Source organism: Methylobacterium sp. yr668 (assembly GCF_900116245.1).
GTDB lineage: Bacteria > Pseudomonadota > Alphaproteobacteria > Rhizobiales > Beijerinckiaceae > Methylobacterium.
In genome coordinates this window covers 1-46,807 of the sequence record NZ_FOZY01000035.1, presented here as the reverse complement: position 1 = coordinate 46,807, position 46,807 = coordinate 1, and the positions used below count along the sequence as shown (strand labels likewise).

Annotated in this window: 32 protein-coding genes and 7 pseudogenes; 18 read left to right on the top strand and 21 right to left on the bottom strand. The window is 65.1% G+C overall.

What is annotated here, in order from left to right:
• Positions 1 to 309, top strand: a 309-nt coding sequence (locus tag BM419_RS27255) for a transposase (protein WP_139257133.1), incomplete at its 5' end; no start/stop codon positions are given.
• Here BM419_RS27255 and BM419_RS27250 read toward each other — a convergent pair.
• Both BM419_RS27250 and BM419_RS27245 read right to left on the bottom strand, forming a co-directional pair.
• A pseudogene (locus tag BM419_RS27250) lies at positions 279 to 509 on the bottom strand (hypothetical protein); the annotation flags it as partial. The gene BM419_RS27255 and the pseudogene BM419_RS27250 sit on opposite strands and share 31 nt — an antisense overlap.
• Positions 510 to 523: 14 nt before the next feature.
• Positions 524 to 1,688, bottom strand: a pseudogene (locus BM419_RS27245) (IS66 family transposase); the annotation flags it as partial.
• A 105-nt stretch (positions 1,689 to 1,793) separates the two neighbouring features.
• Here BM419_RS27245 and BM419_RS31750 point away from each other — a divergent pair.
• On the top strand, positions 1,794 to 3,407 hold the full coding sequence (locus BM419_RS31750) for an ISL3 family transposase (RefSeq protein ID WP_107684812.1): 1,614 nt from the start codon (positions 1,794 to 1,796) through the stop codon (positions 3,405 to 3,407).
• Positions 3,408 to 3,461: 54 nt separating this feature from the next.
• Here the strand turns inward: BM419_RS31750 and BM419_RS33025 are convergent.
• The 4 genes and pseudogenes from BM419_RS33025 to BM419_RS27210 all read right to left on the bottom strand — a co-directional run.
• Positions 3,462 to 3,779, bottom strand: a pseudogene (locus BM419_RS33025) (transposase); the annotation flags it as partial.
• A 106-nt stretch (positions 3,780 to 3,885) separates the two neighbouring features.
• Positions 3,886 to 4,056, bottom strand: a complete 171-nt coding sequence (gene tnpB / locus BM419_RS32730; RefSeq protein WP_206614541.1) for an IS66 family insertion sequence element accessory protein TnpB — start codon at positions 4,054 to 4,056, stop codon at positions 3,886 to 3,888.
• A gap of 25 nt (positions 4,057 to 4,081) precedes the next feature.
• Positions 4,082 to 4,741, bottom strand: a pseudogene (locus tag BM419_RS27215) (IS3 family transposase); the annotation flags it as partial.
• 644 nt (positions 4,742 to 5,385) lie between these two features.
• Entirely contained in the window at positions 5,386 to 5,898 is a 513-nt protein-coding gene (locus BM419_RS27210) for a hypothetical protein (protein ID WP_091928266.1), read from the bottom strand.
• A 305-nt stretch (positions 5,899 to 6,203) separates the two neighbouring features.
• On the opposite strand from BM419_RS27210, the gene BM419_RS27205 reads away from it, so the two are divergent.
• From BM419_RS27205 to BM419_RS27195, 3 genes are all read left to right on the top strand, one after another.
• Positions 6,204 to 6,806 (top strand): acyltransferase, encoded by a 603-nt coding sequence (locus BM419_RS27205; RefSeq protein WP_091928265.1) that lies wholly within the window; start codon positions 6,204 to 6,206, stop codon positions 6,804 to 6,806.
• Between the two features lie 238 nt (positions 6,807 to 7,044).
• Positions 7,045 to 11,007, top strand: a complete 3,963-nt coding sequence (locus BM419_RS27200; protein WP_091928264.1) for a glycosyltransferase — start codon at positions 7,045 to 7,047, stop codon at positions 11,005 to 11,007.
• A 245-nt stretch (positions 11,008 to 11,252) separates the two neighbouring features.
• A complete protein-coding gene (locus tag BM419_RS27195; RefSeq protein WP_091928263.1) occupies positions 11,253 to 11,483 on the top strand; it encodes a DUF6429 family protein in 231 nt (76 codons plus the stop codon).
• A 21-nt stretch (positions 11,484 to 11,504) separates the two neighbouring features.
• Here the strand turns inward: BM419_RS27195 and istA are convergent.
• Positions 11,505 to 13,076, bottom strand: a pseudogene (istA, locus tag BM419_RS27190) (IS21 family transposase).
• Between the two features lie 154 nt (positions 13,077 to 13,230).
• Positions 13,231 to 13,838 (bottom strand): annotated as a pseudogene (locus BM419_RS27185) (transposase); the annotation flags it as partial.
• A gap of 130 nt (positions 13,839 to 13,968) precedes the next feature.
• Here BM419_RS27185 and BM419_RS27180 point away from each other — a divergent pair.
• From BM419_RS27180 to BM419_RS27155, 6 genes and pseudogenes are all read left to right on the top strand, one after another.
• Positions 13,969 to 15,573 (top strand): annotated as a pseudogene (locus BM419_RS27180) (IS1182 family transposase); the annotation flags it as partial.
• A gap of 448 nt (positions 15,574 to 16,021) precedes the next feature.
• Entirely contained in the window at positions 16,022 to 17,452 is a 1,431-nt protein-coding gene (locus BM419_RS27175) for a mannose-1-phosphate guanylyltransferase/mannose-6-phosphate isomerase (protein WP_091928262.1), read from the top strand.
• Between the two features lie 31 nt (positions 17,453 to 17,483).
• Entirely contained in the window at positions 17,484 to 19,634 is a 2,151-nt protein-coding gene (locus tag BM419_RS27170; RefSeq protein ID WP_091928274.1) for a glycosyltransferase family 4 protein, read from the top strand.
• A gap of 2,146 nt (positions 19,635 to 21,780) precedes the next feature.
• Positions 21,781 to 23,487, top strand: coding sequence for a glycosyltransferase family 4 protein (locus tag BM419_RS27165; RefSeq protein WP_244540879.1), 1,707 nt, complete (start codon positions 21,781 to 21,783; stop codon positions 23,485 to 23,487).
• Positions 23,487 to 25,532 (top strand): glycosyltransferase, encoded by a 2,046-nt coding sequence (locus BM419_RS27160; protein ID WP_091928260.1) that lies wholly within the window; start codon positions 23,487 to 23,489, stop codon positions 25,530 to 25,532. Before BM419_RS27165 ends, BM419_RS27160 begins: the two co-directional genes overlap by 1 nt.
• 11 nt (positions 25,533 to 25,543) lie before the next feature.
• A complete protein-coding gene (locus BM419_RS27155) occupies positions 25,544 to 26,404 on the top strand; it encodes a hypothetical protein (RefSeq protein WP_244540878.1) in 861 nt (286 codons plus the stop codon).
• Between the two features lie 12 nt (positions 26,405 to 26,416).
• On the opposite strand, the gene BM419_RS27150 is transcribed toward BM419_RS27155, so the two are convergent.
• From BM419_RS27150 to BM419_RS27135, 4 genes are all read right to left on the bottom strand, one after another.
• Positions 26,417 to 27,378, bottom strand: a protein-coding gene (locus tag BM419_RS27150) for an IS630 family transposase (RefSeq protein WP_091928273.1) whose coding sequence is annotated in 2 segments (ribosomal slippage) — positions 26,417 to 27,030 and positions 27,030 to 27,378 — 963 coding nt in all. Because the reading frame shifts where the segments join, the coding sequence is not laid out codon by codon here.
• 441 nt (positions 27,379 to 27,819) lie between these two features.
• A complete protein-coding gene (locus tag BM419_RS27145; protein ID WP_091928258.1) occupies positions 27,820 to 28,746 on the bottom strand; it encodes an NAD-dependent epimerase/dehydratase family protein in 927 nt (308 codons plus the stop codon).
• Positions 28,733 to 29,710, bottom strand: coding sequence for an NAD-dependent epimerase/dehydratase family protein (locus BM419_RS27140; RefSeq protein ID WP_091928257.1), 978 nt, complete (start codon positions 29,708 to 29,710; stop codon positions 28,733 to 28,735). Before BM419_RS27140 ends, BM419_RS27145 begins: the two co-directional genes overlap by 14 nt.
• A 2-nt stretch (positions 29,711 to 29,712) precedes the next feature.
• Positions 29,713 to 30,972 carry a class I SAM-dependent methyltransferase gene (locus BM419_RS27135; protein ID WP_244540877.1) on the bottom strand — a complete coding sequence of 420 codons (1,260 nt, stop codon included), beginning with the start codon at positions 30,970 to 30,972 and terminating at the stop codon, positions 29,713 to 29,715.
• A 256-nt stretch (positions 30,973 to 31,228) separates the two neighbouring features.
• On the opposite strand from BM419_RS27135, the gene BM419_RS27130 reads away from it, so the two are divergent.
• Both BM419_RS27130 and BM419_RS32615 read left to right on the top strand, forming a co-directional pair.
• Positions 31,229 to 31,801, top strand: coding sequence for an NUDIX hydrolase (locus BM419_RS27130; protein ID WP_244540876.1), 573 nt, complete (start codon positions 31,229 to 31,231; stop codon positions 31,799 to 31,801).
• 26 nt (positions 31,802 to 31,827) lie between these two features.
• Positions 31,828 to 31,977, top strand: coding sequence for a hypothetical protein (locus BM419_RS32615; protein ID WP_175556382.1), 150 nt, complete (start codon positions 31,828 to 31,830; stop codon positions 31,975 to 31,977).
• Positions 31,978 to 32,028: 51 nt separating this feature from the next.
• On the opposite strand, the gene BM419_RS27125 is transcribed toward BM419_RS32615, so the two are convergent.
• From BM419_RS27125 to BM419_RS27105, 5 genes are all read right to left on the bottom strand, one after another.
• The gene (locus BM419_RS27125; RefSeq protein WP_244540875.1) at positions 32,029 to 33,267 is read right to left on the bottom strand and encodes an HAD-IIIA family hydrolase; all 1,239 of its coding nucleotides are present in this window, start codon (positions 33,265 to 33,267) and stop codon (positions 32,029 to 32,031) included.
• 10 nt (positions 33,268 to 33,277) lie between these two features.
• The gene (locus tag BM419_RS27120; RefSeq protein WP_091928272.1) at positions 33,278 to 33,865 is read right to left on the bottom strand and encodes a D-sedoheptulose 7-phosphate isomerase; all 588 of its coding nucleotides are present in this window, start codon (positions 33,863 to 33,865) and stop codon (positions 33,278 to 33,280) included.
• An 81-nt stretch (positions 33,866 to 33,946) separates the two neighbouring features.
• On the bottom strand, positions 33,947 to 34,879 hold the full coding sequence (locus BM419_RS27115; RefSeq protein WP_091928254.1) for an NAD-dependent epimerase/dehydratase family protein: 933 nt from the start codon (positions 34,877 to 34,879) through the stop codon (positions 33,947 to 33,949).
• A gap of 67 nt (positions 34,880 to 34,946) precedes the next feature.
• Positions 34,947 to 35,948 (bottom strand): GHMP family kinase ATP-binding protein, encoded by a 1,002-nt coding sequence (locus tag BM419_RS27110; RefSeq protein ID WP_091928253.1) that lies wholly within the window; start codon positions 35,946 to 35,948, stop codon positions 34,947 to 34,949.
• 233 nt (positions 35,949 to 36,181) lie between these two features.
• Positions 36,182 to 36,634, bottom strand: a complete 453-nt coding sequence (locus BM419_RS27105) for a DUF4214 domain-containing protein (RefSeq protein ID WP_041372277.1) — start codon at positions 36,632 to 36,634, stop codon at positions 36,182 to 36,184.
• Positions 36,635 to 36,847: 213 nt separating this feature from the next.
• Between BM419_RS27105 and BM419_RS27100 the strand changes: the two genes are divergently transcribed.
• From BM419_RS27100 to BM419_RS27085, 4 genes are all read left to right on the top strand, one after another.
• Entirely contained in the window at positions 36,848 to 38,263 is a 1,416-nt protein-coding gene (locus BM419_RS27100) for a phosphomannomutase (protein WP_091928252.1), read from the top strand.
• 137 nt (positions 38,264 to 38,400) lie between these two features.
• Positions 38,401 to 38,763, top strand: a complete 363-nt coding sequence (locus BM419_RS27095; protein WP_091928251.1) for a hypothetical protein — start codon at positions 38,401 to 38,403, stop codon at positions 38,761 to 38,763.
• Positions 38,764 to 38,781: 18 nt separating this feature from the next.
• Positions 38,782 to 39,534 (top strand): FkbM family methyltransferase, encoded by a 753-nt coding sequence (locus tag BM419_RS27090; RefSeq protein ID WP_091928250.1) that lies wholly within the window; start codon positions 38,782 to 38,784, stop codon positions 39,532 to 39,534.
• Between the two features lie 10 nt (positions 39,535 to 39,544).
• Positions 39,545 to 39,874 carry a hypothetical protein gene (locus BM419_RS27085; RefSeq protein ID WP_091928249.1) on the top strand — a complete coding sequence of 110 codons (330 nt, stop codon included), beginning with the start codon at positions 39,545 to 39,547 and terminating at the stop codon, positions 39,872 to 39,874.
• 747 nt (positions 39,875 to 40,621) lie between these two features.
• Here BM419_RS27085 and BM419_RS32080 read toward each other — a convergent pair.
• The 4 genes from BM419_RS32080 to BM419_RS27065 form a co-directional block, all read right to left on the bottom strand.
• Positions 40,622 to 41,746 carry a plasmid recombination protein gene (locus tag BM419_RS32080; RefSeq protein WP_139257131.1) on the bottom strand — a complete coding sequence of 375 codons (1,125 nt, stop codon included), beginning with the start codon at positions 41,744 to 41,746 and terminating at the stop codon, positions 40,622 to 40,624.
• A 1,081-nt stretch (positions 41,747 to 42,827) separates the two neighbouring features.
• Entirely contained in the window at positions 42,828 to 44,552 is a 1,725-nt protein-coding gene (locus tag BM419_RS33020; protein ID WP_244540874.1) for an AAA family ATPase, read from the bottom strand.
• 14 nt (positions 44,553 to 44,566) lie between these two features.
• The gene (locus BM419_RS27070; protein WP_139257130.1) at positions 44,567 to 45,010 is read right to left on the bottom strand and encodes a hypothetical protein; all 444 of its coding nucleotides are present in this window, start codon (positions 45,008 to 45,010) and stop codon (positions 44,567 to 44,569) included.
• 110 nt (positions 45,011 to 45,120) lie between these two features.
• Positions 45,121 to 46,011 (bottom strand): hypothetical protein, encoded by an 891-nt coding sequence (locus BM419_RS27065; protein WP_091928246.1) that lies wholly within the window; start codon positions 46,009 to 46,011, stop codon positions 45,121 to 45,123.
• A 428-nt stretch (positions 46,012 to 46,439) separates the two neighbouring features.
• Between BM419_RS27065 and BM419_RS27060 the strand changes: the two genes are divergently transcribed.
• Positions 46,440 to 46,718, top strand: coding sequence for a hypothetical protein (locus BM419_RS27060; protein ID WP_091928245.1), 279 nt, complete (start codon positions 46,440 to 46,442; stop codon positions 46,716 to 46,718).
• Positions 46,719 to 46,807 lie beyond the last annotated feature (89 nt).

The window sequence follows — 46,807 nt, the reverse complement described above, 5'->3', positions numbered from 1 at the left end:
GTCCCGGTGCTGCAGCCAGGCGACGTCGTCGTCATGGACAACCTGCCAGCCCACAAGGTCGCCGGCGTGCAGGACGCGATCGAGGCTGCAGGAGCGCGGCTGCTCTACCTTCCGTCCTACAGCCCTGATTTCAACCCGATTGAACAGGCCTTTGCGAAGCTGAAGGCTCTGCTACGCAGCGCGGCTGCGCGCACGATCCCGGATCTCTGGGCGGCGATCCGACAGGCCTTCACACGCTTCACTCCGCAGGAGTGCCGCAACTACCTCGCCGCAGCCGGCTACGAGGACGACTTGGCCGTCGCTACCTGACCGGGAACTGCTCTAGAGGGCTCGTCCAACCAGGCTTTGCAGATAGCTTCGTAGGGCGTGAGGCCGCGTAGCGTCTTGAGGCGGCGGGCGAAGTTTTAGGCGGCCACGAAGTCCGCGAGGTGCCGCCGGAGCTGATCGTGGCTCTCGTAACGGAAGCGTTTGACGGTGGCGTCCTTGATCGTGCGGTTTATCCGCTCAACTGTAAGCGTCGTTCTCAGGCCACGGCCCTGAGGGGCTGCGGGGCGTAGGCCCAGGGCCGCAGGTCGTCGATATTGCTCTGCGGATGCCCGGCGACGATGCGGGTGACGACGTCGGTCAGGGAGGCCTGCGGGTCGACCCCGTTCAGCTTGCAGGTCTCGACCAGCGAGGCGACGACAGCCCAATGCCCGGCACCACCGTCCGAGCCGGCAAACAGCGCGTTCTTCCGCGTCAGGGCCAACGGTCGGATCGCCCGCTCGACGGTGTTGTTGTCGATCTCGACGCGGCCGTCGTCGAGGAAGAGAGACAGGCCGGCCCAGCGACTGAGCGCGTAGCGGATCGCCTCGGCGAGCTTGCTCTTCTGGCTGATCAGCCCGAGCTTGATGGTGAGCCGCGGCTCCAGCGCCGCCACGACCGGCTGGCTGCGGTCCTGACGCACGGCCCTCCGCTCGTCGGGGGAGCGCCCGCGGATCTCGCCCTCGATCCGATAGAGTTCGGCGATGCGGGCGAGCACCTCGGTCGCGATCGGTGCCGGGCCAGCCTTGGCCAGTTCGTAGAACCGGCGGCGCACGTGCGCCCAGCAGAAGGCCAAGCTCACAGCCTTGCGCGCAGCCAGGACCTTGTAGCCCGCGTAGCCATCGACCTGCAGCGTGCCCTCGAAGCCGGCCAGGTGACGGATCGGGTGTTCGGCCTTGCGGTCGGGCGCGTAGAGGTAGGCCACGTCGGGCGGATCGAGGCCGCCCCAGGGTCGGTCGTCGCGGGCGTAGGCGAACAGCTGGCCGGTCCTTGGTCTGCCCGCGGCCCGGATCGAGCACCGGTGCCGTGGTCTCGGCAGCAAACAGCCGGTCCGACGCCTTCAGCCTCTCGAACAGCCGCGCGTGGACCGGGCGCAGCAGGAAGGCCGCCTTGCCCATCCAGTCGGCCAGCGTCGAACGGTCGAGGTTCACACCCTGCCGGGCGTAGATTTGGGCCTGACGATAGAGCGGCAGGTGGTCGGCGTACTTGGACACCAGCACGTCAGCCACGCTCGCCTCGGTCGGGATCCCGCCCTCGACGAGGCGGGCGGGCGCGGGGGCCTGCACGATCACGTCCTCGCACGCCCGGCAGGCATACTTTGGCCGGCGGGTGACGACGACGCGGAACTGGGCCGGCACGATGTCGAGGCGCTCGGCGACGTCCTCGTTGTCAGGCGACACGGCAAACTGGGTTCTTCCGCATTTTCTGTGGCGAGGCTGGCATCTGGAGGGCTGTCGCCCATCTCGGGGGATTCGCTGACGGAGAGCGCCATGTCCCGACGCCTTCTTCCCTTCGTTCCCGCATCCCTCAGCATCGTGCAGGTCGAGCCCATCGCCGACGCGATCGTCATCCACGTCGCGCCTCGCTCGACGGGGACATCTTGCCCGGTATGCTCGATGCCGTCGCGGCGCCACCATGGGCAATACGAGCGAACGCTGGCGGATCTGCCCTGGCAAGGTCGTGGCGTTCTCCTGCGGCTTCGGCTGCGACGCTTCCTCTGCCTCAACGCGGCCTGTCCACGACGGACCTTCAGCGAGAGCGTCGAGCCTGTCGTCCGGTCCCACGCCAGGCGCTCCGAGCGCCTACGCGATCTTCAGCGACATCTCGGCCTCGCTCTCGGCGGCGCTCCTGCCGCGCGCTTGGCACGGCGCCTCGCCATGCCGGTGAGCGGTGACACGCTCCTGCGCCTCGTGCGCGCGGCGCCCGTGCCAGATCGCCCTGAGCCGCGCGTCGTCGGGATCGACGAGTGGGCATGGCAACGCGGGCGGAGCTACGGGACCATGATCGTCGATCTCGAACGGCATACCGTCATCGATCTGCTGCCTGATCGGGATGCCATCAGTGTCGCCGGGTGGCTGCGGGCTCATCCCGGTATCGAGATCGTCGCCCGCGACCGCGCCGAGATCTTCGCCGAGGGCGTGCGCGCCGGTGCCCCGCAGGCCCAGCAGGTCCTCGATCGCTTCCACCTCCTGTGCAATCTCGGCCTCGCGCTGCACGCCATCGTCGCTCGCCATCACGCCGCTGTCCGCGTGGCAGGTCGCGCTGTGTTCGATCGTGCGCGAGCGGTGGTTCGGACTGCTGCCACAGCAGCGCGACCGCCTACGGCGCTTGAAGCTCGGAAACGGGTAACGCACGCCCACCGTCATGCATGTCACGCCGAACTGAAGCGGCTTGCGGCAGCGGGCGCTTCGGTCGCCGGTATGGCGCGCGCCTCAGGCCTCGATCGCAAGACGGTGCGGCGTTGGCTGCGTCGGGAAGCGCCGCCGATTTGGCAGCGCAGACGAGCCGTGCCGACGATCCTCGACCCCCATCGCGATCACCTGGAAGCCCGCTGGCAGGCTGGCTGCCGCAATGCGGCCGAGCTCGCCCGCGAGCTGATCCGGTCCGGCGCCGCGGTCCATCCGCGCGTGGTGCGCGACTGGGCGATGAAGCGCCGACGCGCGAGCTCGGACGTCCTGGACGCTTTGCCGAGGTCGGTGAGCGCGCCGCTGTGGCAGCCACCCTCCATCAATCGGACGGCTCGGCTCCTGCAGGCTGAGCCGTCCAGTCTCGGCGAGCTGGATCGGCACTTCCTCGATCGGCTTCAGGTCGAGGCCCCCGAACTGGCGCGGAGCGCCGCCCTTGCGATGCGCTTCGCCGATCTCGTTCGGCGACGTTCCGGCGAGAGCCCGGAAGCTTGGTTCACGGCGGCGTCCGCGACGCCCCTTGCACGATTCGCTGAGGGGCTGCGGCGCGATCGGGAGGCGCTGATCGGGACGATCACGACACCGTGGTCAACGAGCCCTGTCGAAGGGCAGATCAGCCGCTTGAAGATGTTGAAGCGCACGATGTTCGGACGGGCCGACTTCGCCCTTCTCCGCCAGCGTGTGCTGGCCGCAGGATGAACCGAACTCACCACACAAAGTGCGGATGAACCCAGTTCCGGATGTCGCTTGATACTCGTCGATGACGTGGAGGTCGCCACGGCAACAGGGGCTGGTGCGGTCGTCGACGTCGATCATCCGTTCGATGCGCGGCAGGTGGGCCGGCAAGGCGCCGCGGTTGGCGCGGCGCTGCCGGGTGCGGGCCGCGCGAGCCGATGCATCGGCGGCGTCGGTCTCGGCAAGGCCCCCAGCCTCAATCTGCTCGGCCTCCTCCAGGCCCAGGAGCAACTGGTCGACGGGCAGGCTCTCGGCACGCCGTCCGAAGCGGTGACGCTGCAGCTCCCTGATGATCTGGTGCAGCCGGTCAATCTCGGCCTCGCGCGCCGCCACCATCGCCTTCAGGGCGGTGGGATCATCGGGCAGGCGCGCGCTCGGTTCGCTCACGAAGCCGATTTGAGCATGGATCACAAGGCTTTGCCAGAGTGATCGACTTGGCGGATCAGCTCACGGCGACGGGAGCGCGCGTTGGCCGGGCCACGTGCACGCGCCGCCAATCGAGCCCTTCCAGAAGGGCCTGCAGTTGCGCTGCCGTCAGCCGCACCACCCCGTCGGTGACGGCCGGCCAGCAGAACTTGCCGTCCTCCAGCCGCTTCGACAGCAGGTGATCCACCCTCGGTGTCGCGGACACAGGGAGATCATTTCGCGGTCCTCTCGGCTTGCTCGGGCGTGAGATAGCCGAGTGCCGAGTGGATGCGTTGCCGATTGTAGTAGCCCTCGATGTAGGCGAACAGATCGCGCCGCGCTTCATCCCGGGTCGCCCATCGTCGCTGATGGACGAGCTCGACCTTGAGCGTGCGGAAGAAGCTCTCCATCGGGGCATTATCGTGAGCCCCAAGCCGTGCGGCTCATCGACGGCTTCGCCCTCGTACCGGCGAGCTGTCTCCGGTAGGCCTCGGCCGCGTACTAGCTGCCGCGAGCCGAGTGGTAGATGAGCCCGGCGGCCGGCCGCTGCCGCTGGGCGGCCATCATCAATGCCGCTCCGCTCAGCTCGGCGCGCATGTGATCGCGCATCGACCAACCGACGATCTTGCGCGTGGCCAGATCGAGGACGGCAGCCAAGTACAGCCAGCCCTCGCCGGTCGGCAGGTAGGTAATATCGCTCCGCGGACCTTCGGTTCGGCCAGCCAGACCGTGTCGGGTCGCGCGGCTGAGAAGTCCTGCTTGAGGAGATTGGGCGCGATGGGGAGATCGTGACGGCTGTCGGTCGTACAGGGCCGGAACCGACGCCCCGTTAGGGCGCGGATGCCATGCCGGCGCATGAGACGCTCCACCCGCCCGCGGCTGACGGACCGGCCTCCAGCAGGGCGACCGCTTCGCGTTTGAACTCGGGCGTGAACTCTCGTCTCGTCTTCGCCATCCGACACCTTCCCCGCTCAGCATGAGCGTATCAGAGGTGTCCGCGATGCCGAGGGAGGATCAGGAGCGAGCACGAGCCGCGCATCGCCGCTCTGAGGAGTCGGGCGGCACAATTGGAGGAGCGCGCGAGGAGATCCGGGCTGCGAGCGAAGCAGAGCGCGAATTGACCTTGATTGTTGGCCAGTTGGAGCTCTTCCCCGCTCGCATGCGCGAGTGCCTCAATGTTCTGGACTGGACGCCCAGAGTGCTGTCCTCCTCCTCATGGTTCGGCGCATCGAGATCGACGATGGACATATCGAGATCGTCTTCCGCGTCCCACCACCGCCGCCGCCGAGCGGGCGGGATCAGTCCAACGCTCGCAGAGGGCAACGTTGTACAGCGGACCGTGACCGAGCGGCTCCCCAGGTGAAAACCGATCAGACCGGCACGATCTTCCCCGTTCCGGCCGCCGCGCCGAGCGCGCTGATGCTGCCGATCAACCGCCGGATGTTCGGCGGCCGCCTGCCTCGGAGGTGCGCCCTCGGTTATCGCGGCGCCGCCCAAATCCCTAGCCCGAGGACAGCACCGCCTCCCGGAATCCGTCTCACTCCGCGGCGGCGTCGTGCCGGACCTCCGCCTCTTCATCCGGATCGGCCTCGCCGTCCTCGGCCTCCTCGTCCGCGGCGGCCGCGGTGAAGAAGTCGCCGTTCCGGATCGCCTCGCCGCCGGTCACCAGCATGCTGAGATAGGTGTTGAGGGTGTTGGGCGCGACGTCATGCAGTCGCTCGGCGATCTCGGCATGCGACAGGCCTTGCGGGCCGGCCGAGCCGAGCAGCGCCTTCAGCCGCCCCTTGGCCGAATTGGCTCGGGGACCGCGAGCACCGCGCCGTCCGCCGGAAGCGGGGGCGGCACGGTCGGCCGCGGAGGCCCGCAGCCCATTGGGCACTTGGAGACCGGAGGCGTCCAGCGGGATCCCCTCGACGATCGAGATCAGCGCGGCCTCCGCCGCCCGGAGCTTGGTCAGCTCGGCCGCAATCCGGTCGTAGTCGCTCTGCAGCGCGGCCCTGCGCGCCCGCACATCGACGAGGGCCTTCGTCAGGGTGTTGTCCTCAGCCACCGGATGGCCTCATCCCATAATTTCACTAGCGGACGCCATACGGCATAGGACCCTTCCGACGTCAACCGCCGCGCGAGTTGTGAGGATAGAGCCCAATGGCTTAGAGACATCTTCAAACGCCGCTTCCGGCCCGGGGGCATCGGCGCTGCCGTCGAATGTCGACGAATTCCGATCCCGGCACGCCGATACCGTAATCCTCATGTCAGATAGCGAGCTTGCTTCCACGAATTCGATGTGCGGCCGTCCTCATCGCGACGCCGGCCGCGCCGCACCCAGGGGCGTTCGTAGATGCCGCAGAGCAAATTATGTCTTTGAATATCTTTGACAAAGGGAAAAATAATGTTGTCGACATTGATTCACGGGATCAGCACAGCCAGGCGGGAAAGATCTACGTCAACGGCGACAACAACTACATCCGCATAGGCAGGGGCTGCGTGTCCGACAAGGACATGCACATCGTCATCGAGTCGAACTGCCGGTTCGACGTCGGCGAGGACGTGCGGCTGTCGATGGCCAACATCTATATCGGCCCCGGCTCGGTGCTGCGCATCGGCGACCGGACCGGCTTCACCGGGCTCGTCCATCTCAACCCCGTCGAGGGGAAGGCGATCGAGATCGGCACAGACTGCTCGATCGCGTCGGGCGTCTGGATGACGACGAGCGACTTCCACTCCATCGTCACCCGGGACACCGGCGCTCGGCTGAACCCGGCCAAGCCTGTCCGGGTCGGCAACCACGTCTGGATCGCCAATCAGGCCACGCTCCTCAAGGGCACGGTCATCGGCGACAACGCGATTGTCGGCGCGCACGCCGTCGTCACCAGGACGGTGCCGGCGCATTGCGTGGCCGCCGGCAACCCCGCGCGAATCGTGCGGGAGAACGTGACGTGGCGGTCCGACTTGATTTGACCGCACCGGCGGGTCGCCCGGGACGTGGGGCAGGTAGTGACGTTGTTTACCCCGCGCGCGCGTTCCGTTAGGGCGATGGCCGTCGGCGCGGCACTTTGCCCGGCGCGCCGAGACGCCTTCGATCCAGCCCGCGCGAACACATGCTCACCCGAGCTTCAGGCCTCGAATCCAGTGCCGATTGCGACATGCCCTCCGACGGCGATCGGCGGCCGTCGCGCGACAGAACGGGCGCCGCGCGTTGAAGCGGATCCGCGGCCTGTACCATCGCTGGGCACGCTCTGGCCCGGTCCGCGCGAGCGGCAACCCGCTGATCCGGCTGGCGGCCCGCCGGGGCCTGCCGGCGGCGGACGATCTCGTCACCGAGGACGCGCAGATCGCCGCCCTGGCTCCAAACTTTGACACGGCGTTCTACGCGAGCTGGTACGGGATCGCGGCCGACCCGGTGCGCGACTACCTCGTCCACGGCTGGCGCGCGGGCCGCGACCCGCGCCCCGACTTCGACTCCGCCGCCTACCTCGCCGCCCATCCCCACATCGCCCGCGCCGGAATCAACCCGCTCCTGCACGCCCTCGCGCGCCGACGCGGCAGGGCGGGCGGGGAGGGGGAGGCGGCCGCCCTGCCGAGGCCCGACACGGCCGAGGCCCACCGCCTCGCCCGTCGCCTCGTCGACGGCGCCTTCTACCTCGCTGGCAACCCCGACCTTGCCGCCGCCGGCGTCGACCCGGTCGACCACTACATGGCCTCGGGCTGGCGCGAGGGCCGCGAGCCGGCGCCGCAATTCGACACCCTGGCCTACTGCCTCACCCGCGGGATCACCTTCGCCACACAGAACCCGCTGGTGCACTACGTCCTCCACGGCGGATCGGCCCGCCCCGACCCGGAGGCCGCGCTCGCCCTGCGGATCGAGACCCTCGCCCCCTACTTCGACGCCGCCCATTACCGGCAGCGCCTGCCCGGACCGCAGGCCGAGGCGCTGGCCGATGCCTCGGACACGGCGTTGCTGCGCCACTACGTGGCGGAGGGCTGGCGGGCGCGGATCGGCCCGCGGCCGGACTTCGACCCGGCCGGCTACGTGCAGGCGCGGGCCGGCAGCCGGGCGGTCGCGGACGACCCGTTCTTCCGCTACGTCGCCGAGACCCGGCTGACGGGGGCCGAGCCGTTCGCGGGGCCGCACCGGCTGAACCTACCGGCGGTGGACGCGGCGTGGTACCGGGCGACCTATCCGGACGTGGGCGGGCGCGAGCCGTTCCTGCACTTCGCCGAGGCGGGCTGGCGGGAGCTGCGCGATCCCGGGCCGGGGCGCTCGACGCTGGCGGCGCTGCTGCGGGTCTGCGGGCTGCAGCCGGCGCGGGCGCCGGTGGAGGACACGGGCTGGCTGGGGGCGATCGGGCGGGAGACCCTCGACCGGGACGCGCTCCTGGACCTGCAGGCGCGGCTGGTGGCGGGGCATTTCGACCACGGCTTCTACCGGGCGCGCTACGGCCTGTCCGAGGCGGAGGACGCGGTGCGCGACTACTGCGACACCGGCTGGAAGACGGGCCGCAATCCCCGACCCGACTTCAACGGCTGGGCCTACCGCGCGCACCACCCCTCTGCGGAAGCGACGGGCATCGCGCCCTTCGTCCACCACCTAGCCCGGGCCCTGCTGCGGGGCGGCGACCTCGCTGGCGAGGCCTTCGATCCGCGGTACGGCGCGCTGCCGGCCGAGGAGGACGCGGAGCTGTTAGAGCAGGGCCGCCTGATCGAGCCGTTCTTCGACGCGCCCTGGTACATCAAGCGCTACCCCGACACGCGCGGCTTCGAGAACGGCCCGGTGATCCACTTCCTGTCCCACGGGCAGGAGGAGGACCGCGACCCGAGCAAGACCTTCTCGACCCGGTTCTACCGCCGGGCCTACGGCCATCTGCTGGGTCCCGGGGAGTCGCCGTTCCTGCACTACGTGCGCACCGGCCGGGCCGCCGGGCTGATGGGCTGCCCTGAGGATCTCGGCACCTACCCGCCCATGGAAGCCCCGCCCGCCGACGCGTGGGACCGCCTGCCCCGCGCCCTGCCCATCGCGCAGGCCCGCGTCGTCGTCATCGTCCCGGTCTACAAGGGCCGCGGCGAGACCCTGCGCGCCATCCATGCCTGCCTGTCGGCGCCCCAGGCCACCCCCTTCACCCTGCTCGCCGTCAACGACCGCTCCCCCGACCCGGAACTCACCGCGGAGCTCGCCGCCCTCGCCGCCCGCGGCCTGTTCCACCTCGTCGAGAACGAGCGCAACCTCGGCTTCGTCCGCTCGGTCAACCGCGCCCTCGGCCTGCGCCAGGGCCGCGCCGTCGTCCTGCTCAACTCCGACGCTGAAGTCTTCGGCGACTGGCTCGACCGCCTCGTCGCCCACGCCGAACCTCAGGCAGATCCTCAGGCAGCCCCTCGGGCCGGGTCCGGCGGGGAGGCGGGGGCGGGAATGGGCGCGGGGCTGCCCGTGGGCAGCGTCACGCCCTTGTCCAACAACGCCACGATCTGCTCCTACCCGCGCTTCAACGCCAACAACACCATGCCGCTCGAGATCGCCCGGCCCGACCTCGACCGCGTGGCCGCGCAGGTCAACCGCGGCCGCGCCGTGCCCGTGCCCACCGGCGTCGGCTTCTGCATGTACATGACCGCCGCCGCCCTCGACGCCGTCGGCGACCTCGACGCCGAGGCCTTCGGCAAGGGCTACGGCGAGGAGAACGACTGGTGCCTGCGCGCCACCAAGGCCGGCTTCGTCAACCTGCTCGCCGAGGACGTGTTCGTCCACCATGCCGGCCAGATCTCGTTCGGGCTCGACGCGGGCGGCGAGTACGTCCAGGGCCAGGCGGCGCTGCTGGCCAAGCACCCCGACTACCCGGCCCGGGTCGGGCAGTTCGTCCAGGCCGATCCCGGCCGGCGCGGGCGGGCGCGGCTCGACCGGGCGCGGCTGGCCCGGCACTTCTCGGGGCGGGCGCTGCTGTACGTGACGCACAGCTGGGGCGGGGGCATCCAGCGGCACATCGACGACATGGTCGCGCAGGCCCGGGCCGAGGGCCTGAGCGTGGTGCTGCTGCAGATCGACCGGACCCGCAACCTCGAGGTCCACGTCGCCTATCGCGGCCCCGAGTTCCTGTACCTGCCCAACCTCGACAGCCTGTACCTGCCGCGCGACGCGGCCGAGCTCGCCGACTTCGTCGGGCAGCTGGCGCCGGTGCTGATCCACGTGCACTCGCTGGCGGGGCTGCGCTGGGGCGCGGCGCGGGCGCTGATGGAGGTGGTGGCGGGCGCGGGGCGGCCCTACGCGTGGACGCTGCACGACTACTCGCCGGTGTGCCACCGCAACCACCTGGTGCAGCCGGACGGGCGCTACTGCGGCCTGGCGCCGGTCAGCGAGTGCCGGTCGTGCCTGGCGGTGGACGCGGACGGGTTCGAGGAGCCGGATCCGGGCGAGCGGCGGGCGGCGTTCGGGGCGTTCCTGGCCGGCGCCGCGCGGGTGTTCGCGCCGTCCTCCGACACGGCGGCCCGGATCCGGGCGGTGTACCCGGACCTCGCCGTCACGGTGCGGCCCCATGTCGAGCCGGAGCGGTCGGTGCGCTCGACCGCCCTGCAGCGGCCCGGCCGCGTCCGCCGCGTCGCCGTGCTCGGCGCAATCAGTCTCCCCGAGGGCGGGCTGCTGCTGCAGGCGCTGGCCACCGACGCGCGCAAGCGGGACCTGCCACTGCACTTCACGATCGTGGGCTACTCGGACCCGGCCCTGACAGGCGGCCTTGAGCGCGCCGGCGTCATCGAGACGGGGCGGTACTCGACCGACGATCCGACCCTCGACCGGGTTGCCCGGGCGGCCCTCCAGATCGCCGAGACCGGCCGCAACTGGGAGGACGACGAGACCCTCGACCTCGTCACCCAGGTCTCGGCCGATCTGGTGCTGCTACCGTCGATCTGGCCTGAGACTTACTCGTACACTCTATCACTGGCGCTACGCACCGGCTTACCGGTGGTGGCTTTCAAGCTCGGAGAGCCGAGCGAGCGGCTAAGGGCCTACCCGAACGGCAACCTCCATCTCCTGCCCTACGTTATCGCCGCCAACCCAGCCGCCTTCAACGACCAGATGCTGGCCATTAAACTCTCTGCAAACGGACGGATATCAGGGCCGATCCATGCTACCGAAGATAACAACCCGCCCCACGAATATTATAGCTTTAAATCTTGACGTTCTCATCAGATTGACTGAGCGTCTACGCTCAAAATCAGCATTAATGAATTGGAGTAAATGCAATTTGGGGATGGTCGAATATTTAATAATTACGATCATTTTGAATATGAGCCAGGCCGGAACATTGGTGCACGAGGCATAGGAACGTACCGGCTCTTGTCTGTACATTCAGTGGCTCGATCAATTGTAACCGATCGGTTAGCACCTCGCTCGGTCTGAGCGCGACGTGCTAATCTGCTCGGATGTCGGTCGACGAGGAGCGCATCGACGAGGTGGTGCTCGCCCTTTTGTGGCTGACGCTCCACGACGAGCGTCGGGCCTGGAAGGGCTTTGACTGGGCCGTGCTTGGCCGTCTCCACGCCAAGGGGCTCATCGCCGATCCAGTCGGACGCGCCAAGTCGGTGGTGCTGACCGATGAGGTATTGCGCCGCTCCGAAGCGCTGTTCCAGACCCTGTTCACACGGTCCGACTAACCTGCCAGGGCCGCGGCGATCTCAGGCGACCGCTTGGAGCTCGGGTGTGCTCGGGCAGTGGAAGTAGCGCGGGCCGCGTAGGTTGGGGTGGAGCATCAGTGGGACGGCCTCGGCAGGTGGGGCTGCGCGGTTGGGGCCATTGGCCAGGATCGAGGCGATGCTCTTGTAGTTGAGCGCGCCGAGCGCCACGGCTCGTGCCGAGGCGGCCTCCGCCCGGCCGAGGTCGAGCCCCCGGTAGAGGCGCAGGATGCCCAGACAGGTACGGAAGCCCTGCTCGGGATGAGGCCGGTCGTGGAGGATGGCGATGACCAGCCCCTACGTCTCCGGCCCAATGCCGCGCGCCCAACGCCGGAAGCGCTCGGGGCTCCACTCGGCGTAGCGGCGATGGGCGCTGGGCATATGGTCGGGATCGGTGCCGTGCCGCCGTCCGGTGTAGCGGCGTTCGTGGGCAGCAACGCGCTGACCGCGATGGAACACCTCGACGGTGCGCACTGTCAGGCGGACGTCGACCTGCTCGCCGATCAGGGCGTGGGGCACCGAGTACAGGAAGCCGCCTGCCTCGACGTAGTAGTCGAGATTGACCCGAGCCAGCCGCCACTCGGCGAAGGTGTAGTCCTGCTCCGGCAGCGGCCGCAGCGCCGCGAGCTCGATCGCCTTAAACAGGGCGCGGCGCGTGGTGCCGGGCCGGCGCACGCAGTAAGCGTTGATACGCTCCACCATCGCGGCGATGGCGGCATTGCGCTCGGTCAGGGAGAAGAACGTCTGGCGCCGCAGCCAGCCCAGGATGTAGCTCTGGGCGAAGCGCACGCCGGCCTCGACCTTGGCCTTGTCGCGCGGCTTGCGGGGCCGGGCCGGCAGGACGCCGGCGCCGTAATGTTCGGCCGCCATCCCGTAGGAGCGGCGGAGCTCGGGATCGTAGAACGACGCCTTGTGGACCCCGCTCTTGAGGTTGTCGGGCACGACTAGGCGGGGGACGCCGCCGATGAAGCGGAACAGGCGGACATGTGCGCCGATCCAGTCGGGCAGCGTCTGCGTCCAGGCCGCCTCGGCGTAGGTCAGGCTCGACGCGCCGAGCACCGCCACGAAGATCTCGGCCTCGCGCACGATGCCAGTGGCCGGATCGACCATCCCGACCTTCTTGCCGGAGTAGTCGACGAAGACCTCGTCGCCGGCGGCATGGTGCTGACGCGTCACCGGGTTAAGCCGGCGCTCGAAACCCCCGTAGAGATCGCAGAACCGGAAGTAGCCGTAGCCCTCCGGATGGGCCTCCCGGCACTCCTCCCATAGCAACTTCAGGTTGACCCAGGGGCGGCGCATCTCCTGGATCAGGCACGGCCAGTCCGGCTCGGGCAGGCGGCGCAAGCCCTGCTTCACCCCGGCCCGGGCAAACAAGCGCTGCTCCAGCACCGCGTCGGTGACCTCGGGGCCAAGCGGCCAAGTCAGGCCGGCAGCGCTCGCTCGGGCGAGGTTGTCCTGCACGGTCGAGCGGGCGATGCCCAGCGTTCGTCCGATCTCTCGCGAACTCACCCCGTCGCGGGCGAGACGCAGCATCTGTTTGATCTGTCGCTTGGTCAGCTCTCTCCTGGCCGGCATCCCGCTCTCCTCGTGGTCGAGGACAGGGATGCCGCGGTTGCTGACCTGCGGGGATGATCCGTAGGCGATATCGGCTACGGGGTGGCCGGCTTCATCTCGGAATGGTGGCCGACATCGAATCGGAACGCTGGCCGGCTTCCGTCGAAATCCGCAGGTTGGGCGCGACTGGAAAGGTGTGACCGCTGTATGTGTTCCGCCGGAAGCGCCGCGGCTGGCGGGCCACGCGCCGCCGGCCGGCCGCCACACCCTGCTCACGCAGTTCGTGGGTCATGCGCGGGCTACTGTGCGTCTCGTGCGAGAGCGTGAAGGCGGACCGGACATCGGCTCGGCAGCACGAAATCCTCGCGCTGCAGAGCCGAGGCTGGACGATTTTCCAGGCAAGATAGCCGCTTGGGCTGACGGCGAGGACCTTGCACAGACGCGCGACGGGGAGGTGCTTCTTCGCCGCGCCGATGAGGCGGAACCTCATCGACTTCCCTCCTTGGCGAAAAAAGCTGTGGCCCGCTTCAGGATCTCTCGTTCCTGGCGCAGCACCTCGTTCTCACGGCGCAGGCGCTTGAGCTCGGCGGCCATGTCCTCCTGCCGATCGGCCGGCGGGTGGTCCATTTCCCGCTCACGGCCGACCGTCGATCCAGTTGCGCAGCGTCGAGAGCCCGACGCCGAGATCGGCGGCTACCTCCCGGCGGGACCGTCCACTCATCCGGGCCAGTCACACCGCCTCAGCACGAAACCCGGGGTAAAGGTCTGCTCCCGGTCTGCCATCGTAACCCTCCTCCTTCAGGAAAAGAGCTCTCCACTTTCTCGATACTGCTGGCGAATTGGGTGAATCGGTTTGAGATGATGGGCGTTTCCGGATCATGGCGCAGAGCGCGCCTTGTCCGGGAGATCGAGAATGTCTCTCCATCCCAAACCCGATTTCGGCGTCCCGCACGAGACCGCGGCCGTCGCCCGTGCCGCATTCCCACGCGGTCATGCCTATCTCAGGCTGCGGGATGCTCTCGGTCCGATCTACACGGATATCCAGTTCGCTGGCCTGTTCGCACGCGTCGGACAGCCCGCGGCCTGCCCCTGGCGGCTGGCGCTGATCACGCTGCTGCAGTTCTCCGAGAACCTGTCCGACCGCCGTGCGGCCGATGCCGTACGGGCTCGCATTGACTGGAAGTACCTGCTCGGCCTCGACCTGACCGATCCCGGTTTCGACGCCTCGGTCCTGAGTGAGTTCCGCTCCCGCCTCGTGGCCGGCGAAGCCGAGGCCCTGCTGTTCGACACCCTGCTCACCCTCTGCCGCGAGCGCGGCCTCTTGGCCAAGCGTGGCCGCCAGCGCACCGACGCGACCCATGTCCTCGGTGCGGTCCGCAGCCTCAACCGCCTCGGCTGCGCCATCGAGACCTTGCGGGCCGCCCTGAGCGCCCTGGCTGCCGCCGCGCCGGACTGGCTACGGGCCCATACGGATCCGAGCTGGATCGAGCGCTACGGCCGTTCCATCGACGACTTCCATATCCCGCAGGGCGAGACGGCGCGCCGCGCCTGCGCGGAGGCGATCGGTGACGACGGGCACCGGTTGCTTGCAGCCGTCGACGCCAAGGCTGCACCGGGCTGGCTGCGCAACGTCCCCGCCATGGTGGTCCTTCGCCGCGTCTGGCTGCAGAACTTCCACGTCGCCGAACCACCGACCGAAGGCTCGCAGGGAGACCGGCGGATCCGCTGGCGGACGGAGGCCGAGGGCATCCCAGCGGCCCTGGTGATGGTCGCATCACCCTACGATCCGGACGTGTACTACGCCAAGAAGCGCGCGACCACGTGGATCGGTGACACCGTCCACCTGACCGAGACCTGCGACGACGCCCAGCCACCGCTGATCGTCCACGTCGCGACGACAGCGGACCCGATCGTGGACTGGGCGGTGCTCGACCCGTTGCACGCGGCGCTGGCGACGAAGGGCTTGCTGCCGGCACGCCATCTCGTCGACGCCGCCTATATCGACGCCGACGGTCTCGTGGCCGCCGCGCGTGATCATGACGTCGTCCTGATCGGACCGGTGTCGAAGGACAACCAGTGGCAAGCGCGTACCGAGGGCGCCTTCACCATCGAAGCCTTCCACCTCGACTGGGATCGGAAGATCGCGACCTGCCCGGCGGGACATGACAGCCGGAGTTGGCATCCCAATTACAACCTCGGTCGCACGGTCATACGGATTCGGTTCGCGGCACAGCACTGCTGAGCCTGCAGCCTGAAGCCTCGCTGCACCCGCTCGCAGCGCCGTCTGCTGACCCCGCGCTCGCGTGAGGAACATGATGCGCTCGTCGCGGCGCGGGCACGAGAGACCTCGTCGGCCTTCGCAGTTGACCGGCGACGGCGCGCTGGCATCGAAGGAACGCTCTCACGCGGCATACGTGGGATGGGCCTGCGTCGCAGTCGCTATCTCGGTCTGGGCAGGACGCATCTGCAGCACCTGCTGACGGAGACGGCGATCAATCTCGGCCGCCTTGCCGCCTGGATCGGCGACACCCCCGCTGGCCGAACCCGACGCTCGGCATTCGCTCGCCTCATGGCTCAACCCGCGGGCGCGCAGGAGTTCGCCAGCAGTATCTTTCTCGAGGCAAGTCCAAAAACAGTCTGTACTGGTAAAGAGATGATCACCGGCCCGGGTGACGCACCCGATGGCACAACCTGACGAGGAATAGTCAGCAGCTCCTGCCTTGTCATGCAGCCCGTGCCATCCGCGCTATCGAGAGCGTTTCAGGCCATTGCGGCAGAAGTGTGAAAGCGATGAAAGTTCAAGGGAGCAAAGAAAACGCGGGCAGGATTGTTATATGGCTTCCGCAACGATATGCGCAAACCCGGCAATGGGTGGCCGGTGACGTGCCGTACCTTATGAGCCCTTTCCAATCAGCCGAGGCCGCGCCCTCGTTTCAGTCTGACGAGCCTTCTCGGGAGACGTCGCCATGTCCCGACCTTCGATCCAGATCCACCCGATGATCCTGTGCGGAGGGACGGGGACGCGGCTGTGGCCGGCGTCGCGGGAGAGCATGCCCAAGCAGTTCGCCCGGCTGGTCGACGCCGAGCGCTCGACCTTCCAGGCGACGCTGGCGCGGGTGTCGGACGCCACCGTCTTCGCGACGCCCACCGTCATCGCCTCGGCCGAGGCCCGCTTCATCGTCGCCGAGCAGCGCGACCAGCTCGGTCTCTCCGCCGACATCCTGCTCGAGCCGCAGGGCCGCGACTCCGCCGCCGCCGTGGCGGTCGCAGCCCTGCACGCCGCCGCCAGCGACCCGCAGGCCGTGGTGCTGATCATGGCCGCCGACCACGTCGTGCCCGACACGGCGGCCTTCGTGGACGCCGTGCAGCGCGCGGCCGCCGGGGCGCGCGCCGGCTACACGATGACGCTCGGCATCGAGCCCGACCGGCCGGCCACCGATTACGGCTACATCCGCCGCGGCGAGCCGATCGCCGAGGCCCCGGGCGCGGCCCGCGTCGCCCGCTTCGTCGAGAAGCCCGACCGGGCCGGCGCCGAGGCGCTGATCACCGACGGCGCCCTGTGGAACTCGGGCTACTTCCTGTTCCGCGCCGACCTGATGCTGGCCGAGCTGGAGGCGTTCGTCCCCGCGGTGCTGGCGGCCGCGCGCGCGGCCCTGGAGGCGGCGGTGACCGACCTCGACTTCGTGCGCCTCGACGCGGCGGCCTTCGCCCAGGCGCCGAAGATCTCGATCGACTACGCGGTGATGGAGCGGACCGCCCGGGCCGGCGTGCTGCCGGTGTCGTTCGCGTGGTCGGATGTCGGCACCTGGGACGCGGTCTGGCAGGTGCTGGACCATGACGAGGCCGGCAACGCCGTGCGCGGCCGGGTGTCGCTGATCGGCACGAAGAACAGCCTCGTGCACAGCCAGGGCGAGGGCCTGACCGCGGTGGTGGGCCTGGAGGACGTGGTGGTGGTCTCGACCCCCGACGCGGTGCTGGTGGCCTCCAAGGCGCATTCGGGCCAGGTGAAGGAGCTGGTCGGCGCGCTGCGGGCCCGCGGGGAGCCGGAGGCGGACGCGCATCTGCGGATGTACCGGCCCTGGGGCTGGTACCAGCGGATCGACATCGGCGAGCGCTTCCAGGTGAAGCGGATCCAGGTGGTGCCGGGCGGGCGGCTGTCGCTGCAGAAGCACTACCACCGGGCGGAGCACTGGGTGGTGGTGCGCGGCACCGCCGAGGTGACGATCGACGAGCGGGTGGTGCTGGTCCACGAGAACGAGGCGGTCTACCTGCCGATCGGGTCGATGCACCGGCTGGCCAACCCGGGCAAGATCCCGCTGGAGCTGATCGAGGTCCAGGTCGGCTCCTACACCGGCGAGGACGACATCATCCGCGTCGAGGACATCTACGGACGCTGAATATCCAAAACACCGCAAACAGGAAAAAAGAATGCTTAATCGAGTCTTCTCACCCAAAAATCCGCTAAGCTCTAATAAAATGAACAAAGGTTCTACTGTAGTTGGACATGTAGACTCTTATGACCGCGGGGAAGTTAAGGGTTGGGTCTACAATAACTCAGCCCAAGATGAGAATTGCACAGTAGTTATTTATCACAAAAATCAGCTGCTCGCGCGAGCCATTGCAAACATTGGCCGTCCGGACGTTTTGCAAGCCGGTCACTCAACAGCTAATTGCGGATTCTCAATTTCAATCCCAAAAATTTTCGGAAGAGCGATTCCGGAAGTCCGGGTTTATGAAGAAAAAACTGGCGTAGAATTGAAAGGGAGCCCGATTTCAAGCGCAAACACAGCCAGCACAAATCATATTTTTGATTTATCCGACTTAGTGTATTACCTTGCGCATCATGACAATCCATCTGGCATCCAGCGAGTAGTGCTTTCGACGATCTCATCTTTGATAGAGCTGGACGAGAAAAAAGACCACGAAGTGCGATTTGCCTACTTTAATAATGAGAGTCTAAATTTTAGGGAAATACCGTACTCCAGTTTTTTGCAGCTTTTGAGTGATTTAAAAGCATCAATCGGAGATCGTGTGCTACCTATTGGCAGAGGAGACGTCGATAATCTTCTGAAAGCACTCGGCGCCTCATCACAACCCATCGCCTCCGGCCCGAACTCGACGATTGTTATGCTTGGAGCCGCCTGGGTGTTCCCAGAGTACTTCACAGCGGTCAGAAATCATAAGCAAAAGGGGGGCAAATTCTGCTGCTTGATACACGACCTGATACCCATCAAAATGCCGAGCATGTGCGACAAAGGCACAGCTGAAATATTCAAGTTTTTCATCAGAAGAGTCTGTCTGTTTGCGGACGTGATCTTTACAGTCTCAGCATATACAGCGAAGGATCTCGAGGAATTCATCACGAAACAGCGCCTGCCTCATCGCGAAATCATTGTACTACAGAACGGCGACGGCTTCTCAGGAGACGATATCACGGCGAATGTTCCGGATTACTCCCTCCCGCAACAACCATATGTGCTTTACGTTTCCACAATCGAAGGGCGAAAAAACCACCGAATACTTCTCGACGTATGGCAGACACTGCGGGCAGAGAGCGTAGACGTGCCTCAGCTGGTCTTCGTAGGGCGAGTCGGATGGCGTGTCGAATCTTTAATCGAACAAATGCATGAATCAAATATGCTCGACGGAAAACTCCGAATTATGAGCAACGTCACGGACGCACAACTTTTCGATTTATATAAAAATTGCTTATTTACAGTGTACCCCAGCTTGTACGAAGGATGGGGGCTGCCAGTTAGTGAAAGCTTATCTCTTGGGAAAGTGTGTGTTGCTTCAAATAGAACGTCTATTCCTGAGGTTGCTAGAGGAGCCGCGATACTGTTCGACCCAGACAATGCAGAAGAACTTCTTGCGATAGTCAAAGACCTTTGCACAAAGAAGGGGAAGCTTCAAGAACAAGAGGCGTCGCTCAGACAAAAATTCACGCCTATCACGTGGAATGATGTTGCAACTCGCCTGATCGTCGGCCTAAACCGGGCAGCAGAACTAACCCCAGATAATATTTTCACGGCTGACCTTAATACCGAATATACATTCCGAACTCTAACATACTTAGATTCCAACGTAGCGCATGGCCATGAAGTTGACCGGCATGCCCGATCTTTCTCTAGCCCTATCCTGACGGACCGGCCGATTGGGATAGACAATTATATAAAATCAGATCTCTTAATGGGCGGAACGGGGTGGTACCGTAGAGAGAATTGGGGTCGTTGGTCAAAATTCAACACCGACAATCGCCTTCTCTTCCGGATTAGTCATGATGATGCTGTTATCGTATACATAAAGGCTATAATAAATTCCCAAATTGTTCCAGCCAATATTACTGCTTCTGTTAACGGTCGAACCAACAAGATTTTTTCTTGCGGCAAAGAAGATCTTCTACTGGCAGTCCCTGCAAGAGGGCCTGTCATAGATATTGAGCTTAACATTTCAGGCGAAGCGCCAAAACTCGATGGCGACACAAGAATGCTTGGAATTGGATACAAATCGCTCATCGTTGTAAAGAGAAATGATCTCGAGGAACGAATGAACATACTTGAAGTAAGCGCGCTGCAGTAGCAGCATAGGTATCTTCAGCTCGGTCGGCGATCTCACGGGATCTATTTTCATTCTGTGCTGATCGTCCGCCGAGCTGTGTTTGACGATGTTGGCGTTACGTTTCTCGGCACCAATCCTATCCATAGCGCCTTTGTTATCGAGCCGCCAGAGGTGTCAAATAGAGATGCTTAAAAGTGCCCATGAGCAAGTTATAAGTCGTTAAGATATATTTTAAATCTTCATATCGAGGCATTGTATATAATTTGAGATAGAAGAGTTTTGCATCATCGGTCGTCGACATATATTAAGTAGCACTATTTTATTATTTAGAAAATTGAAATAAGCCTGTTTGGCTTGTGATCTGCAGATGAGTTTGTCGTGGAGGCAAGCAGCCCGCCATCGTCCATAACAAATGCCTAGGCGGCGGCAGCATGCCAATTACGTCAGAAGCGTTCCACGATCGAACGATGGCGTCCCAGGTGTTCACTGCTTTCGCACTGCACTGAGAGATGTGCGGTGTGGTGCTGTGTGGCCGGTGCTCACGCCGAGATCGGATATGATCCCAGTCCTGATTCTCGTAGAGCTTTTTCGATCTACGCCGCGGGAGACCAAGCCCCCGATGTGTAGGGCGTGGCAGTCTGTAGAGCGTCGCTGCCAGAATGCGACTGTCGTAGGGAATGGTCACAGTGAACGTTGGGCCGAGCGGCGCGCTTCTGGCGTATGGGATGAGATGGCCCTTCGTACCCGGCTTGCCCCGATCCGTCGGGTTCGGCCCCATTGCTTCGCCCCTTATTAGCGGGCTATCTGGCTTGTCGAGAGCAGACCGCGATGAGCCGAGTGCATTTGCATTCTAAATGCCGCTCAAGCATCACGCGGTGAAGACAATCCCAGCATATCGGAATCCGGCAGCGACATGCGAGGTGTTGAGTCACGCCCGGCCGACCCGCAAAATGCGATCCCTCCGATATCTGCCCCGGTAGCCGACCTCCGCCCAGAGTATTAGCATCGTCGGGTCGTCGGAGTCTCACCAACTCGGAACACGACACTTCCGTGAAGCTTCACCACCCTTGCTCCCACATGCTCTGCCCTTCCGGGACCGGCCAAAAGGAATTTAGACCTATTGCCGTGACCTCGCTTTGTATGTGATACGCTGTTTCATGGGCGGCATTCGTTTTCAAGCATGATTTTGTGGGCGGCCAGCTCATATTTGAATAAGCACGAACTCACTTCCTTGCAACTCCCTCTTATGTAGATATCGAGTCTGATGAAACGATGCGAGCACCGAACATCTTAATTTCTGGATCCATTGCGCACGTCGATCAACGGATTGCTGTCCTTAGGATTTCGATGAATGGATCCGGTGCAATACCGCTAAAAATTATGGAGCCTGAGGCTGTCGACCTTGTTGCTTGGTCGTTCGTTGGATTTTCTGAGCGGAAAATTATGGACCCTAGCTGCATTCTCGTTCTGGGTTGTCGGGATAGTGGCGCTTTTGATAATTTATCTTCCGTTTCGGTCTGCACACACGTTGGCGATCGATGCGTTACTTTAACGTCAGGACCGACGCCCCTTTCGCGTGATGAGGCGTCCGTCGTTGCAGAGACAGTTACATCCTCTCTGGATCCGAATTGGCTAGAGCATTTTAGTGCCCTAATCCCGCTCTTAAGCGCGGGGCTGGACACAATTTTGACGGACAGCATGTCGAGTGCGCTGAGCATCAGGCGCAGCGAGTCCGCTGACGCTTGGCTGATAAACGGAATCGATTTCATTCCGAACTGCGTGATCGTGCGATCAATGGCTGGTTACACCTGCAGCTCTATCACTTCTATTCGGTTCGATGCTCATAAAAGAGCCGCCATAACGCTCACAGCTAGCCTTCCGCTGGACACGCAGTCCATCAACGGGGCCATCCTGAGCGGGCAAGGCCGATACGCGGTAGCTCGTGTCGCCGGGGCGATGTGAGCGTATGGCGACCCAGCAGAAGCCGACCGTTCTGATTGTAGCACCGATGCCAGCGGCACCGGTGAGCGCGGGCAATCGACGGCGGCTCGTAGCGACCTCTGAAGCTCTTCGGCGCGGCGGCTTCGCAATCGATTTGGCCTATTTCCAGCATGAAGACCAGATATATCGTCGCTTTGGACAACACCCCCCGACGGATTCATCTGCGATGGCCGCAGCGTTCGATCGTGTTTTTCAGATACCCGCTGCGACAACGGTCCCGTTAAAGACGTGGACCGAAGGCTTTAGGATTGACGACTGGTGCCCACCTGAAGTTATAGAGTTCGTTGAATGGTATTTCGGTTTAAATCCGGACACTTGCGCTATCGTTGTAAATTATGTCTTCTTGTCGAGATGTCTTGAGTCAGTGCCGGACGGCGTTCTACGAATTATCGACACACATGACCGTTTCGCAGACAGGCACTTGCAATATCGGCCTTTCCGCGCCGAGCCGAATTTCTTCTACACGGACCGCGCGTCGGAAGCCGTCGGCCTGTCACGCGCGGACATGATCGTCGCGATCCAGTCGGTAGAGGCGGACTATTTCCGCGGCCTCGTCGATCGCGCCGTGTACCTGCTTCCGCCGGTCTTCGCCGAACCCGCGAAGTTTCGCGCACCCGGCCGGCTGGCCCGGTTCGGCTTCATCGGCCACGGGAACGATCCCAATCTCTTCTCGATCAGCAAGTTCGCCCACGGCTGGGCGGCGTCCTGGCGGCCGGACCTGCCCGTTCTCGTCATCGCCGGCGAGATCTGCGGGAGCCTGAACGGGCTGGACCTACCCGGCGTCCAGCTGGCCGGATATGTCGACGCAGTAGAAACTTTCTACGCGGGCGTCGACGCGGTGGTCGCGCCGATGCTGATGGGAAGCGGTCTGAAGATGAAGGTCGCCGAAGCGCTGTCGCTGGGTCGGCCGGTGATCGGCACACGAATCGCGTTCGAGGGGTTCGACACCGATCATCCCGCTCACCGATTGGACGGCGTTGCCGACACCGTCGCGGCGATCCGGCGCCTGCACGACGATCCAGACGGCCTCGGGATACTCACCGCGGCCTGCGCGGATCTGCTCACGCGCTACAACGCCAAGGCCACGACCTGCGAGGCGGCGTGGCTGAACGCGATTCCGCGCCGTTCCGCGCGAGCTGCCGGTTCGCTCGCTGCGCGCGCGCCGGACGTGTCGACCACCGTCGGGGCGGGGATCATCGTGCGGGAGGAACGCTCCCTGCGCTCCCTGCCAACCGCGGACGAGGACGGCGGGATCCTCGTGGCGACTGAGAAACCCTCGCCCGCGACCGCCCGTGAAGCCGGCTACCCGTCGGAGCGGCGGCGCTGGTTCGTGAGCCCGGAGCCGGACGGGAGCCGGCAATCTGCGGGCGCGCTGCCGGCGCTGCACGAAGGTCCGGTCAGCCTCTCCCCGGAATGGATCCACCGCCGGTCACTTCCGCGGCCGGCCCGGGAGGCGATCGCCGGCTCTCTCGGCGATGCCCAGGCCGACTGGACGGCGGACGGTTGCCTGATCGGGTACGAGGCCGATGGGCTGACGGTGGTCTCGCGCGTCCCGAGCTTCCTCGTCGCGCGGTCGCGGCCGACCGCGGCCTTCCTCCTCGGGGACGGCGAGACGGCACGGGAGTTGCGGCTGACCAGCACCGCGGCGCTGGCGCGCGCGCCCAGCCTCGCCTTCGCCGCGACTCGAGGCGCGCTGACACCTGTGCCCGCCAGTCTCACCTTCGAGCCGCTGGAGATCGACGGATCCGCCTCGCCGATCCCGGCAGCGGGCAAGACGCCGTCCCGGCCGAAGGCGGTGCTGTTTCTCAGCGATGACCTCGTGGGCCTGATCCGCTTCGCTCCGGCGCGCAACACCCGCCTTGAAGTCCAGTGATGAATAAAATCGAGGCGGTTGATCCACATTACGGGAGGCTCGCCGCGATCGCGGAGGCGCACCTCATCGGCAACGCCATCGCGCGCAACGGCCTCCGGATCGCCTTCCCTCCGGTCGCGGCGCCGGTCGTCTCGATCGTTATCGTGTCGCTCAATGCCAGCGATCTGCTGACGCTGACGCTCTATCGCCTTGCCACGCAACAGGCATTCGCGGGCGCGTCGTTCGAGCTGATCGTCGTCGACAACGCCTCCGACGCGAAAACCCAGAATGTGCTCGACCTGCTCGACGGGGCCACGGTCATCCGCAACGCGGAGAATGTCGGTTACGGCCCGGCGTGCAACCAGGGTGCCGCAGCAGCCCGCGGGCGCTACCTCCTCTTCCTCAACCCCGATGTGGAGCTGATGCCCGGCGCGATCGGCGCCCTGGTGTCCCCGTTCTCGGACGCGACCGTCGGCATCGTCGGAGCCCACCTGGTGTTTCCCGGGGGGTATCTGCAGGAGAGCGGCGCGTTCTTCCGCGACGATGCGCAGATTACCCATCCCTACGGCCGCGGGAACGCGAACCCGCTCTTGGCGGAGAGCACGTTTCAGCGCGAAGTCGGCTACGTCTCGGGTGCCGTGCTCATGGTCGAGCGCGCGCTCTTCGAGCATCTGGGCGGCTTCGACGACCTCTTTGCCCCGGCCTATTTCGAGGACACGGACCTGTGCGTCCGCTGCCATCAGGCCGGGCGGCGCGTCGTCTACCAGCCGCGAGCGAGTGCGATCCATTTCGAGAATGCCACGACGCCGGTTCGCGCCGACGTCGAGGCGCTGATCGATCGCAACCGGGTCCGCTTCCTTGAGCGGCACCGGTCATGGCTGTTCCCGCATGCGGGACCGCGTTTCGGTGATCGCACCCACAATGCCTGGGCGCTCAAGGTGCTCTACGTCGACGACGGGGTGCCCCACATCGACCTCGGCGCGGGCATGCCGCGGGCGAACTTCATCGTCGCCACCATGGCTCGGCTCGGCTATCAGGTGACCGTGTATCCGGTCTACCGCGCAGACCCGGAGATCGCGCAGCGGTACCGCGACCTGCCTGACACCGTCGAGATCCTGGATGCCGAGGAGGGGATGGGACTCGCGCGGCTGATTGACGAGCGGCAGGAGCACTACGACGTGCTCTGGGTCAGTCGCCCGCACAACATCGATCTGGTCTGCCAGATTTTCCAGAACCGCGACATGGCGCTGCGCGATTTCGCGAGGAGCCGCGTCATCTTCGATTCGGAAGCCCTGTTCTGTCTGCGCGACTTTATGGAGGGGACCCTGCAGGACGGGTACGGATTCGGCGCGCGCTTGGCGGCCTCCGCACGCCGGGAGACCCGCAACTTCGCGCAGGCGGACCATGTCGTCTGCGTCTCGGAGGCGGAGGCGCGCCTGCTACAGTACTATGGCGTGACCAACACGGCGGTGCTCGGCCACGCCTTCGCGCCGCAGGCAGAGATCACCGTCGATCTCGGCAGCCGCAGCGGCTTCGTCTTTATCGGGTCGCTGGAACACGAGAATTCGCCGAACGTCGACTCACTGATCTGGTTCCTCGAGACCGTCTGGCCGGACGTGCATCGCGCCCTGCCATGCGTGCCGTTCACTATCATCGGACAGGTCGCCCCAGATCTGCGCGCACGCCTGTCGGCACCAAACGTCACCGTGATGGGCCGAGTCCCGGACCCGACTCCGCTCCTCGACCGGGCGCGCGTCTTCGTTGCCCCCACCCGCTTCGCTGCCGGTATGCCCCACAAGGTTCACGCCGCCGTCGCGCAGGGGCTCCCGTGTCTGGTCACCCCGATCCTCGCGGAACAGCTCGGCTGGCCCGAGGGCTCCGGATACCTGACGCGGGACTGGCGCGACCCAAAAGCCTTCATCGCCGGGCTGATCCGGCTCCATGAGGATGCGGAGACCTGGCGGCGGCTGCAGCGCGCTGGGCTGGCGCAGGTGGCGCAGGATTGCTCACCCGTGGCCTACGCGGAGAAGCTCCGGTCCCTGTGCGAGGCACCGGTCTTCGCATGAGCCAGCCATCCTTGAAGCGGGCCGCGATCCGGACGCTCTCGCGCGTGGTTCGGCGCGTTGTCATAGGGCGCGTGCCGGGATTGTTCGACACGGCCTACTATCTGAAGCACAACGGCGACGTCGCGGCCTCGGGCATCGATCCTTACCTCCACTACGTCTGGCGCGGCGCCGCCGAGAACCGCGATCCCGCCGAGGACTTCGACACGGCCTTCTTTCGCAACCAGAGCGGCAAGACCCGCCTCGACCCAGTGCGGCACTACCTGCGGTTCGGTTCCGCCGCCGGGCTTGATCCGCATCCCGGGTTCAGCAGCACCTCCTACCTGATCCGGTACCCCGACGTGACGGCCTCGGGCGTCAACCCGCTGCTGCATTACCGGACGAATGGTCGGCGCGAGGGCCGGGTGGCCCAGCCGTCGGCGGCCAAGACCATGAACATCTCGGCCCTGCGCTCGGTGCCGTCCCGGCACCTGCGCAGTCTGCCGGAGGAGGGTCGTCCCTTCTCGATGACGCTGCTGCGCGCGTTCCCGGCCGGTGACACGTTCGAGTCGGTGAAGCGCTACTGCTTCCTTCTCAAGCTGACCCATGACGAGATCGCGCTGCTCGTGAACGCGTTCGACACGATGCCCACCAGCGGCCACACCGCGATCACGCTGGAGGTCTCGGCCGACACGGACGCGCGGGGCGAGGCGGAGCCCCATGACGCACGACCGAAACTCGATACGGTGCTCTTCGCCTTTGAGCACTGCTACGTGGCCGCACAGGGCGACAGCCTCCGGATCCGGTACGCCGAACTCCGGCTCTGGGATCTGCGCGAACAGGAGGCCCGGGTCGCGGAGATTTTTCCGGCCGGTGCCGTGGAATTCCGTATCTAGAGCCGTTCCCGGTCAGGTAGCGACAGCCAAGTCGTCCTCGTAGCCAGCTGCGGCGAGGTAGTTGCGGCACTCCTGCGGAGTGAAGCGCGTGAAGGCCTGGCGGATCGCCGGCCAGAGATCCGGGATCGTGCGAGCGGCCGCGCTGCGCAACAGCGCCTTCAGCTTTGCGAAGGCCTGCTCAATCGGGTTGAAATCAGGGCTGTATGACGGGAGGTAGAGCAGCCGCGCTCCTGCGGCCTCGATCGCCTCACGCACGCCCGCGACCTTGTGGGCTGGCAGGTTGTCCATGACGACGATGTCGCCCGGGTGCAGCACCAGGATCAGGGTCTCGGTGACGTAGCTGCAGAAGCGCCTGCCGTTCGTAGGACCGTCCAGCAGCGCGGTCGCGCACAGCCCGCTGGTGCGCAGGGCAGCGGTGACGGTAGTGGTTTTGTAGTGACCCTGCGGGGCTGCGAGCCGGCAGCGCTCGCCGCGTGGTGCCCAACCATAGCGCCGCGCCATGTTGGTGGCCGCTGCCGTCTCATCCAGGAACACCAGCCGATCCGGATCGAGCTCGGGCTGCGCCTCGAACCACGCCGCGCGCGCCGCCCTTACGTCGTCACGCTCCTGCTCAGCTGCATACGTCGCCCCTTTTTCCAGCTGATCCCGTGGCGGGCAAAGAAGCGCGACAGGCCGCTCGTGCTGGTCTGGACGCCCTGCTCAGCCAACCGGTCGCGCAGCTCGCGTAAGAAGAGGCGAGGCTCCTGCTCGGAGGTCATCAGGATCAGCCCAGCATGCGCCTCGATGCGCTTCGAGGTGTGATCACCGCCCATCGGCTTGGGCGCGACATGGCCCTCTTGGTGTGAGCGCTGCGACCAGCGGCTGGCGCTCGAGACACTGACCCCAAAGCGAGCCGCGGCTCGGTGGCACGAGGCACCTGCCGCCACGGCAGCCACGACACGCTCGCGTAAGTCGACGGACAGAGGTGAAGGCATCAGCATGCTCCTTCACCCGTCAACCCGCCACCCGCTAATCCGTCGCAATCAGCCCGGGACCGGCTCTAATGCGCTCACTACCAAGGATTAGCCGAGCCAAGCTTCCGGGATAATTTCCGTCGCTGCCGGGCGTGATTATCGCCAATCACATTCCCGGCTTACGAGCAGGATTGCAGGCTCTACTTGTCGTTCCCGTTGTCCGACGTGCGGCCGATACGACAGTTTGAATAGCTTATCGCGGTAATAAAAAATATACAGGCGCAATGCTCTAGAGACGAGTCAAATAATCCAAGCATTACCTTTCGGGACCAAAACTTGTCGGCATAGTAAATTTACACATACGTCAAGCTCAAAGACTCGCTTGTGCACGAACGACATACCCTCAGGACTCTGGTCGTCCGTCACGGGCCGATCAGAGGCACGGCGAGCGCGAGGGGGGTCTCAACGGCCGGCGTACTCCGCGGCGACGAGCCTGCGCAGCCCCGCTTCGAGAGCGATGCGCGGCCGCCAGCTGGTCCGATCGAGGAAGCGCGTCGAGTCGAGCATCTTGTAGGCCGCGCCTTGGAACGAGCCGGGCGGGCTCACGAGGGGCACGGACCAGTCCAGGGCGGCCAAGGCGGCCCGCGCCACCGCCTCGACGGTGACGGGCGTATTGGCGGCGCAGTTGAGGATCTCGTTGTCGAACGCCCGATCGGCCGCCAGGATCGCGTCGATCTGGTCGTCGACGTACAGCACCTCACGGACGGTCTGCGGGTTGCCCCAGACCTCGAACTGCTGCGCGCCCGCTGCCTTCTCCCGCACCGCCCGGTCGAGCAGGGCTCCGACGAAGTGGCTGCGATCGGAGGCCTTGTTGTCGTGCGGTCCGTACAGGGTCGCCAGCACGCAGTGCAGGAAGGTCAGGCCGTACTGGTGCGCGTAGGCCGCCGAGCCCGTCGCCAGAACCTGCTTGGCGAGCCCGTAGCCGATCACGGACGGGTGCGTCGGTCCCTGGCCGAACCGCGCCTCGGGGAGCGGCTCCGCCGATTCCGGATAGGTGCAGGACGAGCCCGTGGAGACAAGCTTGGCCTGCGGCTGGAACAGCCGCCAGGCCTCGAGGACGTTCAGGTGGACCCGGGCGTTGATCGCCAGGAGTTCGCCCTGGATGTCGTACTGCACCGCGCCGGTGCGCTGGCGGGTCACCACGTGGAAGATCCGGCCGGCCGGCGGCGCCGCGCGCAGCGCCCGCTCGACATTCGCCCAGTCGGAGAGGTCGCCCGCCGCGCGGCCGATCCCGACGACCTCGCGGCCCTCGGCCCGGAGCCGCGGGACGAGGTTGCGCCCGAGGAAACCGTCCGCCCCGATGACGATGTCGCGCTCAGGCCCCGGCATGGTCAGCCCTCCCGCGATAGGCCTCGCGATACCACGCGATCGTCGGCCGCAGCCCGTCCGCGAGTCCCGTGAAGCTCGACAGCCCGAAGCGCTCCCGCAGCCGCCGGTTGGTCGAGCGGCGGGCGAGCACGCCGTGCGTCGCCGTGTCGGGGGCGTGCACAGGCCGGTCCTCCCCGGCCACCTCCAGGATGGTTCGGGCGAGGTCGAGCAGAGTCGTGGTCTCGCCGCGACAGAGGTTGAGCGCGTCGCTCGTCTCCCGCATCTCCAGAGAGCGGGCGAACACGTCGACGACGTCGCCGACGTAGATGAAGTCTCGCTCGACCAGCGGGTTGCCCTTGATCTCGAAGCGCTCTCCCGGTGCCAGCGCGCGCATCACGAAGGCCGGCAGGACGTGCGCCTTGCGCGGATCCGTCGAGTCGTGGGGACCGTAGGGGTTGCTCAGGCGGAAGCTGATCGTGTGGATGCCGTAGCGCTCGGCGTGGAGGTCGGCGATCACCTCGGACCAGCGCTTCGACCAGGCGTAGAAGGCCTCGTTCCGGTTGGGCGGCGCGTTGAGGTCGACAGCCTGCGCGTCGTCGAGGGGATCGCAGGCCGCCGGGTAGACCGCGACGCTCGAGGCCGCGCGCACCTCGCGGATGCCCTTCGTCAGGCAGAACCGGTAGAGGCGGTTGGCGATCTCGGCGTTGCCGGTGAGCAGGTCGCTTTGCGCCGTCTCGAACTTGTCGGCGTCGTAGCGCTGCGCGGCGACGTTGACGACGATCGCGTCGGCGGGGACCGACAGTGCCTCCAGGGCGTCGAAGCGCGCGGCCTCGGTCGCCCCCGGCACCGACTGGCCGGAGGGGCTGACCGCGATCAGCCGCGGCACGCGGCCGGCGAGATGCGCGACGAGGTTGCGGCCGACGAAGCCGGACGCACCGACGACGACGACGGTGTCGGGCACCGTGGACAAGGGGAGGGCGGCCACGCTCAGACCGCCTTCGGCAGGTCGGCGGCGGTGATCACCTTGAGTTCCGGCACCGGAACAATGAAGGCGCCGCCGTTCTCGAGGTAGCGGCGCTCGCGCGCCAGGAACTCGTCGATGAAGTTCCAGGCGAGCACCAGGTAGGCGTCGGGCGCGGGCACGCTGCCCTCCTCGACGATCGGGATGCGGGCGCCGGGGATCAAGCGGCCGAACTTCAGCGGATTCTTCTCGGCCGCGACCTGGACCAGTCGCGGGCCGATGCCGAAGGCGTTGAGCAGCGTCGCGCCCTTGGCCGGGGCGCCGTAGGCGTGGACCGTCTTCCCCTCGGCGTGCATCCGCTCCAGCAGGTCGAGCAGTGCCGTCTGCAGGCGCCGGACGTTCTCGGCGAAGCCGACATAGGTCTCGAACTTGCCGTAGCCGCGGGCCTCCTCGTCGGCGCGCATGCGCTTGACCGCGTCGCTGACCGGGTGGGCGCCGGGGAAGCCGACATGCGCCTCGAGGGACCCGCCATGGACCGGGACGACGCTGACGTCGAAGACTTCCAGGCCGTGGCGCGCGAACAGCTGCTCCAGGGAGCGGAGCGTGTAGTAGCACAGGTGCTCGTGGTAGATCTGGTCGAAGGCGGTGTTCTCGATCATGCCCCCCAGGTAGATCGCCTGCACCACGAACACGCCGTCCGGGTTGAGCAGCGTGACGATGCCTCTCACGACGCTGTGCAGCTCCTCCAGGTGGAAGAAGACGCCGGCGGCGGTGATCAGGCTCGCCGGCCCGTCCTGCGCGCGGACGATCTCGGCGGTCTCCGCGTTGAAGAAGCGATTCAGCGTCGGCACGCCGGCGGCGCGGGCCAACTCCACGACGTTGGAGGCGGGCTCGACGCCGCAGCGGCGCAGGCCGAAGGGCTCGTACTGCCGAAGCCACGTGCCGTCGTTGCTGCCGATGTCGACGACGAGGTCCTGCGGCCCGAGGCCGTACCGCTCCACGAGCCGGGCCGCCGTCTGGCGGAAATGCTCCACCAGCGTCTTCGTCGTGCCCGAGACGTAGGGGTAGTCGCTGAACATGCTCTCCTTCGGGATCGTGTGATCGATCTGGACGAGCGTGCAGTCGCGGCAGAAGCCGGCGCGCAGGGGGAAATGCGGCTCGCAGCGATCCGCGAGTTCCGGCGGGATCAGGCGGTTGCAGTGCGGCTGATCGGTCAGGTCGAGGAACAGCTTGACATCGCGTTCATCGCAGACGCGGCATGCCATGGCGAGTTTCGTTCCCGTCATCCTACGACCTGTGACATCCGCGGCGCGAGGCTCTACGACCCCTCGAGGCTTATCGGCTGAGGCAGGGCAGCGCAACGCGCGGTCGCAGCTCGATCGAAGTCAGAGCCGAAAGACGAGACAGTTTTGCCATCGCGCATGTCCTTCAGCGGCGAAGATCCACAATGACCGCGGTGGATATCCGTAAGCACAAACCCCGGGTCCGCAGAAAGCAATGATCTCGACACCGAGTTGGACAGTCCGCAAATCCCACCACGTCATGAAGGATCGCTGGCTCGGTCTCCGTGCCGACGACTGTGTGACGCCGTCGGGTCACATCGTCGAGCCCTATTACGTGCTTGAGACGCCGGACATTGCCCTCGTGCTGGGCATCGACGCGGCCGATCAGGTGATCCTCGTACGCCAGTACCGCCACGCTCATGGAGGCCCGAGCCTGGAGCTTCCGGGCGGGGCCATCGACCCCGCCGACCCCGATATCCTCGCGGCCGCCGAGCGCGAGATGCGCGAGGAGACCGGCTACATCTTCGCGGATGCCGAGCACGTGGTCACCCTGAATGCGGATCCGGCCCGCTACGCCAACCGCATGCATCTCGTCCGCGCGCGCGTGACAGCGGCCGGGCCGGCGCAGCCGGATCCCGGCGAGGACATCGCCGTGTTGCGCGTACCGCGGGCCGAGGCCTTACAGCTCGCCCAGTCGGGCGCCATCGTCGGAGCCGTACACGCCGCCATGATCCTGATCGGCCTGTCCGGCACAGGATCATGTCCATCACCGGATTGTGGATCGAGCGATCGAACCGCTGACAAGACCCGCGCGTTCCGCCAATACGATTAATCGTCGGTTAAAGAGCGGATCCAAGCATGCCCGATTACGACATCCAGATCGTCGCTCCGCGAGATCGGCAAGCTGCGGACGCAGAGCGCGAGACCCTGCCCAAGCGCAAGCTCGACTGGGATCGCGCCATGCGCGAGGCCGCGGAAGCGGAACTCTCGATTCAGTCGCACGACTGAGCGTGCCGGACGGCGAAGCGTGCCCCGGCGAGCCCCCTCCTGGATCCCTTCCTACCCCGTCAGCGCGACCTCCCGCAGGAAGGCGAGCAGGTCGTCCGACCTGAAGTGATGCACGGCGAGCCCCGCCGCACGGCCGGCGGCGAGATCCGTCTCCTGATCGCCGACCAGGAAGCTGCGCGCGCGGTCGATGTCCCAATGGGCCATCAGGTCGAGGATCATGCCGGGCTCGGGCTTTCGCCATCCGTGGACCGCCCTGTAGGCCTCGACCGTCCCGTCCGGATGATAGGGGCAGTAGCGTAGATCATCGATATGCGCGCCGGCCTCGCGCAGGTCGTCCCGCATCCAGGCGGTCAGACGGGCGACGTCGGCCTCGGTGTAGAAGCCGCGGGCGACCCCCGCTTGGTTCGTGATGACGAACACGAAGTAGCCGGCATCATTCAGCGCGCGGACGGCGTCGCGCGCGCCCGCCATCCACTGGAACCGGTCCACGGAACCGACATACCCGTGGTCGTGATTGAGAACGCCGTCCCGATCGAGGAACGCGGCCGGTCTTCTCCGACGGGCCGGGATCTCTTCCTGGGCTCGGGCGTAACTCTCGGGCACGCCGATATCGAGGAAGTAGCCGTCGTGGGCCTCGCCCACTACGCGGCCCTCGGCGACCAACGCGGGCAGGACGTCCCGTTCCAGTGAGCAAGCCGGCGGCAGGCCGGTGAGTGCATCGCGGCGCACCAGGTAGACGCCGGCGTTGACGAGGCCGGGGCCCGGCTCAGGCGGCCGCTCGAGGAAGGCTGTGATCCGGACGCCGTCGAGGAGCGCGACGCCGTAACGCGCGGCGTCCGGCACACGACGAAGCGACAGGACCATCGCCGCCTTGGGGTGACGCGCCGCCATGGCGGGCAAGGACAGCAGGTTCACGTCGAACCACGAGTCGCCGTTCAGCAGGAGAAAGGTCTCGTCGGCCTCGGGAAGGGCGTGCACGACGGCGCCCCCGGTCCCGGCCTGCTCCGGCTCGACCGAGACCCGCAGCGTCATGCCGAAGCGTCGCGCGACTGGATTGTCGGCGGCGTAGGCGCGGATCATCTCGCTGTGGAACGAGGCCAGCAGCACGATCTCGGTGAAGCCGTGGCGGCCTAGCTCGAACAGCAGCACGTCCAGGAACGGCTCCCCGGCCACGGGCAGCAGCGGCTTGGGCATTGCCGAGGTCAGCACGCCGAGGCGCGTGCCGAAGCCGCCGCACAGGATCATGGCTTGCCGGACGGGGCGGCCGCCGTTCCGCTCTGGCTCGGTCACAGGCCGTCCCTCACGCTGCCGTCCCGCGCGGGAACAGATTTTCCTCGACGAGGCCGCACACGATGTGCGCGGCGGTGATGTGAACCTGCTGGATCAGCGGCGTGGCGTCCGACGGCGCGTGCAGGCAGGCATCCGCCCGCTCGGGCATCGCCCCGCCCGTCGCACCCGTGAAGGCGACGACCCGCAGACCCAGGCCGCGTGCCGCGTCCATCGCCTTCAGCACGCTCGGCGACCGCCCCGACGTGGAGAGCGCGAGCAGGACGTCGCCCGGCCGCCCGAGGGCCAGAACCTGCCGCTCGAACACGTGCTCGTAGCCGTAATCGTTGCCGATCGCGGTGATCACCGAGGTGTCGGTGGTCAGCGCCACGGCCGCAGCCGGCGGCCGGTCGTAGTTGAGCCGCGAGACGAACTCGCCCGCGATGTGCTGCGCGTCGGCAGCACTGCCGCCATTGCCGATCGTCAGGAGTTTGCCACCGCCGCGCAGGGATGCCGTCACGAGATCGGCGATCTCGGCGAGGGTCGCGTGGAAGCGGGAATCGTCGAGAGCGGCCTGGAAGGTGTCACGGGTCTGCGTGAGAAAATCGACGATCGCGCTCATGATCACCTCGGTCCGTTCCCGCACCGGCCGCCTTGTCGGGCCGACCGGCTGGGCGTTCGCTGTAGGCTCCGCTGATCCCGATCAGACGTTGGCGAACCGCGAGTTGCGGATCATCCGGAAGCCCTTGATCAGCTCCTTGATGCCCCGGTCGAGGTCGAAATCGGGGAACCAGCCGGTCGCCTCAAGCTTCTCGTTGGAAACGATGTAGTCGCGCTTGTCCGGATCCTCGCCGATCGGGGCCTCGACGTAGACGAAGTTCGGAACGTGCGTCTTGATGCGCTCGCAGAGTTCCAGCTTCGACAGGTTGGCGCTGGACAGGCCGAGATTGTACGCCTCGCCGCGCATCCGGTCGTAATTGTCCATCGCTTGGATGAAGCCTTTGGCGACGTCGCGGATGTGGATGTAGTTGCGCTTGAAGTGGCCCTCGAAGACCAGGAGCGCTCGGTCGGTCACGGCCCGGTGCGTGAAGTCGTTGACGAGGAGGTCGAGCCGCATGCGCGGCGCCATGCCGAACACCGTTGCGAGCCGCAGGCTGACGCCGCGGCCGCTGTCGAGCACGGCCTTCTCGGCCTCAACCTTGGTGGTGCCGTAGAGCGAGATCGGCCGCAAGGGCGATTCCTCGGTGCAGAACTTGCCGGCCTCGCCGACGCCGTAGCCCGAGTTGGTCGTCGGGTAGACGATCCTCTGCTCGCCGCCCGCGCGCTCGACCAGGGCGATCACGGCGTCACGGTTGAGCGTCGTGGCGCCGATCGCGTCCTCCTTGCACAGGGGCGCACCGACCAGGGCGGCGAGGGGGATGAGCACGTCGTGCTTCGGGATCAGCTCGTCCAGGATGCGCGTGTCGCGCGCGTCACCCTTGATCGGCTCGAACGTGTCGTACTGGCAAGCCGAGAACAGGTCCGGGGCGCCGGACTTGAACGTGTCGAGCACCGTCACGTGATGCCCGCGCTCCAGAAGCATCGGCACCAGGATCGTCCCGATGTAACCCGCGCCGCCGGTGATCAGAATTCGCATCGTTGCCTCTCGTCGCGATGGGTCCGCGGCCCGGCTGCGGCCGGGCTGGGGCCTGTGAGGACGCCGCTCAGCGCGTCTGGCGATAGATCAGGGTGGACCCGTCGACGTCGATGCCGATCGGAACGACGGACAGCGGCGCGACCCGCTCGATCAGGGCCGGAAGCCGATCGGGATCGATCAGAGCGAGGAAGAAGCCCCCCCCGCCCGCGCCGCACAGCTTCGCCCCGTAAGCCCCCGACGCGATGATCGCTTCGAACAGATCGTCGAGCACCGCGTTCGAGACCTCACGCGACAGGGTCCGCTTGATGCGCCACGAGGCGGAGAGCATCTCGCCGAGTTGCGCGAGCCAGCCGCTCGTCCCCGCTTCGAGCAGAGAGACGCATTCCTCGACGAGGCGGTAGAGTTCGGACAATTCCTTGTCGATCGCGCGCGCGCGCGTCACGGCGATCTGCGCGGCGACCGTCGTCGTCGCGCGCCGCGCGATGCCCGTATGGACCAGCACCATCGACGCGTTGAGTTGCTGAATGGCGGCGGAACTCATCTGAACGGGCGAGATCCGTATGGCGGAGCCGCTGAAATCGAACCGGTTGATCCCGCCGAAGGCCGCGTGCAGCTGGTCCTGCACGCCGACATTCTCGCGCAGGATCTCGCGCTCGACGTGTATCGCCTTCTTGGCGAGTTCGATCTTTGTAGGTTTCTGATTTTGAATCGCGTATATCGTTCTCAGAAATCCCACGGTGAACGCTGAGGACGAACCGAGACCGCTACCTGCCGCAGGCAAATCGGAGATGATGCTCATATCGAGCCGTCGATTGACGTCGAAATATTTGAGCACCTCTCGCACCACCGGATGCTCGATCTCGTCGATGTGACCGCAATGCTCGACGCGGGAGTAGCTCAATCTATAATTATAATCCTGACACCCTATCAAATCCAGCGCGGCTATGATGATGTACTTGTCAATAGCGGCGCCGACGACCGCTCCAGGCGCCCGCTCAAAATATTCCGGGTAATCTGTGCCGCCGCCGAACAGGCTTATTCGAAGCGGCGTCCGAGTCACGGTCAGCATGAAGGTATTCCGCCGCTCCTATCCGCCCAGGCAGATCTCAGACGCACTGCCCCCACGCGAAAGGCGACAGCGCGCGATCTATCGATCCATATCTCGACTCTATCAACACATTCTTGTGCGCGGGCGATATATTTTAGCGCTCTATCGAATACGTCCTGGCGAAGCCTCATATTGTCACAAGTACTTCGATCACATGTATTGGCCCGCACACAACAAATATATGCGAGTCTGAATTAATTCAGTGACGCACGGAATTCCTCTGAACTGATGACGGTCCCCAGAAGTTGCCTCCGGGAGATCTTTCCCGCATTCAGCTGGGCAGACCAATGCCGCAGCGCATCGTCCTCCGCGTCCCGTCCCAGAACGATACGGTACAGATCCATCACGAACGGCATGGTGTGCTTCCCCGACTGCTGCTGATCAAAGGCACCGGATTGGATGTACTCGACAAGCAGCAGCGAACGGCTTCGCCCGCGCGGCGAACTTGTGATCACGTCGCAGATCGCGCGGCTCAATTGAGGGGGCCACTCGTCGAGGTTCTGGCGCAGAAAGGAGGCCACGTTCCCGATCGCCTCGATCTCATCGACCGCCACGAGGTGCCCCAGTCGCCGCGTTTCGGCGACACGCTCCGACAAGGCAATCGTCAAACTGACCACGTTCGAGAGATCGAGACCCTGCGAATGCATCCTGACCACAGCCGAAACTTGGAGGTGAGCTCGCAGGACTCAATGCTGGGATCATGGTTAAGAGAGGGTAAACGGTATTGCGCAGAGGCGCGTGCGGCGCCTTCGTGAAGGATCCCGTGCGCGAGCCCGGCTCCCGTCGCGGGACGTTGTGATGCACGGCGTTTCGCGGCATCAGTGATCGATCCCAACTCAATCGACACTGACGGAACCGCCGTGAGCAGCCTGAGATTCGGTACGAGTGGCTTGAGGGGTCTGGTGACGGACCTCGTCGGAGGGCCGGCCTACGCCTATGCCAGCGCGTTCTTCCGCTCCATGTCGGGCGAAGCCCCCCGGGCAGTCGTGATCGGGCGGGACCTGCGCGACAGTAGCCCGAGCATCGCCGCGACGGTGGCGGATGCCGCTGCGGCAACGGGCTTCACGGCGATCGAATGCGGCGCCCTCCCGACACCGGCCCTCGCCCTCGAGGCGATGCGGCGCGGCGCCTGGGCAGTCATGATCACGGGCAGCCACATCCCGGAGGATCGCAACGGACTCAAATTCTACCGGCCCGACGGAGAGATCACGAAGGCGGACGAGGCGGCAATCTTGGCCGCTCTGGACCGCGGCGCACACGCCGGCGTGTCGGCGGAACGGACCCCTGCCACACCCGAACCCCGCGCCCTGGCCCGCTACCAGCACCGCTATATCGACGCATTCCCGTCCGAGATGCTGGCTGGCCTGCGCATCGCGGTCTACCAGCAGAGTTCCGTCGCCCGCGATCTCCTGGCCGATCTGCTCACCGGCTTCGGCGCACAGGTCACGACGATCGGCCGGTCCGAGACTTTCGTGCCCATCGACACCGAGGCACATCGGCCCGAGGATATCGCGTTCATTCGCGACGCGATGGCCTCGGGCGATTTCGACGCGCTCGTGACCACCGATGGCGACGCCGACCGTCCTCTCATCGCCGATGAGGTGGGCCGGATCGTGCGTGGCGACGTGCTCGGCCTGATTACGGCACGCTTCCTCGGGGCCGACGCGGTCGTGGTGCCCGTGACGGCCGGTTCGGCGCTGGAGCGTTCCGGCGGCTTCAGGCAGGTCCTGCGCACGAGAGTGGGCTCGCCCTACGTCATCGCCGGCATGGAACAGGCGCGGCGCTCCGGTGCGGCCATCGTGGCGGGCTTCGAGGCGAATGGCGGCTTCCTGCTCGGCTCGGACATCGCACGCGACGGCAGGACCCTTCCAGCCCTGCCGACGCGCGATGCCATGCTGCCGATCCTGGCGACACTGGCCGCGACGCGCGCGGCCGGCACCTCGCTGGCCGACCTCGTGACCTCCCTCGATGCGGGGGAGATGGCGAGCGACCGGCTCCCCAACACACCGTCCGAACGGAGCAGCGCCTTCCTGGGCCGCTTGCGCGAGGAGGCCTTCCGGGTGTCGTTCCTCCGACCGATCGGAGCGCCGGAATCCATCGACGAGCAGGATGGGATCCGGATCGAGCTGGACGGCGGGCGGACGATCCACTTCCGGGCTTCCGGCAACGCGCCGGAGTTGCGCTGCTACGTTGAGGCCAAGTCGGGGACCGAGGCTCAGGATCTCGTGCGATGGGGCCTCGCGGCAGCCGCCACCGCCATGGCCGAAGCGATCTAGAGAACAGGGATTGCCGTGCCATCTCAGTAACCGGTCCACCTCGGTGGCGTGATCACGGAAGGCCGCTTCCCCTTGACGCCGAGGTGTCACCAACCGCGTTCCGAACCCGTCCCCTCCCGGGCCTGTTGAGCTACCGAATGCCGAAGAATCTCGCTCACGACATTGACACGAAGTTCATTCGTCAGATCCAGCAGCAACAGATCGAACTGTCGCTGCTGCGGGCCGAACGCGACAGCGCCGTGCGCGACCGCGATCTGGCCCAGGCGCGGTCCGAAGGCCATACGAAGCTAATCGACGCCTTGTTGAAGAGCCTTCGTCCCTACGGGTTCAGCCGTAAAGGGTTCCTGTCCGCTATTCGTAAGGCGGCCCAGACCATCCCCGACCACGGCGTTGATTCGGTTCAGCACACGGTCCTGTTCGACGGCTCAAATCGGATCCTACAGACGCGGCACGGCGCCTCGATCCGCCCGTTCCAGACCCGCCCCATCGATCCCAAGTAACAGGTTGAGCAGAGAGCCATGGATGTCGAGCTCCTGACGGTGTTCAATGCACTGGTCAATCTCAGGGATAATCTGGAAGCGCCGCCGCATATCGTAAGCTCGGAGCTCGATTTCCTGTCATTTGCGGCGAAGAGAGCACCCCTTTCCAACGCGCAGCTTCTACAGGATCTTTGGGCGCTGTACGAATTGAATGAGAAGCGGAACGGATATTTCGTCGAATTTGGTGCCTGCGATGGTATAAGCCTGAGCAACACGCTTCTTCTCGAGAAGGCCTATGGCTGGCAGGGCGCTCTCGCCGAGCCTGCCCGCGCTTGGCATGCGGCATTGTATGATAACCGAAACTGCTACATCACTGACAAGTGCGTTCACAAGACCAATGGCGTCGAAGTCTTGTTCAATGAGGTTAATATCGGCGAGCTGTCCGGGATGGATGAATTCGCAGCAGGCGATTTTCATTCCCAATTTCGTCAAGATGGGCGACAATACCCAGTCCAAACAATCTCGCTGGACCGTTTTCTCTCGGAGGCGCGGGCTCCGAAGCAGATCGACTACATGAGCATCGATGTGGAGGGCGGAGAGTTCGACGTCCTGGAGAACTTCGATTTTACAAGCTACGACATCGCGCTGATAAGCGTCGAACACAACTTCTCCGACAGCCGCGACAAGATATATGGCCTTCTGACCGGACTCGGCTATCGCCGACGATTCCGGCAACTCTCTCTGTTCGATGATTGGTACGCCCGACCTGATCTGGTCGCAGCATCGACCTAACGGAGCCGGCATGGCAGCACAGACCGCGATCGAGATCCTCGACTCGATGTTCGACCTTTTCAAGCAGATGGGCAGCGGGATCGCACTCGACTTGCACTGGCTAGAGATCGCCCAGCGCCTTCACCGTGTACGCGCTGAAGCGACTTGGTCGGGCGATTTGGATTTTGTCGCCACCAAGCTAAAGGCTCAAGCTGCCTATTATGCCACGACCTACAGGCAGCCCAACGGGTCCGAGCATATGCGGCGACTCAACGCCGAGAGACTCGAGGAGGTTGTCAAATGCTACTCGATCCTACGCGCACATCTTGAGCAACAAATTCCGTTATCTCAGCATGTCTAAACTTGTAATTAAAATCGAAAATTGAGATCGGTCGTAAGTCGATCAAAGCCGACGAAATTAGGATGAGAAAATACGTTTAGCGCGAGCCGGCATAACAATATAAATGCGCGCTCAAATTAACGAAGGTCTATCAATATGAAATATTTTGGCGCAGACAATTTCGGCGAATTGATCGTTAATTATAAGGATTCCAGATTTTTGCGCCCTATCGATCAAAATTACATGGCTATCCTTGGTGCGTGGGCAGAACGCAGTCAATATTAAATCATTAATAAAATTGACATCAGCTCGGTGGCTGGGAACGCTGCCTGGCTGGCGGACTATTTGGCGGAGCAGGCAGGCTTGCGCTTGGGCTCGCGGCAGAGCAGTTGAAAAATTAGCCCTCTCTGTCACCAAATACGGCGCCGCGAGGTTGCCGACCGACGCGGAGCAATTTTTGGTCGATGGTCCGACCAGAACTATGTGCATCACCTGCGCAAATCTCAGCACGCGCGATGACGATGCAATCGAATCTTAATAGTGCAGCATCGCTCGCCGACTTCAATGCATCTTCCAACGCATAGTCCATGGCTTGCCCGAGCGAGTGCTTGAGCTTCGGCCTAACGCGAAGCTGCAAGCATTGCAGTTCATCACAGCCAGGACGATCTGGCCGCAACCATCCGGGTTTTCTCCCGCCGCAACAGCCGCATATCTGGCGTGGCCAGACCCATTATCGAAGCGCATTCCACATAGATTTTGAAATCAAACTCAGAATTGGCTCGGGGAAGGATGCCTAGCGTGGTCGCCATTTCTGGCCTCTCCTGATCGAGCCGCCTCAGCTTGGATGTATCCAAGGACTGTCATTAGTCCAGCGGGCAGGCCCGGAGTGATTGCCTCCCACAACGCGGATCTTTCGGCGGCATCAAGATTCATGTCGGGAAAGAGGCGAAGCTCACCGCTCTCTGCACAATGCTCAACGGCGACGATCCTACCATCGGTCAGCGCATCGATCCCGATCGCGATAGCGTTGAGGGCGTCATCAACCTTAGCTCGGGCCTCCGCCACGATCCCTTCTCTTTCGGCTGCCATCCCAGCAACGAAACGAGTGATCTTCTCCTCCGCGATTTCCAGCCGTCGCTCGCGGGCATCCAGAACTGCCCGCTCTTCGGCGAGATCCTGCGCCGCTATGGCCTTGGCCTCGTCGCGCGCCGCATCTACCAGCCGGCCGTAACGCTCTGGATCGAGGTGCTCGGCGGGCTGATCGACCTTGCGCGTGCCGCGATGAAGCGTGCGATCCAGAGTCTTGGCGGCGTGAGCTGCCCATGAAGTCTGAAGCGCGCCGAACGCGGTTGGGTCCTTTGGATGTAGAGCACGGTGCGCTTCGAGTGCGGCCGTCACCGACACGATGGTGACATCATCTTTGAACCGATTTAGCTTTGCAGCGCGGGTCGGCGCGGCCACGATGTCCACGACCCCGCCGCCCTTCTCATCGAGATCCTGCCGCCAGGCCACGATGCAGGGCCTCCCCCCGCCAAGTGCTCGCTGGACCCAGTCCACAGCTTGTTGAGCCAACTGAACGTTCCGCGTATTTTGGGGATCGTGCAATTCGCCGACCTCAGTGATCCAGCCGGGGCTGACGCTCACGAGGACGTGGAGGCCGATCGGCGCGCGTCCGTATAGTCGGGCACCGTTTGCTTTGAGGAAGCCTTCGAGCGCCTTCGAGAGATCCAGCGGGTTCTCCGCATAGTCCGATCCCGAGCGGTTGAGCGGCGTTCGAGCCGGGTCCACACGCGCCTTGCTGCTGGGATCAAGCCGCAGACCGTGCGACGCGATGCGGGCTAGCTCACTGCGGTCTCGGATACGTTCGACACGGACACATGTGAAATGTGTCATGGTTCGCGCCCCCTGGCCTGTTCGTTTCTCTAGCTTGGCCAGGTGCGACGAAAATCGCGATGGTCCCTGATGAGTCGTAACCTCAAGGGTCAGCGTCGGACCTCGTTTATGAGCACCTCATGCTTGGAGGGATCGCTCCTGGGCAACATCTCCCGTCCGATGCGAAGCGGAAAAATTCTATCCCAATCCCGAGCGGGTTCGGGGATAGGTTCAGGACCCACTAGGGGACCTAGTGAGCGCCATGGCCGAGGTCACGCCGATCTAAATTTTTCGCTTCCGATTTTCATCGCCGTCAGCGCCTATCCTCCCGGCATACCGCGAGGTCCCAACCATGGCTGCCGGAACCTTCAATTTGAAGCGCTTCTTCGTTGCGAAGGCAGCGGTGTTGCAGGAGGCCTCCCGGATTCTGAGGCCACGCGGAGAGGGCGCTCGAGCTTCGATCACCATCCTTGGCGACACCATTGGATATGCCGCTGATCTCGACGCACGGGTTCATGAGGCTCGGACCGTGACCATGAGTGGCGTCGTCAAGCGATTGCCGGCCCACATGAAGGTCGCAACTGTCGATATCGGCCCGGCGCTCGACGCCAGCACGGGAGGCGAACTGTCGCCATCCACGATTCGCGCCTCGATCCTGGCACAACACGGGGAAGCCGCCCGTGCGGCGATCCTCCACCGTGATGGGCCAGAACCTATCGTCGTAGTCATGCTCGAACCTGAGGATCAACAGTTCCGTGCGCGCCGAGCATTCGATCCCTTGTGGCGTGAGACTTCTGTAAAGGTCGGTGTTTCCGGCAGCGCAGTTTGGCAGGCTGGCGACGTCAGGGAAAAAGTGTCTCAAGGGAAGACCCGAGAGAGCTCAAACGAATCTGAAGAAGAAATCTCGATATCAGTTGCAATCGTTAATGGTGACGAAAATTCATCAGAAATATCTAAAAGCTACAAACTCGATGATTGTGCAAGCTTTTCTCAACCTATTCAGCACGACAGAATGCACGATCATTGCAGAGTCACGGCTCATACGGGTGCAAGAATAGAACCGGACAGAGATATACCCTATCCAGCAATCAATCATGTCAATCTATTGTCGCACAGCGAGAGTTTCACGCGCATTGACAACAGCCTCGACCAAGCGAATCAGTCGCCTGACCGAGCCGCCTCGCCAGGACCGTCGAAGCAACGCGATCTCCTCGCCGTCGAGCGGCGCAATGAAGGCGGGAGCGAGCTCATGGTCGGCCGCGATTCCTGCCAGGACCGGTTCGAGCAGAGCATCGAGATCTGCGTGGCTCGGGGCGGGCATTTCCAACACGCGCAGGCGATCAAGCAGAGGGGCGGGCAAGTTGCCGATCTCATTGCCAGTGGCCAGCCACGAGACACGGCTGATATCAGTCTCCGTCTGGAAACAAGGGTCTTGGTAGGTTCGGGCGGTCTCCGGTTCGAGCATCGAAAGCAGGGCATCCCAGAGCCTACCGTGATCCGAACGAGTCGCGGATTTCTCCAATTCATCGATCTGCATCAGGGGGTTAGCACTACCGGTCCGAGCTACCGCCATGATCGGATGCGCCGGTTCCGATGTCGCCCAACGGCGGTCGAGGCCACCCAGCGATGCGCCGGCGTCGCGCGTCGCATCGACTCGCCACAACCCCAGCCCGAGATGGAAGGCAATCCTGGCGATGAGGCGAGTCTTGCCGGCTCCCGGCGGGCCGATCAGCAGGGTCGGCCGGAACGTGGTGTACTCACGTCCGATCAGGTCGGCCAGAAGCCTGTCGATCGTGACCTGAGCGTAAGGAAATTCGAAGACGAGCCGCGTGCGCGCGGCTGCGAGATCAGGCACGGCGACAAGCGGGAGCGGCTTGCCGATGATGTGCTCATAACCGCGGGCAATGGATTTGCCGCGGTCACTCCCGGTCTCCTGGATCGCCGGAACGACGAGGACGTGGCCTTTGGGCACTTCCGCGGGTGGGGCAACGGCATCCGGCAGCTGTGGCGTGGTGTCGATGGTCGCCGCCTTCTCGCGCCGGCGCGCCTCGCTTTTTTTGACGAGCTGAGCCTCGATCTTCTTCCATCTGCGCCGCTCCCGCGTCGCCGCGCTGTCTGCGACGGGTCGTGTCAAGACCTCCCCAACGGGCACGAGCGCGTGGACGAGTGCCACGTCGCTGGCGAAGGCATCATCGGCGCCACAGGCCAAGGTGGCAGCAGCGGCGATGGCGCTGCTCGTCTTCTCGGAGAACGTCAGAAGCGCGTCCGTGAGCGCGTCGTGCCAAGCTGCCTGCAGCGCGACAGCGAGATCGGTCGCGCCGGCAACGTCCGAATCGTCACCCTGCCCAGCGACGCGTCCGATAGTGAGGCGCGTCTGCGCCTCGGCCAGCGCTGCAACTCCTTGCCGGAGGTCGAGAACCGCTTCGCGTTCCAGCCACAGGGGCTGGGCCAAGCGCGCTGCAGCTCTGCGATCATCGCCGGCGCAGGACAACAGCATCGCGACATCGGCCAACGCCCGCGCCACAGGCTGATCGTGCTCCACTGCCCACACGTCGAGGAACCGGATCAGAGCGGATCGTCGGGCTATCCATCGACGGTCACGCCACAAACCGCCTTCCGAAGAGGCCGCCCCGATCCAGGCGGAGACCAGCGCCTCGGCATCCGGGGCAAGGGTGGTGATCTCGAGGGCGAGTTCGGAGCAAGCAGAAGCCACGCGCAGATCCTGAGCGAGGCAGGCGCGCAGGCGGCGCGGAAGCATCGGCTCGAGCAGGCGACGTGCCGCCTCGGGGTCGATCTGCAGGGCAGGGGGTGTCGAAGAGAACGCCATCGGCTTCCTTCCTTTCAGCGGGCGACGCAGACGCGGTCGGCACCGCGGCGCGGAGCGGAGCACCAAGCGTGGGCGAGGCAGAGCACCTCGAGATCAGCCCGGCGTCGAGCGCGCCGCCCGAGCACGTGCACGAGCAGGTCAATGCAAGAGCCGTCACCCCGCGCTGCGCACAGGCAGATCGCCGACATCGCCGGATCGAGGCGCCCAGGAAAGGCGATGGCCTCGGCGAGGACGTTGAGTGCGATATGGATCGCAGCCGCCGAATCACCCCGGCAAGCGGCGGACCAGTCGGGGGACGGCAGGGGCTGCGCGGCATTCAGGGCAGCGGACAGGCGGCATTGCGCCGCCATATCGAGCGCCTCAGGGGCGAGGACGCGCCACCAGAACAACGGCAGCGAGAGGCTGGCCGCGTCAGTTGTACCGGAGAGGTGGGCATCGGGGTCACGAGCGAGTGTCATTGAGACAGACCTGGAGAACGCGCCGGCGCGCAGGCGCACGGTGCGGGATTGATGGAGAGCGGGATGGACGCATCGGGTCGCGGCCGCGACCCGATGCCAGCGCGGTGCGGTCAGGGCGCGAGCGGCCCGGGCGAGTGCGGGTGTTTGACGATCTCAGGAACGGCGAGGCTCGCCAACGCCATCGTCAGAAGGTCCGGCACAGCCGCGCGCAATCGGGCTTGAAGCGCCGCCGTCACAGTCTCGAGCGCGGCCAAGACCGGGGTCGCGAACAGCTGATCTATGGCCGGTCCGCTCACCGTAAGGTCATCACCGTACCCGGCTCGTCCATAGACGTCGATCAGCACCGCGCGGATTTGCGCGACCTCAAAGCCGAGTGAAGCCAGAAACGAGCGGCCCTGGACCTGCGCGCACCGCAGTACCCATTCGACTTGGTGTATTTTCCTAGCCTCATTTTTTCCGGAGCCTCTCTTGACCTCGGCGATGATGGCTCGGCTCTCTTTCCGGTCGACGACGATCAGGTCGAGAAATACCGACTGCGCGACGGCGCCCGCGAGTTCGATCGAGGTCTGGTTGAGCTGGGCGACGCTGCTGGCGCGGACGAGCTCCTGGGTCGGAACGGTGATCGGCATCGCGACGTTGCGGAGCACCATGTAGCGCCCGCTTCGCTCCAGGACGTCCGTGATGGCCGCCTCGATGAGGGACCCGTGCCTCTTGACCATGGAGGCCAGCACGGATCCGAGTTGCGACAAGCCTGGTCCGAGCAGCGGATCGGGCACGAAGGTCGCCCGGAAGGCGCCGTCGAGCGCGGCCTGGGCTGCGGCCATCAGTTCGGGTGCGCAGATCTGCGGGATCGCGGGCTGGACGTGGCCGCAGCCGAGGGCCGCGGCGCTGCCGAGCGGGACGGTGATCCGGCTGGTGGTCGTAGATCCAGGCTGCCTACGCGCGGCCAAACGCTGTCGGCCGCCGCGCTGGGCGGCGGGATGGGGGATGACGATGGTCATGGATGGTTTCCGTCCAGGCGACGCCAACCCGCGCGCCCTCACCGAATGGCAGGGCGACGAACGGATTCGTTTTTCGCAGCCTCAGGCCTGCGGTGACGAGGGCGTCAGGATTGCGGGATAGCGAGGGGACGCTGAGGCACGGCGTATCGCGTGCCAGCGCACCATCAGGCGATCAGGCGGGTTGCCGGGACGGGGGGTGGGACTGCCCAGATTTCATGCATCGGGGCAGTTTCGTCGGCGCGATAACGCCGGTAGGGAAGGTCTCAGCCATAGTCTGTATCCTCAGATGATACGGATCGTGGTCAGGCCGGCACTCGGTGCTGCTAACACCGGTGCTGGCCGCCCCCTGCTAAAGAGCGGCGCGGCGTGTGCGTGTGGTCTGCCAGGGACGAACTTGGCGTGGATCGGCGCCTTTGAGAAGGCCGCAGATGCGGCAATATGATCTTGAGGAAGTCCTTCCTGTCGCGATCGTTAACGGAAGCCTGGCGCGCCATTTCCTTGTTGCGGGTGAGCGCTTCACATCGCATGATTGCCTGACGGACGGGTGGCAGATTGTCGCCAGCATATTCTTGTTCAGCGCGCTGATCTCACCGATCCGCACAGATCAACGTGGCGACATTTGCCTGTGTGATCATATCAGAGACACAGTGGATGCCATGCTGGATCGCCGCGGGATCATCGTGAGCGGGTATGTGGCGAACCTCTAAGAGCCCGTCCGGTAAGGGTCTGAGGCGGGGTTGAGTGGCCGGGATGGCGATGATTCCAGGGGGGTGCTGAAGCCTGACCTGGAAGCGCC

Excerpts from the sequence above, each read along its gene's own strand:
- BM419_RS27130 (WP_244540876.1), top strand. The coding sequence starts at position 31,229 with ATGAAGGATCGCTGGCTCGGTCTCCGTGCCGACGACTGTGTGACGCCG.
- BM419_RS27160 (WP_091928260.1), top strand. The coding sequence starts at position 23,487 with ATGAATAAAATCGAGGCGGTTGATCCACATTACGGGAGGCTCGCCGCG.
- BM419_RS33020 (WP_244540874.1), bottom strand. The coding sequence starts at position 44,552 with ATGGCGTTCTCTTCGACACCCCCTGCCCTGCAGATCGACCCCGAGGCG.
- BM419_RS27170 (WP_091928274.1), top strand. The coding sequence starts at position 17,484 with ATGCTTAATCGAGTCTTCTCACCCAAAAATCCGCTAAGCTCTAATAAA.
- BM419_RS27095 (WP_091928251.1), top strand. The coding sequence starts at position 38,401 with ATGCCGAAGAATCTCGCTCACGACATTGACACGAAGTTCATTCGTCAG.
- BM419_RS27065 (WP_091928246.1), bottom strand. The coding sequence starts at position 46,011 with ATGACCATCGTCATCCCCCATCCCGCCGCCCAGCGCGGCGGCCGACAG.
- BM419_RS27070 (WP_139257130.1), bottom strand. The coding sequence starts at position 45,010 with ATGACACTCGCTCGTGACCCCGATGCCCACCTCTCCGGTACAACTGAC.
- BM419_RS27145 (WP_091928258.1), bottom strand. The coding sequence starts at position 28,746 with ATGCCGGGGCCTGAGCGCGACATCGTCATCGGGGCGGACGGTTTCCTC.
- BM419_RS32080 (WP_139257131.1), bottom strand. The coding sequence starts at position 41,746 with ATGACACATTTCACATGTGTCCGTGTCGAACGTATCCGAGACCGCAGT.
- BM419_RS27205 (WP_091928265.1), top strand. The coding sequence starts at position 6,204 with ATGTCTTTGAATATCTTTGACAAAGGGAAAAATAATGTTGTCGACATT.
- BM419_RS27175 (WP_091928262.1), top strand. The coding sequence starts at position 16,022 with ATGTCCCGACCTTCGATCCAGATCCACCCGATGATCCTGTGCGGAGGG.
- BM419_RS27090 (WP_091928250.1), top strand. The coding sequence starts at position 38,782 with ATGGATGTCGAGCTCCTGACGGTGTTCAATGCACTGGTCAATCTCAGG.
- BM419_RS27110 (WP_091928253.1), bottom strand. The coding sequence starts at position 35,948 with ATGCTGACCGTGACTCGGACGCCGCTTCGAATAAGCCTGTTCGGCGGC.
- BM419_RS27085 (WP_091928249.1), top strand. The coding sequence starts at position 39,545 with ATGGCAGCACAGACCGCGATCGAGATCCTCGACTCGATGTTCGACCTT.
- BM419_RS27195 (WP_091928263.1), top strand. The coding sequence starts at position 11,253 with ATGTCGGTCGACGAGGAGCGCATCGACGAGGTGGTGCTCGCCCTTTTG.
- BM419_RS27165 (WP_244540879.1), top strand. The coding sequence starts at position 21,781 with ATGGCCGCAGCGTTCGATCGTGTTTTTCAGATACCCGCTGCGACAACG.
- BM419_RS27135 (WP_244540877.1), bottom strand. The coding sequence starts at position 30,972 with ATGACGGGAACGAAACTCGCCATGGCATGCCGCGTCTGCGATGAACGC.
- BM419_RS27060 (WP_091928245.1), top strand. The coding sequence starts at position 46,440 with ATGCGGCAATATGATCTTGAGGAAGTCCTTCCTGTCGCGATCGTTAAC.
- BM419_RS27105 (WP_041372277.1), bottom strand. The coding sequence starts at position 36,634 with ATGCATTCGCAGGGTCTCGATCTCTCGAACGTGGTCAGTTTGACGATT.
- BM419_RS32615 (WP_175556382.1), top strand. The coding sequence starts at position 31,828 with ATGCCCGATTACGACATCCAGATCGTCGCTCCGCGAGATCGGCAAGCT.
- BM419_RS27120 (WP_091928272.1), bottom strand. The coding sequence starts at position 33,865 with ATGAGCGCGATCGTCGATTTTCTCACGCAGACCCGTGACACCTTCCAG.
- BM419_RS31750 (WP_107684812.1), top strand. The coding sequence starts at position 1,794 with ATGTCCCGACGCCTTCTTCCCTTCGTTCCCGCATCCCTCAGCATCGTG.
- BM419_RS27115 (WP_091928254.1), bottom strand. The coding sequence starts at position 34,879 with ATGCGAATTCTGATCACCGGCGGCGCGGGTTACATCGGGACGATCCTG.